Origin of the sequence: Pseudomonas sp. JUb52, assembly GCF_004341115.1 — a bacterium.
GTDB classification, from domain to species: Bacteria; Pseudomonadota; Gammaproteobacteria; order Pseudomonadales; family Pseudomonadaceae; genus Chryseomonas; species Chryseomonas oryzihabitans.
On sequence record NZ_SLYS01000014.1, the window covers coordinates 57672 to 115342 of the forward strand.

Annotated in this window: 44 protein-coding genes and 1 pseudogene (2 of these 45 cut by a window edge); 24 read left to right on the forward strand and 21 right to left on the reverse strand. The window is 68.0% G+C overall.

The window, feature by feature from the left end; all coding sequences use genetic code 11:
• The 3 genes in view from EC839_RS20185 to EC839_RS20195 are tightly spaced (at most 37 nt apart) and all read left to right on the forward strand, a layout consistent with a single transcriptional unit that may run on beyond the window.
• Positions 1-316 carry the final stretch of an ABC transporter permease gene (locus tag EC839_RS20185; RefSeq protein WP_007158912.1) on the forward strand. The gene continues 395 nt to the left of window position 1, outside the view, so only the last 316 of its 711 coding nucleotides appear in the window; its start codon lies off the left edge, out of view; its stop codon occupies positions 314-316.
• A 37-nt stretch (positions 317-353) separates the two neighbouring features.
• Complete coding sequence (locus EC839_RS20190; RefSeq protein WP_132833095.1) at positions 354-1466, forward strand: succinylglutamate desuccinylase/aspartoacylase family protein; 1113 nt, start codon at positions 354-356, stop codon at positions 1464-1466.
• Between the two features lie 34 nt (positions 1467-1500).
• Positions 1501-2265, forward strand: coding sequence for an ABC transporter ATP-binding protein (locus EC839_RS20195; protein ID WP_132833096.1), 765 nt, complete (start codon positions 1501-1503; stop codon positions 2263-2265).
• A gap of 82 nt (positions 2266-2347) precedes the next feature.
• Here the strand turns inward: EC839_RS20195 and EC839_RS24655 are convergent, their stop codons facing one another.
• Complete coding sequence (locus EC839_RS24655) at positions 2348-2479, reverse strand: hypothetical protein (RefSeq protein WP_007158915.1); 132 nt, start codon at positions 2477-2479, stop codon at positions 2348-2350.
• Positions 2480-2949: 470 nt separating this feature from the next.
• On the opposite strand from EC839_RS24655, the gene EC839_RS20200 reads away from it, so the two are divergent.
• A complete protein-coding gene (locus EC839_RS20200) occupies positions 2950-3675 on the forward strand; it encodes a TorF family putative porin (protein WP_132833097.1) in 726 nt (241 codons plus the stop codon).
• 3 nt (positions 3676-3678) lie between these two features.
• On the opposite strand, the gene EC839_RS20205 is transcribed toward EC839_RS20200, so the two are convergent.
• Positions 3679-8025 (reverse strand): DEAD/DEAH box helicase, encoded by a 4347-nt coding sequence (locus EC839_RS20205; RefSeq protein WP_132833098.1) that lies wholly within the window; start codon positions 8023-8025, stop codon positions 3679-3681.
• Between the two features lie 53 nt (positions 8026-8078).
• Complete coding sequence (locus tag EC839_RS20210) at positions 8079-9023, reverse strand: NAD(P)-dependent oxidoreductase (protein WP_132833099.1); 945 nt, start codon at positions 9021-9023, stop codon at positions 8079-8081.
• 206 nt (positions 9024-9229) lie between these two features.
• Here EC839_RS20210 and EC839_RS20215 point away from each other — a divergent pair, with 206 nt between their 5' ends.
• The 4 genes from EC839_RS20215 to EC839_RS20230 all read left to right on the forward strand — a co-directional run bounded on the left by EC839_RS20215 (position 9230) and on the right by EC839_RS20230 (position 14757).
• Positions 9230-10459, forward strand: a complete 1230-nt coding sequence (locus EC839_RS20215; RefSeq protein WP_132833100.1) for a carbohydrate porin — start codon at positions 9230-9232, stop codon at positions 10457-10459.
• A gap of 98 nt (positions 10460-10557) precedes the next feature.
• Positions 10558-11841: an ergothioneine biosynthesis protein EgtB gene (gene egtB / locus EC839_RS20220; RefSeq protein ID WP_132833101.1), complete on the forward strand. Its 1284-nt coding sequence runs from the start codon at positions 10558-10560 to the stop codon at positions 11839-11841.
• A 3-nt stretch (positions 11842-11844) separates the two neighbouring features.
• Positions 11845-12807, forward strand: coding sequence for an L-histidine N(alpha)-methyltransferase (gene egtD, locus EC839_RS20225; protein ID WP_132833102.1), 963 nt, complete (start codon positions 11845-11847; stop codon positions 12805-12807).
• Positions 12808-12921: 114 nt separating this feature from the next.
• Entirely contained in the window at positions 12922-14757 is a 1836-nt protein-coding gene (locus tag EC839_RS20230; RefSeq protein WP_132833103.1) for a bifunctional diguanylate cyclase/phosphodiesterase, read from the forward strand.
• A 54-nt stretch (positions 14758-14811) separates the two neighbouring features.
• On the opposite strand, the gene EC839_RS20235 is transcribed toward EC839_RS20230, so the two are convergent.
• Together EC839_RS20235 and prmB are read right to left on the reverse strand one after the other, a co-directional pair.
• Positions 14812-16131 (reverse strand): DEAD/DEAH box helicase, encoded by a 1320-nt coding sequence (locus EC839_RS20235; protein ID WP_132833104.1) that lies wholly within the window; start codon positions 16129-16131, stop codon positions 14812-14814.
• A 49-nt stretch (positions 16132-16180) separates the two neighbouring features.
• Positions 16181-17095 (reverse strand): 50S ribosomal protein L3 N(5)-glutamine methyltransferase, encoded by a 915-nt coding sequence (prmB, locus tag EC839_RS20240; RefSeq protein ID WP_132833105.1) that lies wholly within the window; start codon positions 17093-17095, stop codon positions 16181-16183.
• Positions 17096-17206: 111 nt separating this feature from the next.
• Between prmB and EC839_RS20245 the strand changes: the two genes are divergently transcribed.
• Positions 17207-18973, forward strand: coding sequence for a thiamine pyrophosphate-requiring protein (locus EC839_RS20245; protein ID WP_132833106.1), 1767 nt, complete (start codon positions 17207-17209; stop codon positions 18971-18973).
• Between the two features lie 75 nt (positions 18974-19048).
• Positions 19049-19366, forward strand: coding sequence for a hypothetical protein (locus EC839_RS20250; protein WP_256681092.1), 318 nt, complete (start codon positions 19049-19051; stop codon positions 19364-19366).
• On the opposite strand, the gene EC839_RS20255 is transcribed toward EC839_RS20250, so the two are convergent.
• The 3 genes from EC839_RS20255 to EC839_RS20265 are packed head-to-tail and all read right to left on the reverse strand — an operon-like array spanning position 19367 to position 22076.
• On the reverse strand, positions 19367-20236 hold the full coding sequence (locus tag EC839_RS20255; protein ID WP_132833107.1) for a rhomboid family intramembrane serine protease: 870 nt from the start codon (positions 20234-20236) through the stop codon (positions 19367-19369). It abuts the gene before it with no gap.
• Entirely contained in the window at positions 20233-21192 is a 960-nt protein-coding gene (locus EC839_RS20260) for a metallophosphoesterase (RefSeq protein ID WP_132833108.1), read from the reverse strand. The genes EC839_RS20255 and EC839_RS20260 overlap by 4 nt, the downstream gene beginning before the upstream one ends.
• Positions 21192-22076 (reverse strand): NAD(+) kinase, encoded by an 885-nt coding sequence (locus tag EC839_RS20265; RefSeq protein WP_007158929.1) that lies wholly within the window; start codon positions 22074-22076, stop codon positions 21192-21194. Before EC839_RS20265 ends, EC839_RS20260 begins: the two co-directional genes overlap by 1 nt.
• Positions 22077-22116: 40 nt before the next feature.
• Between EC839_RS20265 and EC839_RS20270 the strand changes: the two genes are divergently transcribed.
• Positions 22117-23097, forward strand: coding sequence for a DUF1853 family protein (locus EC839_RS20270; RefSeq protein ID WP_132833109.1), 981 nt, complete (start codon positions 22117-22119; stop codon positions 23095-23097).
• Here EC839_RS20270 and EC839_RS20275 read toward each other — a convergent pair.
• The 3 genes from EC839_RS20275 to EC839_RS20285 all read right to left on the reverse strand — a co-directional run bounded on the left by EC839_RS20275 (position 23070) and on the right by EC839_RS20285 (position 27659).
• Positions 23070-23993 carry a 1-aminocyclopropane-1-carboxylate deaminase/D-cysteine desulfhydrase gene (locus EC839_RS20275; protein WP_132833110.1) on the reverse strand — a complete coding sequence of 308 codons (924 nt, stop codon included), beginning with the start codon at positions 23991-23993 and terminating at the stop codon, positions 23070-23072. The two genes, EC839_RS20270 and EC839_RS20275, sit on opposite strands and share 28 nt — an antisense overlap.
• 11 nt (positions 23994-24004) lie before the next feature.
• Positions 24005-25318, reverse strand: coding sequence for a chromosome partitioning protein ParA (locus EC839_RS20280; RefSeq protein WP_177416774.1), 1314 nt, complete (start codon positions 25316-25318; stop codon positions 24005-24007).
• Between the two features lie 286 nt (positions 25319-25604).
• The gene (locus EC839_RS20285) at positions 25605-27659 is read right to left on the reverse strand and encodes an NADPH-dependent 2,4-dienoyl-CoA reductase (RefSeq protein ID WP_132833111.1); all 2055 of its coding nucleotides are present in this window, start codon (positions 27657-27659) and stop codon (positions 25605-25607) included.
• A 196-nt stretch (positions 27660-27855) separates the two neighbouring features.
• On the opposite strand from EC839_RS20285, the gene EC839_RS20290 reads away from it, so the two are divergent.
• The 4 genes from EC839_RS20290 (at position 27856) to EC839_RS20305 (ending at position 33240) form a co-directional block, all read left to right on the forward strand.
• Positions 27856-28878 (forward strand): hypothetical protein, encoded by a 1023-nt coding sequence (locus EC839_RS20290; protein ID WP_132833112.1) that lies wholly within the window; start codon positions 27856-27858, stop codon positions 28876-28878.
• The gene (locus EC839_RS20295) at positions 28875-29918 is read left to right on the forward strand and encodes an AraC family transcriptional regulator (RefSeq protein WP_132833113.1); all 1044 of its coding nucleotides are present in this window, start codon (positions 28875-28877) and stop codon (positions 29916-29918) included. Before EC839_RS20290 ends, EC839_RS20295 begins: the two co-directional genes overlap by 4 nt.
• 65 nt (positions 29919-29983) lie before the next feature.
• Positions 29984-32494 carry a mechanosensitive ion channel domain-containing protein gene (locus EC839_RS20300; RefSeq protein WP_132833114.1) on the forward strand — a complete coding sequence of 837 codons (2511 nt, stop codon included), beginning with the start codon at positions 29984-29986 and terminating at the stop codon, positions 32492-32494.
• A 5-nt stretch (positions 32495-32499) separates the two neighbouring features.
• The gene (locus EC839_RS20305; protein WP_132833115.1) at positions 32500-33240 is read left to right on the forward strand and encodes an NUDIX domain-containing protein; all 741 of its coding nucleotides are present in this window, start codon (positions 32500-32502) and stop codon (positions 33238-33240) included.
• On the opposite strand, the gene cysE is transcribed toward EC839_RS20305, so the two are convergent.
• Genes cysE through EC839_RS20320 form a run of 3 tightly spaced genes read right to left on the reverse strand, consistent with a single transcriptional unit; the run spans position 33222 to position 35145 of the window.
• Positions 33222-34010 carry a serine O-acetyltransferase gene (gene cysE / locus EC839_RS20310; protein ID WP_132833116.1) on the reverse strand — a complete coding sequence of 263 codons (789 nt, stop codon included), beginning with the start codon at positions 34008-34010 and terminating at the stop codon, positions 33222-33224. The genes EC839_RS20305 and cysE overlap by 19 nt on opposite strands.
• Positions 34011-34044: 34 nt before the next feature.
• Positions 34045-34593 carry a GNAT family N-acetyltransferase gene (locus EC839_RS20315; protein ID WP_132833117.1) on the reverse strand — a complete coding sequence of 183 codons (549 nt, stop codon included), beginning with the start codon at positions 34591-34593 and terminating at the stop codon, positions 34045-34047.
• A 9-nt stretch (positions 34594-34602) separates the two neighbouring features.
• Positions 34603-35145 (reverse strand): helix-turn-helix domain-containing protein, encoded by a 543-nt coding sequence (locus EC839_RS20320; RefSeq protein WP_132833118.1) that lies wholly within the window; start codon positions 35143-35145, stop codon positions 34603-34605.
• A gap of 671 nt (positions 35146-35816) precedes the next feature.
• Between EC839_RS20320 and EC839_RS20325 the strand changes: the two are divergent.
• The 8 genes and pseudogenes from EC839_RS20325 to EC839_RS20360 all read left to right on the forward strand — a co-directional run.
• Positions 35817-35993 (forward strand): annotated as a pseudogene (locus tag EC839_RS20325) (general stress protein); the annotation flags it as partial.
• A gap of 206 nt (positions 35994-36199) precedes the next feature.
• Positions 36200-38005: a methyl-accepting chemotaxis protein gene (locus EC839_RS20330; RefSeq protein ID WP_132833120.1), complete on the forward strand. Its 1806-nt coding sequence runs from the start codon at positions 36200-36202 to the stop codon at positions 38003-38005.
• Positions 38006-38007: 2 nt separating this feature from the next.
• Positions 38008-38463: a chemotaxis protein CheW gene (locus EC839_RS20335; RefSeq protein ID WP_132833121.1), complete on the forward strand. Its 456-nt coding sequence runs from the start codon at positions 38008-38010 to the stop codon at positions 38461-38463.
• Positions 38460-39713 carry a protein-glutamate O-methyltransferase CheR gene (locus EC839_RS20340; protein ID WP_132833122.1) on the forward strand — a complete coding sequence of 418 codons (1254 nt, stop codon included), beginning with the start codon at positions 38460-38462 and terminating at the stop codon, positions 39711-39713. The genes EC839_RS20335 and EC839_RS20340 overlap by 4 nt, the downstream gene beginning before the upstream one ends.
• A complete protein-coding gene (locus EC839_RS20345) occupies positions 39710-40237 on the forward strand; it encodes a chemotaxis protein CheW (RefSeq protein WP_132833123.1) in 528 nt (175 codons plus the stop codon). Before EC839_RS20340 ends, EC839_RS20345 begins: the two co-directional genes overlap by 4 nt.
• Entirely contained in the window at positions 40234-42420 is a 2187-nt protein-coding gene (locus tag EC839_RS20350) for a hybrid sensor histidine kinase/response regulator (RefSeq protein ID WP_132833124.1), read from the forward strand. The genes EC839_RS20345 and EC839_RS20350 overlap by 4 nt, the downstream gene beginning before the upstream one ends.
• A complete protein-coding gene (gene cheB / locus EC839_RS20355; protein WP_132833125.1) occupies positions 42417-43454 on the forward strand; it encodes a chemotaxis-specific protein-glutamate methyltransferase CheB in 1038 nt (345 codons plus the stop codon). The genes EC839_RS20350 and cheB overlap by 4 nt, the downstream gene beginning before the upstream one ends.
• A gap of 96 nt (positions 43455-43550) precedes the next feature.
• A complete protein-coding gene (locus tag EC839_RS20360; RefSeq protein ID WP_132833126.1) occupies positions 43551-44579 on the forward strand; it encodes a diguanylate cyclase in 1029 nt (342 codons plus the stop codon).
• A gap of 18 nt (positions 44580-44597) precedes the next feature.
• Here EC839_RS20360 and EC839_RS20365 read toward each other — a convergent pair whose 3' ends face one another.
• The gene (locus EC839_RS20365; RefSeq protein ID WP_132833127.1) at positions 44598-45512 is read right to left on the reverse strand and encodes a diguanylate cyclase domain-containing protein; all 915 of its coding nucleotides are present in this window, start codon (positions 45510-45512) and stop codon (positions 44598-44600) included.
• Positions 45513-45518: 6 nt separating this feature from the next.
• Positions 45519-52088 carry a response regulator gene (locus EC839_RS20370; protein ID WP_256681093.1) on the reverse strand — a complete coding sequence of 2190 codons (6570 nt, stop codon included), beginning with the start codon at positions 52086-52088 and terminating at the stop codon, positions 45519-45521.
• A 206-nt stretch (positions 52089-52294) separates the two neighbouring features.
• Between EC839_RS20370 and EC839_RS20375 the strand changes: the two genes are divergently transcribed.
• Positions 52295-54397, forward strand: a complete 2103-nt coding sequence (locus tag EC839_RS20375) for an NAD(P)-binding protein (protein ID WP_132833129.1) — start codon at positions 52295-52297, stop codon at positions 54395-54397.
• Here the strand turns inward: EC839_RS20375 and EC839_RS20380 are convergent.
• The 5 genes in view from EC839_RS20380 to EC839_RS20400 are tightly spaced (at most 35 nt apart) and all read right to left on the reverse strand, a layout consistent with a single transcriptional unit that may run on beyond the window.
• A complete protein-coding gene (locus tag EC839_RS20380) occupies positions 54323-55219 on the reverse strand; it encodes a hypothetical protein (protein WP_132833130.1) in 897 nt (298 codons plus the stop codon). The genes EC839_RS20375 and EC839_RS20380 overlap by 75 nt on opposite strands.
• 35 nt (positions 55220-55254) lie before the next feature.
• The gene (gene ccmI / locus EC839_RS20385; RefSeq protein ID WP_165904695.1) at positions 55255-56442 is read right to left on the reverse strand and encodes a c-type cytochrome biogenesis protein CcmI; all 1188 of its coding nucleotides are present in this window, start codon (positions 56440-56442) and stop codon (positions 55255-55257) included.
• Positions 56439-56888: a cytochrome c-type biogenesis protein gene (locus tag EC839_RS20390; protein ID WP_132833131.1), complete on the reverse strand. Its 450-nt coding sequence runs from the start codon at positions 56886-56888 to the stop codon at positions 56439-56441. The genes ccmI and EC839_RS20390 overlap by 4 nt, the downstream gene beginning before the upstream one ends.
• Positions 56885-57418, reverse strand: coding sequence for a DsbE family thiol:disulfide interchange protein (locus EC839_RS20395; RefSeq protein WP_132833132.1), 534 nt, complete (start codon positions 57416-57418; stop codon positions 56885-56887). Before EC839_RS20395 ends, EC839_RS20390 begins: the two co-directional genes overlap by 4 nt.
• Positions 57418-57671 carry the 3' portion of a heme lyase CcmF/NrfE family subunit gene (locus EC839_RS20400; protein ID WP_132833133.1) on the reverse strand. The gene runs 1708 nt beyond the window's last position, so 254 of the gene's 1962 nt are visible here — the last part of the coding sequence; its start codon lies off the right edge, out of view — the gene reads right to left on this strand; its stop codon occupies positions 57418-57420. The genes EC839_RS20395 and EC839_RS20400 overlap by 1 nt, the downstream gene beginning before the upstream one ends.

The following is a 57671-nucleotide window of genomic DNA, read 5'->3' on the forward strand; positions in this document are numbered from 1 at the left end:
GGTCGAGGCGGCCAAGGCCTATGGCCTGGACGGCTGGCGCCTCTATGTGCACGTGATCCTGCCCTCGGCGCTGCGCCGCTCGCTGCCCTTCTACAGCAATGAGGTCATCATGATGCTGCACTCCACCACCCTGGCCTTCACCGCCACGGTGCCGGACCTGCTCAAGATCGCCCGCGATGCCAACACCGCCACCTTCCTGACCTTCCAGGCCTTCGGCCTGGCCGCGTTGCTGTACCTGGCGGTGTCCTTCATCCTGATCGGCCTGTTCCGCCTGGCGGAGCGCCGCTGGCTGGCCTTCCTCGGCCCGACCCACTGACCCAAGCGGCCGCGTCCGGCGCGGCCCCGGAGTTGTCATGCGCCATCTCACCCATCCGCTGGTCGCCCCGGTCCCGGGCACCGAGCGCTGCATCCACAGCTTCCACTTCGGCCCCACCGACAGCGGTCGCAAGGTCTACATCCAAGCCTCGCTGCATGCCGATGAATTGCCCGGCATGCTCACCGCCTGGCACCTCAAGCAGCGCCTCAAGGCGCTGGAAGCCGCCGGTGAACTCCTGGCGGAAGTGGTGCTGGTGCCGGTAGCCAATCCCATCGGCCAGGACCAGCAGGTCGCCGATGTCCACCTCGGCCGCTACGAGCTGGAGACGGGGCAGAACTTCAATCGGCGCTTCCGCGACATGACCGCCCAGGTGGAGGCCGTCGTCGCCGCGCGCCTCGGCGACGACGTGGCGGCCAACCAGGCTTTGGTACGCGCGGCGTTTCGCGAGGCCCTGGCCGCGGAATCCGCCACCACCCAGCTCGACAGTCAGCGGCTGACCCTGCAGCGCCTGGCCTGCGACGCCGAGGTGGTGCTCGACCTGCACTGCGACTTCGACGCCGTGGCGCATCTCTACACCACGCCGGAAGCCTGGCCCCAGGTCGAGCCGCTGGCGCGCTACTTCGGTTCCGAAGCCAGTCTGCTCGCCACCGATTCGGGCGGTCAGTCCTTCGACGAATGCTTCACCCTGCTCTGGTGGAATCTCAACCAGCGCTTTGGCGAACGCCTGCCCCTGGGCAGCCTGTCGGTGACCCTGGAGCTGCGCGGCCAGCTGGACGTGCGTGACGAACTCGCCGCGGCGGACGCCGAGGCCATCGTCAACTACCTGCGCCATCAGGACTTCCTGAGCGGCGCCGCCGCCCCGCTGCCGCCCCTGCTGCAACCTGCCACGCCCCTGGCGGCCGTGGAGCCCGTGGCGACCACCCAAGGGGGTGTGCTGGTGCTCAAGGCCCAGGTGGGCGAGCGCATCGCGGTCGGCCAGGTGCTGGCGCAGGTCGTGGATCCCATCAGCGATCGCGTCGAAGAGGTGCGCAGCGCGGTCGCCGGCATCCTCTATGCGCGTTCCAATCGCCGTATGGCCACGGCCGGCATGGTGATCGCCCATGTGGCAGGCACCGAGGCCTATCGCAGCGGCTACCTGCTCTCGCCGTGATCCCTACCCCTTTTCTGCTGTGGAATCCCTATCCATGTACAAACTGACCGTCGAAGGCCTGCACAAGCGTTACGGCGACCATGAAGTGCTCAAGGGCGTCTCGCTCAAGGCCAAGACCGGCGATGTGGTCAGCCTGATCGGCGCCAGTGGCTCGGGCAAGAGCACCTTCCTGCGCTGTATCAACTTCCTCGAGCAGCCCAACGCCGTAACCATGACCCTGGACGGCGAGACCGTTCGCATGGCCGAGGATCGCGGTGCCGTCCGGGTGGCCGATGCGGCCCAGCTGCAGAATCTGCGTACCCGCCTGGCCATGGTCTTCCAGCACTTCAATCTCTGGAGTCACCTGAGCGTGCTGGACAACATCACCCTGGCGCCACGCAAGGCCCTGGGTATCGGCAAGGCGGAAGCCGAAGACCGCGCGCGCAAGTACCTGGACAAGGTCGGTTTGCCCGCCCGGGTCGCCGACCAGTATCCCGCCTTCCTTTCCGGCGGTCAGCAACAACGGGTCGCCATCGCTCGTGCGCTGGCGATGGAACCGGAGATCATGCTGTTCGACGAGCCTACCTCGGCCCTGGACCCGGAGCTGGTCGGCGAGGTGCTCAAGGTGATCCGCGCCCTGGCGGAAGAGGGACGTACCATGCTCATGGTGACCCACGAGATGGCCTTCGCCCGCGAGGTGTCTTCCCAGGTGCTGTTCCTGCACCAGGGGGTGGTGGAGGAGGAAGGTCCGCCGAGCGAAGTGCTGGTGAATCCGCGTAGCGAACGCCTGCGCCAGTTCCTCAGCGGCAATCTCAAGTGAGCCTGGGTCCCCGCCCAGGGGACCTCGCGCGAACCGGTCGGCTCCAGCCGGCCGGGTTCGCGTCCGTCAAGGCCAGTGGCGCTTAACGGCGCTGCTGCTGGCGACGACGCTGGGCAGCGAGCTGCTCGCGTTCACGGCTGGGAATCGGGATGGCCTTGACCAGACCGAGTCGCGCGAGCAGGTCCAGCATCAGAGCTTGTATACGGTCGTTCATGGAAACTCCTCGAGCCAGCGCTCTATCAGGGACAGCCTTGGCGGGCAGACCTCGCTGCCCTACTCCACAATATTGAGTCTTCCCGGGTCGATTCAATCCACTACCCTGCGGTTGTTCGTCGCAACAGGGCTGCGCTTTGTCAAAAAGTGTGTCTTTTGCCAGGAGCTCTAGGGCTCCGCTGCCCCGCTCCGGTACAGGTCACTCCTGCCGATTGTTGTCGGAACTCATATCAAATGGGTCTGTCTCGATATCGTTAGCGAGTTCAATGCTTGACCCAAAACCTGACGAATGGTGAAAAAACGTCGTCATCGTTGGTTATCATCGCGTGACGATAACGGGTTAGCCGCGGTTTCTCATCCAATAACAACGATGTCATCAGGGTGCTCGCACCTCGATGTTTTCCCTGCTTGTTGTTATCCCCATCACATCCTTTTTCAAGTTCGCGTGACCGGCACGGCAGGAGTGCTCCCATGACCAGATCCTTACCTCTCTTCATCGTTCTCGGGCTCCTGGCCAGTCCGGCGATGGCGGCTAGCTGGGGCATGCAGCGCGAGGTGGGGGATTTCGATCTGAAGATGGGCACGGCGCCATCACGCAGCATGGCTCAGGGCCTGGTCGCGCCGAACTCCGCCGGCATGGGCGGTGGCTTCGATCTTACCCACGACAGCGGTCTGTACTTCGGCCAGTGGACGACCAACAACGCCTCGTCCGCGGATGCGCCGCTGCTGGAGATGGATACCTACGCCGGCTACAAGCACCGCTTCGCGCCGGGCTATGGCTACGAATTGGGCGTGATCAATTACAGCAACCTGATCCAGAACGTCGATCCCAGTCGCGAGCTGTACTCCGGGATGACCGTCTACGGCAAGCGCCTGGGCGCGGCCTTCGCCAATGACCCGGGTCGCCACAACGCGTCGGTCTATGCCGACCTGGGGACGCTGCCGCTGATCAAGACCGGCGTCTCGCTCAAGTACACCAACTATGTGCTGGACGTACCCTCGACCCTCGACAGCGGCGGCATGGTGCGCAGCTTCAACGACTGGTCGGTGAATCTGAGTCGCAAGTGGGTGAATACCCTGTTCAACCTGACCTATAGCGGCACCAGCCTGAGAGGCGCCGACTGCTCGGTGTATTCGGGTCACAACACCTACTGCGACAGCGCCCTGATGCTCAAGGCCTCGCACCCCTTCTTCTAGTCTTTACTGCCGCAGCAGGCTGCGCCCAACTGCGACCTGGGGTCGTTCCCTTCCGAGTTGCTGCAGGGCCTGCCGCGCCCGCACCTGTTCCCCGGCTTCCAGCTCCACCAACCAGTTGACCTTGGTTCCCACTCGCGCGGCGATGGGTACCCCGTCGCGATAGAGCAGGCGATTGCCGGCCACGGCGGGCACCTTGGCGCCGGGCAGCAAGGTACCGACCAGATTGAGGGGATCCAGCGCCGAGACGCACACCCAGAAATCTTCCGCCGGACGCTGGCGCCACTCGCGCAGGGGCGCGATGGCCGCCGGATCGGCGAATTGCTCGCCGGACAAACCAGCGATGAAGCGCCCGCCGCGGATTTCGCCACGGGCTTCCAGGCGATGACAGGCGCGCAAGAGATCGCGCCAGGGCGGCAAGACGGCGCTTTCGCGCTGCAGCAGCTGCCAGCAGAGCACGCCATAGCGGCGCAGCAGCATTCCGACCAGCCGCTCCAGCAGCGCATCCGGTAGTCGCGCCTCCTCCGGCGCCTCGGCTGGCCGCAAGGCGACCCAGCGACCGGCATCGTCCATCCCGCCATAGAGTGCCATGCGCCCGCGGCGCGAACCGCTGCGCCCGCTGCCGCGCTTGGCTGCCGGCTGCAGCAGGGCGCGCAGGCCGGCGAAGCTGTCGGCGTTGACCGCGCCGGCCCCCACCAGCTCGCCCAGGGCGGTCTCCAGCTCACTGCGCAGCAGGCGCGACTCGCCGAGCAGTTCGTCGAAAAAGGACGCACCTCGGCGTATCAGCGCGTCCAGCACCCGTTGCGCCTTGGGTGGCAGGGCCTCGACCGCGGCAGGTGTGGTGAGGCTGTTCCAGTCGGCCAGGTGGCGGCGCGGCAGCAGGACGATGGGCGAGCCCTTCACCGGTCCGCCGCCACCGCGTCCCGTCTGCGGCAGACGCAGCCAGACCACGCGACCGGCGCGGCAGAGGTCGTCGACATAGGTGAATTGATAATCCGGCAGGCGACTGGGCAGGATCTCGCCTTCCCAGCCGGCGGCGGCGACCTCGAAGCCTTCCAGCAGGCCGATCACCTGCTCCAGGCCCTCGCCACCCCTCAGGGTCGCCGGACCGGCCAGATGCTGATGCTCCAGCAGAAATCTCAGGTAGTCGGCCAGGGCAACCGGTTCAATGGCCTTGCGCAGCCGCCCTAAGGTGTAGCGATGGATCCGCGCCAGCAGGTGGCGCTCGCACCATTCCACTGCGTCGATTGCCTCGGTGAAGCGCCCCTGCAGGACATAGCCTTCTCCCTGCAAAGCCAGCAGCGCCGGCCTGAGCTGCGCCGGCGGCAGCCCGAGACTGGCGGCCAGTCCATCCTGGTCTATAGGACCGAGGGCGGTGAGACGCGCGCGCAGGACTTCTACCAGCGCTGCCTCGGCATCCGCGGGCGCTGCGAAACCCGGCGGCGGGCTGAGCGCCGGCTCCGTGGCAACGCCTGGAAACAGTGCCTGGAACAACGGCAGTCGTTCGGCCGCGATCCAGAGGGTCGCGGCCGGCAGCCGCAGCCGCCCTGCCCGCCCGGCCTTGACCAGCTGGCGCGCCTGGGTCTGGTGAGGTGCCAGTTCCGCCTCGGTGAGAAAGCCGACGCCGAGCAGGGCTTCGTGCAGGTCATCGGCGCTCTCCAGCCGCGGCCAGGCTTCCTCTCGAACCAGGGCGATGGCCGCCGGATCCAGGGCACCCAGCTCGTCCGGATCGGCGCCGCCGAACCGGCGATTCTGCACCGCCAGGGTCCGCCGCTCCTCGACGGGCGCGTCGTCCAGGTAGGCATAGGGCTTGGCCGTGAGCACCTCGGCAGCCAGTGGCGAGGGTCCCGGCAGGTCGCGGGTCAGCAGGGTCAGCTGGCCTGCCGCGATGCGTGCCAGCAGGGCCAGCCAACCGCGGCTGTCGAGGGATTCGTGCAGGCAGTCGTCGAGGGTCTGGCGAACCAGCGGATGCTCCGGCACCTGGCGCTCGCCGGCGAGATTTTCCAGGCAGGCCACCTGATCGGGAAAGACCGTGGCCAGGAGGTCTTCGCTGCGCATGCGCTGCACCTGGGTGGCCACCTTGCGCCCGGCGCTGAAGCGCGGCAGGGCCAGGGCCGTGGTAGCGTTCCAGCGCCAGCGCACGGCGAACAGCGGGGCGTCGAGCAGCGCCTGGATCAGCACGGTCTCGGCGGTGGCCGGATGCAGATAGCGCCAGACCTCGTCGAGCACGAAGCTGTGGCTGGTGGCCAATGAGAGGATCAGGGCGTTCTCGGTCGCCGCCGCCTGCAGCTCGACATTGAAATTGCGGCAGAATCTCTTGCGCAGGGCCAGGCCCCAGGCGCGGTTGATACGGCTGCCGAAGGGCGCATGGATGATCAGCTGCATGCCGCCGGCCTGGTCGAAGAAACGCTCCATCACCAGGGTCTGCTGGGTCGGCAAGGCGCCCAGCGCCTGGCGCGCTCGTCCCAGGTAATCCACCAGCTGGCGCGCCGCACCCTCCTCCAGCGCATAGGCCGCGCCGATACGGGCAATGGCCGGTTCCGGGGGCTCGTCCTGGGCGGGCAGCAAGGGCTCGAGATCCGCGCGCAGCCGCGCCAGGCCGGCCGACAGCTCATCGCTGCGCCCCGGCGCCTCGCCGTGCCAGAAGGGAATGTTGGGCGGCTGCCCCTTGGCGTCCTCCACCCGCACCTTGCTGCCTTCGATCTTGACGATGCGGTAGGCGGTGTTGCCCAGCTGGAAGACGTCGCCCACCAGGCTTTCGAAGGCGAAATCCTCGTTGACGCTGCCAACGGTATGACCCTGGGGTTCGAGCAGCACGCTGAAATCGCCGCTTTCCGGAATGGTGCCACCGCTCATCACGGCGGTCGCCTTGCCGCCCCGGCGGCCGCGCAGGAGTCCGTTGACCGCGTCCCGATGCACATAGGCGGCGCGCGGACCGCGGCGATCCGTATAACCCTGGCTGAGCATCTCCACCACGGCCCGGTAGTCGGCCTCGCTCAGCCCGGCATAGGGTTCGGCCTGGCGCAGCACGGCCAGCAGGCCGGCTTCCGACCACTCCTGGCAGGCGACCTCGGCCACCAGCTGCTGCGCCAGGACGTCCAGCGGCGCCTGGGGGATGTGCAGGGTATCCAGCTCACCGCGGCGCACGCAATCGAGCAGCGCCACGCATTCCACCAGGTCGTCCCGCGAGGTGGGAAACAGCCGTCCCTTGGGCAGGCCACCGACCTGGTGATTGGCGCGCCCGACCCGCTGCAGAAAGGCGGCGATGGAGCCTGGCGAGCCGATCTGGCAGACCAGGTCGACCTCGCCGATGTCGATGCCCAACTCCAGGGAGGCGGTCGCCAGCAACAGGCGCAACTGACCGCGCTTGAGGCGCTGCTCGGCGTCCAGTCGCTGTTCCCTGGCCAGGCTGCCGTGGTGGGCGGCGACCTGGGCGTTGCCGAGGCGATCCGAGAGCTGGCGCGCCATGCGTTCGGCCAGGCGACGGGTGTTGACGAACACCAGGGTGGTCCGGTGCGCCTCGGCCAGCTCGGCCAGGCGGTCGTAGACCAGCTCCCAGGCCTGGGTGGAAAGCATGGCCTCCAGGGGAATGGGCGGCACCTCCAGCGCCAGGTCGCGGGCGCGCTGATGGCCGATGTCGATGACGGTACAGGGTCGCGGCTGCCCCTCGGCATTGCGGCCGACCAGGAAGGCGGCCACGGCGGCCAGCGGCTTCTGGGTGGCGGACAGACCGATGCGCTGCAGCGGATGCCCGGTCAGGGCTTCCAGCCGCGCCAGACTCAGGGTCAGGTGGCTGCCGCGCTTGCCATCGGCGATGGCGTGGATCTCGTCGACGATGACGCCCCTCACGCTCGCCAGCATCCGTCGCCCGGAATCCGAACCCAGCAGCACATAGAGGGATTCGGGGGTGGTGACCAGCAGATGTGGCGGACGCCGACGCATGGCGGCCCGTTCCTTTTGCGGGGTATCGCCAGTGCGCACCGCCGTGCGCAACGCCAGCGGCGGCAACCCACGCGACTCCAGCGCCGCGCCGATACCGGCCAGAGGCTCTTCGAGATTGAGGCGGATGTCGTTGGACAAGGCCTTGAGCGGCGACACATAGAGCCAGAGGCAGGCCTCGGGCAGGCCGCCCTCCTGCAACGCCTCCTGCACCAGCCCATCCAGCACGGCGAAGAAGGCGGTCAGCGTCTTGCCCGACCCGGTGGGGGCCGCCACCAGCACCGAGGCGCCGGCGCGAATGGCCGGCCAGGCCTGCAGCTGCGCCTCGGTCGGGGCGGGGAAGCGCGTCGTGAACCAGCTGCGCGGCGCTTGGTGAAAGTCCGCCAGGACGGCGGCAGGCGAGTTCGAGGTCATGCGCCCAATATGGGAGTGGCCATCAGGGGCCACAACCCAAGCCGACCGGCGGCTCAGGCGATGCGATTGCGCAATTCGCCTCCCTGCAGCATGGCGTCGAGGTTGGCCAGCATAACCTGTTGCTGGGCCTGCTGGGCCGAGGCCGCATTGGCCGCGACATGGGGGCTGAGCACCAGGTTGGGTTGCTGGCGCAGGCGCTCGGGCACCTCGGGTTCGCGGGCGAAGACATCCAGCGCCGCGCCAGCGATCACCTCCTGCTCCAGGGCCTCGGCCAGGGCGTCTTCGTCGACCACGCTGCCGCGGGAAATATTGACCAGGTGGCCCTCTGCGCCGAGTGCGGCCAGGACCTCGGCATCCACTGCCCCGACGGTCTCGGCGCTGGCCCTGACCGCCACCACCAGCACATCGCTCCAGCGCGCCAGCTCCAGCAGACTGCCGTGATAGGCATAGCCCAGGCCCTCCCGCGGCGAGCGATTGAAATAGCCGATCTCCATGTCGAAGGCCTCGCCGCGCCGGGCGATGCGCCGACCGATCTCGCCCAGGCCATAGATGCCCAGGCGCCGCCCGGCCAGGCCCGGGACCTGGGGCATGCGCTCGACGGCGTTGCCCTGCCAGCGGCCGCTGCGGACGAAGGCATCGCCCTGCAGCAGGCGGCGCGCGCTGGCCAGGATCAGGCCGAAGGTGAATTCCGCCACGGCGGTGGCATTGGCATCACCGGCGGTGGTTACGGCGATGCCGCGCGCGTGACAGGCCCCCAGGTCCACCCCTTCGTAGCCGGTGCCGTAGCAGGCCACCAGGCGTAGCGCCGGCAGCGCGTCCAGCAGCGCGGCACGGGTCGGTAGGCCGCCAATGGTCAGCAGCGCCACCGCCTCCTGGGCACCGACGGGCAGTGCCGTGGGATCGTTCGGCGAAAAGGGCCCCAGTACCCGGTAATGAGCTTCTAGCTGGGTTACCAGTCCCTGGGGCAGTTGCGGGGCCATCAGCAGCGTCGGTTTCATCTTGTAATACTTTCCCTGGCCAAAAACCTCAGCGTCGCCAGCGATGGGCATGGTCGTCAACCATTCTCTTCAGGCCGCCGCCTGCGCCCCCCTTCACCGTGGCGGTGGAACCGACCCAAGCCCTTGAATGGCCAGGGTTTTCACGCAACTTATGGGACTGACGCCAGGTCCGATCGGCGTTCGCCAACCACACAGGGATTTTCGGGATGAGTAGAGTTCTCCGCCAAGCCGGTACCGCGTCCTGCCTTGCCTTGCTGGCCGGTAGCCTGCCGCTGACCGCCACGGCGCTGGAATTCAGCGGCTACGGCCGGGTAGGTGTCGGCGGCTCCGCGGAAGGCGGCAAGCAGAGCTGCTTCCAGCTGCCCGGGGCACCAGCCAAGTACCGCCTGGGTAACGAATGCGAGACCTACTGGGAGCTCGAACTGCACCAGACCCTGTACAGGGGCGTCGATGGCACCGAACTCAAGGTGCATGGCATGGCCAGCCTCTACAATGTCTATGACCAGACCCCTACCTTCAGCGGCGACAACGGCAACGTGCGCCTGCCACAGATCTGGACCAGTCTCAGCCTGCCGGCGCTCAATGGCGGCGGCCTCTGGGCCGGCCGCCGCTACTACAAGCGTCATGACATTCATATCAACGACTGCTACTACTGGAATCCGAGCGGCACCGGTTTCGGCGTAGAGGACTATGGCCTGGGCGACAGTGGCCTGCGGCTTAGCTACGCCTTCAGTCGCGAAGACAACATCGATCAGCCGGACAAGGCCAACCGCCACGACCTGAACCTCGGCGGCATCAAGACCAATCCCGGTGGCGAGATCGAACTGGGGCTGTCCTATATCCAGCGCGCCGGCCAGGTGCAGAACGCCCATAGCGGCTGGTCGGCCACCGCCGAGCACAAGCAGTCGCAGTTCTTTGGCGGGGTGAATGTCTTCACCGTGCAATACGGCCGTGGGCCGGGTACCGGCCTGGGCGCCACCGGCAGCCTGACCGCCGACAGGGAGTACGAGAGCCTGCGCGTGCTCGAATCGCCGCGCTGGCAACTCACCCCGCGCTTCGGCGGCCAGTTGTTGGCGCTCTATCAGCGCGACCGCGCGCCCGGGGATGGCGGCCAGACCTGGTACTCCTTCGGCGTGCGGCCCAGCTATGCCTTCACCCGCCTGTTCAAGCTGCAGGTGGAGTTCGGCCACGACCAGATCCATCCTGACAGCGGCGCCACTCGCAAGCTGAACAAGGTCACCGTGGCGCCGACCCTGGCGCTGGGCGGCATGGGCTTGATGGACCGACCGGAAATCCGCCTCTACTGGACCTACGCCAGCTGGAACCGGGGTGCCCAGGATGCTGCGGTGGCCGGTACGGCGCTGTCCGACAGCGGTGCCTTCGGCGATGCCCGCCACGGCAACAATTTCGGCGTGCAGCTGGAAACCTGGTGGTAGACGGCAGCGAGCGAGACCGCCCGTCATAACCGGGCGAACTAAACTCATGCCGCCCGGTCGGTTTCCTGACAACCAAAAGGCCGACCAGGGAGAACGCCATGAATCCTCTCGCCCGCGAGCTGCCCGCAGCGAGTGACACCGCTACCACCCTGCTCGAGCGCTTCCAGCGTGTGCGCAGGGCCAGCGAGGCACTCTGTGCCCCGCTCACCGTCGAGGATTACGTCATCCAGAGCATGGCCGACGTCAGTCCGCCGAAATGGCACCTGGCCCACGTCACCTGGTTCTTCGAGGCCTTCATCCTCAAGCCCTTCCTCAAGGGCTACCAGACGCCCAATCCGGCCTACGACTACCTGTTCAATTCCTATTACGAGACCCATGGCAAGCCCTTTCCCCGGGCGGCCCGCGGGCACCTGTCGCGGCCCGGCGTGGACGACGTCTATCGCTTTCGCGCGGCGGTGGACACGGCCATGGCCGAACTGCTCGGCGCTCCGCCCGCCAAACATGCCGCCGAGATCGCCCGGCGCCTGGAGCTGGGTCTGCACCACGAGCAGCAGCACCAGGAATTGTTGCTCATGGACATCAAGCACATCCTGGCGCAGAACCCCTTGCACCCGGTCTATCGCGCGGACCTGGCCAAGGGGACCGCGACCGCAGTCGCGCCCCTGGGTTGGGAAGCGCATCCGGGCGGCGTCCGGCATGTCGGCCATGGCGGCGACGGCTTCGCCTTCGATTGCGAGACGCCGGTGCATCGGCAGTTCGTCGACGACTTCCAGCTGGCCGATCGCCTGATCACCAATGGCGAATACCTGGCCTTCATCGAGGACAACGGCTACGGCCGCAGCGATCTCTGGCTGTCCGACGGCGCCGCGGCCATTCGCACCCTCGGCTGGCAGGCACCGCTGTACTGGCAGAAGCTCGATGGTGTCTGGCACCACTTCACCCTGGGCGGTCTGACTCCGGTGGATCCCGCCGCTCCGGTCTGCCACCTGAGTTTCTACGAAGCCGATGCCTACGCCAGTTGGGCCGGCGCCCGCCTGCCCACCGAGGCGGAATGGGAGACCGTGGCGGCGCGCCAGCCGATCCAGGGCAACTTCGTCGACCGGGATCACCTGCAACCGGTCGCCAGCGCAGGCCAGGGCATGCGCCAGCTGTTCGGCGACGTCTGGGAGTGGACCGGCAGCGCCTTCCGTCCCTATCCCGGCTTCAAACCGCTGCCGGGGAGTCTGGGCGAGTACAACGGCAAGTTCATGTCCGGGCAGATGGTCCTGCGCGGGGGCTGCTGCGCCACGCCCCAGGACCATGTGCGCGCCACCTATCGCAACTTCTTCTATCCCACCATGCGTTGGCAGTTCTCCGGCCTGCGCCTGGCCAGAGAGGTCTGACCCATGGCCCTAGCCGTGCGCTTCTTTGATCAGCAACCGGTGACCGTCGCCGACAGCTCGCTGCGGGACGATGTGCTCCAGGGCCTTGCCCAGACACCCAAGGCGCTATCGCCCAAGTACTTCTACGATCAGCGCGGCTCGGAGCTGTTCGAGGCCATCACCCGGCAGCCCGAGTACTATCCCACCCGTACCGAAGAGGCCATTCTCGCCACGGCGGCTGGCGAGATCGCTCGCCTGGCCGGCCGCGACGCCGCCCTGGTCGAACTTGGCAGCGGTGCCAGTCGCAAGGTGCGCCTGCTGTTGGAAGCCATGCATCCGGCAGGTTACCTGGGCATCGACATCTCCCGGGAATTCCTGCTCAGCAGCACCCAGCGCCTGGCGGCCGACTATCCCTGGCTAGACGTCAGTGCCGCCTGCGCCGACTTCAGCCGTCCCATGACCCTGCCCGACAGTCTCGATGGCCTGCGCCCCATCGCTTTCTTTCCCGGTTCGAGCATCGGCAACTTCACCCCGGAAGAAGCCGGCGTTTTCCTGCGCAATCTGCACCGCATGCTGCCGGCGACCGGGGGCCTGTTGATCGGGGTGGACCTGATCAAGGACCGGGCGCGACTGGATGCGGCCTACAACGACGCCGCCGGGGTGACCGCCGACTTCAATCTCAACCTGCTCGAACGCATCCGCCGCGAGCTGGACACCGATCTAGATCCGCAGCGCTTCCGTCACCTGGCGTTCTTCAACGAAGAACAGGCGCGTATCGAGATGCACCTGGTCAGTACCCGCGACCAGACGGTACGTCTCGAAGGCCGCCGCTTCACCTTCCGGGAAGGCGAGCGCCTGCATACCGAGAACTCCTATAAGTACAGCCTGGAGAGCTTTCGTGCGCTGGCCGAAGACGCTGGCTTCAGACAGGTGCGGGTGTGGACCGACCCCGAGGGGCTGTTCGCCGTTTTCTACTTCGCGGCCTGAGCCTTTCGACAGATAAATGACCACCGGTAGAGTGTGAGGCGGGTGGTGAGGGAACTCTCGACCCCATCACGCTCTAAGTAGCAATCTGCTACTACAGCGCACCGAGACGTTGCTATGGAGCCTGCTCCACTCACTGCGGCCAACGAACGCCAGCGTCTTGCACTGCTGCGCGATCTTGCCTTGATCGACCGTCCTGCCGACCGTGCCTTCCAGGATCTCACCGATCTCTGCGCGCGGTTGTTCGATGTTCCCTATGCAATGATCTGCTTTCTAGACGGCCAGCAGGTCCATTGTCGCGCTACCGTGGGTTGCGCGCCCCTGACCGTGCCGCGCGCCCAGTCGTTCTGCCAGCACCTGCAGGAATCCACCCTGCCGCTGCAGGTCGAGGATGCGCGCGAGGACGCCCGCTTCGCCGACCTCCAGGTGGTGAGGGGGGCGCCGAACATCCGCTATTACCTGGGCGCGCCGCTGCGCACCGCCGAAGGGCTGATGCTCGGCAGTCTGTGCCTGTTCGATGCGGCCCCCCGCGCTGCCCTGCCCCAGGACCGGCTGGTGGCGCTGCAGCAACTGGCCGCCCTCGCCAGCCAGCACATCGAACTGCTGCGCACCGAGGCCTTCTGGGATCCTGTCACTCAGCTGCCCAATGGTCAGCGCTTCAGCGAGGACGCCGAAGCCCTGGCCCGAGCGGGCACCCCGGTGGTGGCGGTGGCAGCCGATCTGTTCGCCCAGAGCTATCTCAACGACTTCACCAAGGCCATGGGCCAGGCGCATTTCGATGGCCTGCAACGGGCCATCAAGCAGCACCTGCGCCGCTTGCTACCGGCCGAGCAGCCGCTGTATCGCCTCGGACCGGCCCGCTTCGGTTTTCTGCTGCACGATGCCGACGAGGCCGCGCAGCGGGCGCTGCTCGAACGCCTGCAGGAGGAATTGACCGGAGTGCTCGACTACAACGGCATTCCCATCCAGACCCGGCTGGGCCTGGGGGTGATGTCCCTGACCGACGACCATCCCACCGACTGGCTGCGCGCGCTGATCGCCACCGCCGACGATGCCCGCGCCGAAATGCGCGGCTGCCGGTATTTCGACCCTCAGCACGACGCCGCCTACCGCCGCGCCTTCGCCCTGCTCAGCGCCCTGCCCCAGGCACTGCGCGCCGAGGATCAGCTGAGCCTGGTCTACCAGCCGCGCATCGACCTGGCCACCGGGCGCTGCCATAGCGTCGAGGCGCTGTTGCGCTGGCAGCATCCACACCTGGGTCCGGTCAGCCCGGCGGAATTCATTCCGCTGGCGGAAAAGACCGCGCTCATCACCGCCTTGAGTCGCTGGGTGATGCAGAAGGCCATCAGCCAGGCCTATGCCTGGCAACGCGAAGGCCGGGGCCTGGGGGTGGCGATCAACATCTCCGCCCATGACCTGAATGATCCGGACTTCACCGAGCACACCACCGACCTGCTGCAGCGCTATCCGGTCGATCCCCGGCGTCTGGAGCTGGAGGTCACCGAGAATGCCCTGCTGGGTGACGTGGGCCTGATCCATCGCCAGCTGGCCGCCCTGCGCGAGCTGGGCATCGGCATCGCCATCGATGACTTCGGTACCGGCTACAACAACCTCTCGCACCTGCGCGAGTTGCCCGCCGACACCATCAAGATCGACCGCAGCTTCGTTCGCGAGCTGACCCATCGCACCAAGGACCGGCTGATCGTCAGCTCGCTGATCGAGTTGTCCCATCAGCTGGGCTTTCGCATCACCGCCGAGGGCATCGAGACCGCCGAGGCCCTGGCCAGCCTGCTGGCCATGGGTTGCGACGAGGGCCAGGGCTTCTGGATCGGCAAGCCCATGGCGGAACCTGAACTGCAGGCCTGGTTGCTGATCCAGCAGCCGGACCTGCAACGACGCCCCACGCGGCGTGCGCCGGTCTTCCAGCTGTTCGACAACGCCGCCAAGCACTGAGGCGCCCTGCCCCGCGGGATTGCCGCGGGTTGGCGCCTCAGGCCCGCCGCGGGATCACTCCTGGGTGCGCTTGCGCGGCGGCGCGAAGCCGTCGGCCGAGGTCGGCACCAGGGCGCCGGGGCGGCGCTCGGACTTGGGTTTGGCCTTGCTCTTGGCCTTGCCGTCCTTCTTGCCCTCGGTCTTTTTCTTCTTCACGCCCGCCGCCTTGCCCGAGGCCTTGAGCTTTTTCGGACCGCTGTAGCTGGCCTTGAGACCCGGCAGGTGACGGCGTTCGAATCTCAGCTTGAGATAGCGCTCGATGCTGGACATCAGATTCCAGTCGCCATGGGTGACGAAGGAGATCGCCAGGCCGGCCTCGCCAGCACGCCCGGTGCGGCCGATGCGGTGGACGTATTCGTCGCCACTGCGCGGCAGGTCGTAGTTGATCACCAGGTCCAGGCCGTCCACGTCCAGACCGCGGGCGGCCACGTCGGTGGCGATCAGCACCTTGACCGCGCCGCTCTGCAGCCGCTCCACGGCCAGCTTGCGATCCTTGGTGTCCTTGTCGCCGTGCAGCACGAAGACCTTGAGGCCCTCGGCCACCAGGCGACCGGTCAGGCGATCGGCCTGCACCTTGGTGTTGGTGAAGACGATGGCCTTGCGATAGGTCTCGTTGGCCAGCAGCCACTGCAACAGGCGCTCCTTGTGCGGCGGCTCGTCGGCCAGGATCACCTGCTGCACCACGGCTTCGTTGAGCTCGCCGGTACGGTCCAGCATGAGATTCTGCGGCTCGCGCAGGACCTGTTCGACCACCTGACGCAGGCTGTTGCCACCGCTGGTCGCGGAGAACAGCAGAGTCTGGCGGCCTTCACGCTCGCAACTGGCGGCGATCTGCAGCACGTCCTCGGAGAAGCCCATGTCGAGCATGCGGTCGGCTTCGTCCAGCACCAGCATCTCGATGTCCTTGAGATCCACGTTGCCGGCGTTGCGCTGCTCCAGCAGGCGACCGGGAGTGGCCACCAGGATTTCCGGATTCTTGCGCAGACCGGCGGCCTGGACGCGGAAGTCCTCGCCACCGATCACCAGGCCGGCCTTGAGAAAGGTGAACTGGCCGAAGCGTTCGATTTCCTTGGCGGTCTGCTGGGCCAACTCGCGGGTCGGCAGCAGGATCAAAGCACGGGCGCCGGAGCGCGGCTTGGGATCCTTGAGCAGGCGATCCAGCAGCGGCAGCAGGAAGGCCGCGGTCTTGCCGCTGCCGGTGCGCGCGGTGACGCGCAGGTCATGGCCTTCCAGGGCCGGGCCCACGGCAGCGGCCTGGACCGGGGTGGGCGTCTTGAAGCCCAGGGTGTCGAGCGCCTTGAGCAGGCGCTCGTGCAGAGCGAGTTCGGTAAACACGGGTAGACCTCGGTAAAGAAAGGCGGTCGCCACGGGCGGCCGCAGGTGATCAGGGGACCAGGCGGCTGCGGAACAGCGCCTGGTGCTCGCGGCACTGGGCGGCGGCGAGCAGGAAGACGCCATGGCCGCCGCGCTCGAATTCGAGCCAGGTGAAATCGACTTCCGGATAGAGCGCCTCGACGTGGACCTGGCTGTTGCCCACCTCCACGATCAGGATGCCCTGTTCGGTGAGGTGATCGGCGGCCTCGGCCAGCATCTGCCGCACCAGATCCAGGCCGTCTTCGCCACAGGCCAGGCCCAAGGCCGGTTCGTGCTGGTATTCGGCCGGCATGTCGGCGAAGTCCTCGGCATCCACATAGGGCGGATTGCTGACGATCAGATCGAAGCGCTGCCCCGGCAGACCGGCGAAGCCGTCGCCCTGGACGGTATAGACGCGCTCTTCCAGGTCGTGGCGCTCGATGTTCTGCCAGGCCACTTCGAGGGCGTCGTAGGACAGATCGCCCAGGGCCACCTCGGCCTCCGGGAAGGCATAGGCGCAGGCGATGCCGATGCAGCCCGAGCCGGTGCAGAGATCGAGGATGCGCGCTGGCGCTGCCGGCAACCAGGGGGCGAATTGCGCTTCGATCAGCTCGCCGATGGGCGAACGCGGCACCAGCACCCGCTCGTCGACGGTGAACGGCAGGCCGCAGAACCAGGCTTCGCCGAGTAGATAGGCGGTCGGCACGCGCTCCTGGATGCGCTTGTGCAGGAGCACCCCGAGTTCGTAGCGCTCGTCGTCTTCCAGGGCGCAGTCCAGGTAGCGATCGGCGGTGTCCCAGGGCAGGTGTACGGCGCCCAGCACCAGGGCGCGGGCCTCGTCCCAGGCGTTGTCGTGGCCATGGCCGAAGAACAGCTCTTCGGCATGGAAGCGGCTGACGGCCCAGCGGATGTGGTCGCGCAAGGTGCGCAGGCGGGATTCGCTCATGAAAGGCTCCGGATGATCAGCCGCGCATTCTAACCCGCGCCCGGTCTGGCTGCAGGAACTTAACGTCCGGGCCCTTCTTCCTAAGCCTAGACCTTCAACGAGGAGAACGTCATGAGCAAGACCGTAGCCGACCATCTCTGGGAGCGCCTCGGCCAGTGGAACGTCGAGCGTATCTTTGGTTATCCCGGCGATGGCATCAACGGCATCATGGGCGCCCTGGGGCGGGTGGCCGACCGGTTCGACTATGTGCGGGTGCGGCATGAGGAGATGGCCGCCTTCATGGCCTGCGCCCATGCCAAGTTCACCGGCGAGGTGGGCGTCTGCCTGGCCACGTCCGGGCCCGGGGCCATCCACCTGCTCAACGGCCTGTATGACGCCAAGATGGACCATATGCCGGTGGTCGCCCTGGTCGGCCAGCAGGCCGCCTCTTCACTGGGCAGCGACTACCAGCAGGAGGTCGACCTGCACACCCTGTTCAAGGACGTTTCCGCCTACGTGGAGACGGTGGTGCATCCGGCACAACTACGTCATGTCATCGACCGCGCCTTCCGCGTGGCCATCGCCGAGCGCCAGGTGGCCACGGTGATCATCCCCAACGATATCCAGCAGCTGCCGGCGATGGAAAGTCCGCCGCACCAGCACGCCAATGTGCTTTCCGGGGCCGGTGCCATCCCCCCGCGGCCCTATGCCCAGGAAGACGACCTGCAGGCCGCCGCCGACATCCTCAATGCCGGCAAGAAGGTGGCCCTGCTGGTGGGCGCCGGCGCCCTGCAGGCGCGCAGCGAGGTGATGGCGGTGGCCGAGAAGCTCAGCGCCGGGGTGGCCAAGGCGCTGCTGGGCAAGGGCGTGCTCTCCGACGAACTGCCCTATGTCACCGGCTCCATCGGCCTGCTCGGCACCGAGGCCAGCGATCTGCTGATGCGGGAATGCGACACCCTGCTGATCGTCGGCTCGACCTTTCCCTATACCGAGTTCCTGCCCAAGGAAGGCCAGGCGCGGGCGGTGCAGATCGACCTGCATGCGCGCAACATCAGCATGAGGTATCCCATCGAGCAGCCGCTGCTGGGCGATGCCGCCGAGACCCTGAGGCGCCTGCTGCCGCTGCTGCAGAGCAAGCCCCACGACAAGTGGCGCGCCCGCATCGAGAAGAGCGTGGCCGACTCCTGGCACTCCATCAGGCAGCGCGCCCTGGCGCCTGCCGATCCGATCAATCCGCAACGGGTGTTCTTCGAACTCTCCAGCCAGCTGCCGCCGGACGCCATCCTATGCGGCGACAGCGGCTCCCACACCAACTGGTATGCCCGCGACATCCGCATGAGCGGGCAGATGCTGGGGTCGCTGTCGGGCAAGCTGGCGACCATGGGCTGTGGCATTCCCTATGCCATCGCCGCCAAGTTCGCCCATCCGGATCGCCCGGTGATCGCCCTGGTGGGCGACGGCGCCATGCAGATGAACGGCAATGCCGAACTGGTGACCCTGCAGCAGTACTGGAAGAGATTCAGCAATCCGACCTTTATCGTCATGGTGCTCAACAACGGCGATCTCAACCAGGTGACCTGGGAGCAACGCGCCCTGGCCGGGGATCCCAAGTTCGCCCCGGCCCAGGACGTGCTGGACTTCCCCTACGCTCGCTATGGCGAATTGCTGGGCTTCAAGGGTCTGCGCATCCATCGTCCGGACGAGGTGGCCGATGCCTGGCAGCAGGCCTTCGAAGCGGATCGCCCGGTGGTGCTGGAATTCGTCACCGATCCCAGCGTGCCGCCGCTGCCGCCGCACATCAGCTTCGAGCAGGCGCGGGCCTTCTTAGGCTCCATCGCCAGTGGCGATCCAAATCGCTGGGACATGCTCAAGCAGGGCGCCCGGCAGCTGCTGCGCTAGCCCGCGCCTCTCAGGCTCGCCAAGGACCGCCGAGGCGTATAACCTCGGCGGCCTTACAAAGCCTGGGGTATGAGCATGCAGTTGCCCGAGCAAGACCGTTTCGATCCGCCGCCGCTGCGCCTGCGGCGGCCCTTTCTGACCTCCCTCGCCGCCGGCCTCGGCACCCTCTCGGTGCTGACTGGCCTTGCGGCGCTGCTGGCGGGCGGCGCCGCGCTGCTCCAGTTGCCGCAGCTGGCGCCCTATCTGTCCCTGGCCCGCGAGACCGCCCAGGGCTTCCTGGGCGGCGGTGCGCTGCTGTTGCTGGTTGGGCTCTGGTTGCGCCGTCGCAGCCAGCGGCGCTGGCGCTATCGCAATGCCCTGAGCCTCTCGCCCGAACTCAAGCGGCGGCGCTAGCTAGCGCTGCCGCAGGCGTGCCAGGCCACCGCCCAGCAGGCCGGTGAGGCAACCCAGCACCAGGCCGCCGACATGGGCGCCATTGGCGATGGAACCAAAGCCGAGCAGGTCGAAGACGCCGGTCAAACAGATCACCAGCCAGATCAGCATCATGGCCACCACGCCACGCGGCATGCGATAGGCCGGATTGGGCGCCAGCCACTGGAACAGCCAGCAGTGGCCGAGCAACCCATAGAGCACCCCGGACAGGCCGCCGAACAGGGCCGGACCGGTCCAGGCGTACTGCACCAGGTTGGAGCCGGCGGCGAACACCAGGGTCAGGAGCAGCAGCATCAGGCCGCCCTGGCGGAATTCGATGCGCCGACCCAGTTCCCAGTACCAGAGGGCGTTCATCGCCAGGTGCAGCAGACCGAAATGCAGGAAGATCGGGGTGACCAGCCGCCACCATTCGCCACGGGCCAGGCTGGCGTCGAGATCGAGGAAGGCGATGTGCTCGGCGTCGATCAGGCGGAACTCCTGCAGCGTCAGGTAGTGGATCAGCGCCAGGTTGTCGCCCAGTTCGGTGACCAGGCCCAGCAGCAGGGTGATGGCGAGAAAGACGGCGCTGACCGGACTGGCCTTGAGTTGCGCCAGCAGGCCGAGGCCGCGGGGTCCGCGCTGGGCCTGGACCTCGCCGCGCGGATCGCCGTCGGGATAGCGCTCATAGAGGCTGCGGGTCTCCTCGACCCGCGCCGGGTCCAGCACCCAGAGCACCTGGCTGTCGCCCTCTTCCACCACCCGGTGGCGGATCTGCAGGCGCCGCAGCAGGCGGGTGAAGCCCAGCAGGTCGCGACCCAGGGGCACGCGCAACACGGGTTGCGGCTGGTTCATCGCCCCTCCTCGCGCTGGACGTCGATCCAGACGAACTTGCCCGGATCGATCTCGCGCTCGTCGTCGAGGCGGTAGGCCACCAGCTTGCCGTACTTGACCGCGCTGTAGTCCAGGCAGGCGAGGTTCGGCCGCAGGGGTTCGGGATGGCCGTCGCGCCAGTAGTGACCGACGAACAGCATCGGCTCGTCCTCGCCATAGCAGAGCAGCCCGGCCTTTTCCTCGTCGCTCAGGGGTTCGCAGGCGATTTCCGCCGGCAGGGCATCGGGTTGGAAGACCACGTCGCCATAGGTCTGGGGATCGCTCTCCCAGAACTTGGTGCGAAAGCGCGCCCGTACATAGCCATCGCTGCCGGTCAGACGCAGGCCGTGAGGCAAGGGCAGCGAGACGCCATTGAGCAGCCGCGAGGCGACCCGGCTGGCCAGGCTGCCACCGACGATGGACTGGCGGACGAAGTCCTCGTCGATGCAGGCATCCGGATAGTGGTGGAGGAATTCGTCGATCAGCTCCTGATCCCAGCAAGCATGGACGATGCGGAAATGGCCGAAGTCCTTGCACAGCGGCAGGGTGTAGAGCCAGCCCAGGTGGTCCTGCCATTCGCCGGGATGATCGGCGAAGGCGGTCAGGGTCTCCTGGATCAGCTGGCGATGACGCGGGGTATGTTCGCGCACCCAGGTCTGGCCGGTACCCGGAAACGCCGGGGTGTGCCAGGCCAGGGCATTGAGTTCGTGATTGCCGAGGATGCAGTGGGCATGACCGCCGTCGACCATGGCCCGCACCCGGCGCAGGGACCCGCGGATACGCGGGCCGCGATCGACCAGGTCACCGAGAAAGATCGCCTGGCGCTCGGGGTGCTGCCAGACGCCATCCACCTGACGGTAGTCGAGGCGCTCCAGCAGGAGGTCCAGGGTATGGGCGCAGCCGTGGATATCGCCGATCAGATCGTAGCCACGGGGCATCAGTCGTCTCCCAGGCGACTGCCCCAGCCGAGCTTGGTCCGGCAGATCTCGTAGTAATTGTGATCCAGCGGATGGATCAGCCTGAGCTTGTGGGGCTTCTTCTGAATGGTCACGGTATCGCCGGGTGCGCAGGTGAAATGATTCTGGCCATCACATGAGACCTGCGGATAGATCGTCATGTTCGGCGACACCAGGATCGACAGGGTACTGTCGCCCGACACCACGATGGGGCGGCTGGACAGGGTATGGGGATACATGGGCACCACCACGATGGCATCCAGCTTGGGATGCATGATGGGACCGCCCGCCGACAGCGAGTAGGCGGTGGAGCCGGTGGGGGTGGCGACGATCAGACCGTCGGCGCGCTGGCTGCAGACGAACTGGCCGTCGATATACAGCTCGAATTCGATCATCCGCGTGGACTTGCCCGGGTGCAGCACCACGTCGTTGAGGGCATCGCCCTGGCCGATCATCTCGCCGCCGCGCTCGACGAAGGCATCCAGCAGGAAGCGCGTCTCCATCAGGTACTGACCGTCGAGCACCTCGGCGACCTTGGTCTCCAGCTCGTCGGGGCGAATGTCGGTAAGGAAGCCCAGCTTGCCGCGGTTGATGCCCAGCACCGGCACCCGCGGGCGCACCAGAGCGCGGGCGGCGCCGAGCAGGCTGCCGTCGCCACCGACCACGATCACCAGATCGCAGATCTCGCCCATGAGCTTGCGCGACACCGTCTGCAGGCCATGCCCGGGCAGGACCTCGGCAATGGTGTTTTCCAGGATGACGTTGCGCCCACGTTGCAGCAGAAAGGTCTTGAGCCGGCGGATGGTGTCCAGCACCTGGGTGCTGCCGAGTCGACCGATGATGCCGATGTTACGAAAGGAGTCCATGACGCGCCGGCGGCCCCGTTGGCTGGAAAGTGCGGAAAGTATGGGCGAAAGCCCGTCGCAGCGGCAAACCGCCCTCATCCGACCACGGGTCGCCGCCGGTGATCCGCAGCGACCCGGCTTGGCCTATGCTGGCACCATGACGCCCTTCGCCGAGCTGCACGCCCTGCCCCGCCGCCTGAGCCAGCCCCAGGTGCGCGATCTCGCCTGGACCCTGGTCGCGCCGCCCTTGCTGGAAGCCCCCGACACCCGTCATCCGCTGGCCGCCAGCGACTGGGCGAGCCACCCCGAACGACTGGCCGACTGGCTGCGGCAACAGGACGCGGCCCCCGCGGCCCTGGCGGCCTGGCTCGCCCAGGGCAGCGACCGCCGCCTGGGTCGCCAGTACGAAAGACTCTGGCAATTCGCCCTGGAGCGCGCCCCGGGGTTGCGGCTGCGGGCGGCCAACCTGCCCCTGCGCGACGGCGAGCGGACCCTCGGCGAACTGGACCTGCTGGTGGAAGACGCCGAGGGCGTCCACCACCTGGAACTGGCGGTGAAGTTCTACCTGGGCGAAGGCCCAACGGATGCGCCCCGCTGGCTGGGTCCCGGCGGCGAAGACCAGCTGGCGCGCAAACTCGCTCATCTGCGCCAGCGCCAGTTGCCGCTGTCGGCCACGCCCCTGGCCCGGGCCAGCCTGGCGGCGCTGGACATCGCCCCGCCGCGGGCCGCGCTATGGCTGGGTGGCTATCTGTTCCAGCCGCTCGACCGCCCCCTGCCCTGGCCGGCGGGCGCCCTGCCACCCCGGCAACCTCAGCTGTGGTGCGCGCGCGGGCAACTGCCGGAGGGTCCCTGGGAGGTGCTGCCCAAGGGCCACTGGCTGGCACCCGCGGTGGCCGACACGCCCTGCCTGCCCCTGCCGGACGGCGAGCCGATCTGGCCGCAATTGCTGGTGCGGCGCGATGCACGCGGCGACGAGGACGCCCGGTTGTTCCTGGTGCCTGAGGGTTGGCCGGTTCAGCCGGCGGCCAACGTCGCCAGTTGAGTCTCCAGCGCGCGGCGGCCCTGGAGGCCACCGCTGTGGATCAGCACCAGGCGACTACCCGATGCCATTGCCCCACCCGCGATTTCCTGGCGCAGGGTCAGCCAGAGCTTGCCGGTATAGAGCGGATCCAGGGCGATCCCGGTCTGCGCCTGGAAGTCCGTCATAGCCCGGGCCAGCTCGGCATCGAGGCGGCCGAAGCCGCCGCGGCTGGCGTCCAGCAGGCGCCAGTTCGCGCCGGTGCGCTGCGCGAGCAACCGCTCGAGAGTGGCTTCGACGCCATGCCCGGGTGGCACCGCCAGACCACCCACCACCTGCCAGGCAGGATCGGCGGCGCGGATCACCCCGGCCAGGGTGGTACCGGTGCCGGCGGCTAGCCAGAGTTGCTGGCAATCGGGCCAGCCCAGCGCCACGAGTCCCTGGCGCAGCTCCGTGACGATGGCCGTGCAGGCCGCGGCGGCCTGCTCGTCGCAGCCGCCTTCGGGAATGGGTAGCAACCCGGGATAGCGAGCCTGCCAGGGCTGCCAGAAGTCGGCCGCATGACGGCGGCGATAGCCACCATAGCCGAGCCAGTGCAGGGTCATGCCATTGGCCTGCAGATCCTGGACGGTGGGCGTCAGGCAGGGCTCGCCACGCAGGAGGCCGACGGTGGCGAAGCCTTCCTCGCGGCCCAGGGCGGCCAGCGCATGCAGATGATTGGAGTGGGCACCGCCGAGGCTGATGAGCCCGCGGCCTTCACCCCGGGCCAGGCGTTCGCGCCAGGGCCGCAGCTTGTAGCCCTTGTTGCCGTTATGCGCGGCCGGGCGCTGATCCAGACGCAGCACCGCCAGGCGCAGGTCCCGAGCGGCCAGGAAGGGCAGCTGTACCTCCTGCAGCACGGCGGGCGGGGGAAATGTCATCAGCCAGCGAATCAGAGATTGGCGACGTCGCCATCGCTGTCATCGCCGCGGTGCTCGGCGCACAGCGTCGAGCGCAGGGGATCGAACTGGGCGGGGTGCTCCACCCGCACCACCGGTCGACCGCAGCGCTCGCCATCCACCTCGGCCTGGCACACCGGCTGCTGGTGATGCTCAAGCCAGCGCTGGTATTGCTCGCGGCTGACCTTGCAGTGCTCGGCGACATACCCCAGGGGATCGGCGCTGAAGCGCGGGACGTCCTGGCGGCTGAGGATCAGATGACCCGCCCCCGGCTGGAAGGTGACGAACAGGATGCCCTGTCGCGCCAGGCGTTCCAGCTGGCCTTCGTTGCTGTCGCCGATCAGCTGGGCGCAGCGTTCGCGCAGCTGGCGGATGTCTTCCTGCAACTGGCCGTCCAGCTCGTCGCGGTACTTGAGTTCCACCTCGCGGATGGTCAGCTGATTCTTCAGCTCGCCCACCGCGGCGGCCACCCGGGCCTCGCTTTCGGCTTCGGACTGGATGCGCAGCGCCTCGATCTTGTAGAGGGCGTTGCGCTCCAGGGTGCGCATCTGTTCGTTGAGCTCTTCGCGCTCCTGGCGGGCCAGGTCGTGCTGTTGCTCCAGGTGCTGGGCCAGGGCGGCGTAGCGCACCTCCAGCTCGGCCTTGGCGGCGCGCACTTCGTCGGCGTCGCGCTGCAGGCGGGCCAGGTCTTCCTGGTGCTGGCGGGTCAGGGTCAGCAGCCGGGTGCGCTGGCCGGCGATGAGCTTGTCCAGCGCCTCTTGGTGTTCTTGGGCGAGGATACGGCGAACCCGTTCGAGACGGGCCTCGACATCGATGCCATCGGCGGCGCTGGGATGGTATTCCCCGGCCAGCTCCACCTCGCCATCGCGCGGGGCGACCAGGCCCAGGCAATCGCGGATCGCCTGCCAGTCGTCGTGCTCGGCCTCGCTGCGCGGATCCCAGAGATCGCCCTGGTGCCAGGAGATCGGACAGTGGCTGCGGCTGGCCAGGCGGATCGGCCCGGCGCCCAGGTCGGGACCGACATCGCCGCGTTCGGCCAGCTCCACCAGCGGCAGATCCCATTCCGGCAGCGGTTTGCCCTGGGCATCGAAGGCCAGCAGGAAAAACACCGCGGCCTTGACCCGGCGGTGGTCGTCCAGCAGCAGATAGACGAAGCGATGGCGCCGTCCGGCGCAGTCGAGCAGCGTCTGGTCGCCCTGCCAGAGCGCCTGGAAATCGGGAAACAGCAAGGCGCGATTCACACCCTGGTCGCCGAACCCCAGCACCACCGGGGTCAGTACCGCCTCTTCGTTCAACGTCTCTGCCATCTCTCGCCGCGTGCTCTGTCGATCCCACATGAATACCGAGGCCGGCGTCTCGCCAATTGGCGACCGGACCTGCGTCCGCCCGCGACCTCTGGCGGCGACGCGCTTGACCCGCGTCTCCGCCCGACTCCTTCGAAGCGTCGGGCCCCCACCCGACGCATCAGGACGGCAGCTTAGCCAATCCTGGTCGGCGGGATGGAAGAGAGGCCAGACATTGGGACGAGGGTCGGTCCGGAACCGATGTTATGCGGAGTGAATCACAGAAATCATCCCTGATTGCAACGAAGAGTTACAGCTCGGCGGCGAGCCGGGTGGCCTGATCGATGGCGCGCTTGGCGTCGAGTTCAGCGGCGACATCCGCGCCTCCCACCCGATGCACCGCCATCCCGGCGCCCACCAACTCGTCTTCCAGCTCACGCAAGGACTCCTGGCCCGCGCAGAGCACGACGTTGTCGACGTCCAGCACCTGCTCGGCGCCATCGGGCAGGCGCAGGTGCAGACCGGCATCGTCGATGCCCAGGTATTCCACCCCGCCGAGCGCCTTGACGCCACGCTGCTGGAGGCGCGCGCGGTGGATCCAGCCGGTGGTCTTGCCCAGGCCCTTGCCGGGCTTGCCCGGCTTGCGCTGCAGCAACCAGACCTCGCGGGGCACCGCCGGCGGCGCGGCCGGGGCCAGGCCGCCACGGCTACTGAAGCTGGGGTCTATGCCCCACTCGCGGTAGAAGGCGGTGATGGGCTCCGCCTCCTGATGGCCATGGGTCAGGAAATCCGCCACGTCGAAGCCGATGCCGCCGGCGCCGATCAGGGCGACCCGCCGGCCTACCGGCTTGCGCTCCAGCAGGACATCCAGATAGCCCAGCACCTTGGGATGGTCGACCCCCGGAATAGGCGGCACCCGCGGCGTCACCCCGGTTGCCAGGATCACCGCGGCGAAGCCCTCGGCCTGCAATTCGGCGGCGCTGACGCGCTGGTTGAGACGGACATCCACCGCCAGGCGCTCCAGGCGACGCTGGAAATACCTCAGGGTCTCGCCGAATTCTTCCTTGCCGGGAATGCGCCGGGCAACATTGAACTGGCCACCGATGCGCTCGCCGGCTTCGAACAGCACCACCTTGTGGCCGCGCTCGGCCAGGGTGCAGGCAGCCGCCAGGCCGGCCGGCCCGGCGCCGACCACGGCGAAGGTGCGGGCCTCGGCGGCGGGCAGGATCTGCAACTCGGTCTCGTGGCAGGCGCGCGGATTGACCAGGCAGCTGGTCAGCTTGCCCGCGAAGGTATGGTCCAGGCAGGCCTGGTTGCAGGCGATGCAGGTATTGATCTCGTCGGCGCGGCCGGCGGCGGCCTTGGCGACGAAGTCCGGATCGGCCAGCAGCGGGCGGGCCATGGACACCAGGTCGGCCTGGCCGGCGGCGAGGATGGCCTCGGCCACCTCGGGGGTGTTGATGCGGTTGGTGGCGATCAGCGGCACCCGCACCCGGCCCTTGAGCTGGGCGGTGACGGCGGCAAAGGCGCCGCGTGGCACCAGGGTGGCGATGGTGGGGATGCGCGCCTCGTGCCAGCCGATGCCGGTGTTGATCAGGCTGACCCCGGCGTCTTCCAGCCAGAGCGCCAGTTGCAGGCATTCGTCGGGGGTACTGCCCTGCTCCACCAGGTCCAGCAGCGAGAGCCGGAAGATGATCAGGAAATCCGGACCGGTCGCGGCGCGGATGCCCTTGACGATGGCCAGCGGCAAGCGGCAGCGCTGGGCGAAATCGCCGCCCCAGCGGTCCGTGCGGTGATTGGTCCGCGCGGCGATGAACTGGTTGATGAAGTAGCCTTCGGAACCCATCACCTCGACGCCGTCGTAACCGGCCTGTTGCGCCAGCGTGGCGCAGCGGACGAAGGCGGCGATCTGCCCCTCCACCTCGGCCTCGTCCAGTTCGCGTGGGGTGAAGGGATTGATCGGTGCCTGCAGCGCCGAGGGCGCCACCAGCTGGGGGTTATAGGCATAGCGGCCGGCGTGCAGGATCTGCAGGCAGATACGGCCACCGGCGGCGTGCACCGCGTCCGTTACCGGCCGATGGTGCTCGGCTTCCTCGGCCGTGGTCAGCTTGGCCGCGCCCTTGGCCACCGCCCCCTCTTCGTTCGGTGCGATGCCACCGGTGACGATCAGCCCCACCCCGCCCCGCGCCCGCTCGGCGAAAAAGGCCGCCATCCGCGCGAAACCGCCCGGCCGCTCTTCCAGCCCGGTGTGCATGGATCCCATCACCACGCGATTGCGCAAGGTGATCGACCCCACAGGCAGGGGTTCGAGCAGATGCGGATAACTACTAAAAGGGGTGGTATTGCGGGGGGCAAGCTCGATCATGGCGGTCTCCGGTGGTTGGCCTTTCTGGGAAAGCCTGGCGCCACGATAGGAGTAGCGCGGCGCGGTCTCAATCACCGCAAATGACAACCTCTTTACCCAAATGCACAGCCACCCCTTGGCAGTCGCGGTCTGGTCTCCTACCCTGAGCACCTTTACCTCGCCCGGCCCAGGAGGCCGGGACCGCTCTGGAGTGCCGATGCGCAAGCTCGTGTTCCTGGTGCTGATCGCCCTGTTCGCCGTGCTGGCGGGCTGGGTGGCCCAGCGGCCAGCCTTCCATTACCTGTCGGATCTGCGCAGCAGCCTGGCGGTGGACCTGACCACCACGCCGGCCGCGGCCACCACCGGCAACCTGCTGGGGATCGAGCCCGAACTGATCGCCCTGGACTACGGCAATCCCGAGCGACTGCGCCTCAAGCTCGATGCCTATCTGGCCAACGCACGGCGCCTGGGCTTGATCGGCGCCCAGACCATCGTGGTGCTGCCCGAGCACCTGGGCACCCCGCTGGCGCTGATGGGCGAGAAACCCGAGGTCTATGCCGCCACCCGTAGCGACGAAGCCATCCAGTGGCTGCTGCTGGGCAATCCGCTGCGTGTGGCCCGTGCCTGGTTCCAGGCCGAGGGTGACCGGCGGCTGGCCGACAGCCTGCTGCGGATGAAGGCCTGGGACATGGCCAGCGCCTACCAGCAGCTCTTCGGCGGACTCGCCCGCCAGTACGGCGTCACCCTGGTGGCCGGCTCCATCGTCCTGCCCGGCCCGACCCTGGTCGACGGCGAATTGCAGGTGGGCAGCGGCCCGCTGCGCAATGTCACCCTGGTCTTCGGTCCCGACGGCAAGGTGCTCGGCCAGCCGCTGGTGCGACCGCTGACGGCCAAGGAACACGGCGACGATCTCAGCCCGCCGCTGCTGCGGCTGGAGACGCCCCTGGGCCGCCTGGGCGTCATTCAAGGCAGTGACACCGGTCGCGCCAGGGTGCTCGACGATCCCCAGGTGGAACTGTTGGTCATTCCCGCCCTTGCCTCGGGCGCCACGCCGGCACCGGCGCCTTTCGACGTCCAGCGCCTGCGCGCCGCTGGCATCCGCGCCGCGCTGGAAGTGCAGTTGCGCGGTCGTCTCTGGGAATGGCAGGCGGGCGGTGGCAGCCATGGCTTCACACCGGATGCCGAGTCGGCGACCGATCCCGCCCAGGCCGGCAGCAAGCTGATCAATCTGCGGCTATGAGCGCGCCGGCGCTGCGCCTGGGCGATCTCTCCACCGGCTTCGTGCTGGCGCTGGCCGCCGCCGTCGACCGGCGGGGCGCCGATGCCGCCGGTCTGCTGGCGCGCTTTGGCCTGACCACAGCACGCCTGGCCGAGCCCGGGGGAAGGCTTTCGATTCCCCATTACATGCGCCTGGGCCACGCCGCCCTGGAACTGACCGGCGATCCGGCGCTAGGCCTGGCCATGGGCCAGGCGATGCGGCCGGCCTTTCTCGGTCTCGCCGGCGTCACCGTGGGCCAGGCGCCGGACGTGCGCCACGCCGCCGAGACGCTGCTCAGGCTGGAGCCGCTCTATGGCCGCAACTACCGGGGCCAATCGCGCTATGCGGCCCAGGGCCGCGACGCCTGGCTGCACTTCTATAGCATCAGTCCCTACAACGGCTACAACAGCTTTGTGGTGGACGCGGTGCTCAGCGCCTGGCTGGCACTGCTGGGCACGGTGGCCGGACGAGCGCTACAACCGCGCCGCGTGCTCATCGAATATCCCGCACCAGCGGATCTCGCGCCCTACGAGACCGCCTTCGGTTGCCCGGTGGAGTTCGGTGCCGCCGAGAATGCGCTGCTGCTCGATGCCGCGACCCTGGCCCTGACCGGGCTCGAGCACTGCCCGGCCACCTGGCGCCAGCTGCTGGCGTTGAGCGAAGCCGAACACGGCCGGCTGACCCGCACCCGCGGCCTCACCGAGCGGGTGGTCGAGGTCATGGGGCCGCTGTTACGGCATGGCGAGCCGACCTTGGAACAGATCGCCAGCCGGCTGCGCCTGCCCTCCTGGACGCTCAGGCGCAAGCTGGCCGAGGAAGGCACCCAGTACCGCGCTCTGCTCAACCTGACCCGCCGTGACCTGGCCCTGGCCTATATCCGCGACACCGAGGCCAGTTTCGGCGAGATCGCCTACCTGCTCGGTTTCGCCTCCCCCGCCGCCTTCCAGCGCGCGTTCAAGCGCTGGACCGAACAGACCCCCGGCGACTGGCGGCGTCTGCAGCGTCAAGGCGTGGCCGGCTGAAGGGAGCATAGGCGGCGATCGTGGGTCCTAACTGCCTGATCCTTCACCGGGACTGTCGTCGCCCCATGCCCAACTTCCTGCTTGCCCTGTTGCTGCTGTGCCTGGCGCTGCCCCTGCGCGCCGCCGAAACCCCTGCCCAGACTTCGGTCGGTCTCGATCCCCAGCAGGCGCGCCAGGTCGCGGCCCTGCTGCAGGATCCGCAGCGCCGCCAGGAACTGATCCTGACCCTGCAGGCCATCGCCAGCCAGCCGGCCAGCACGGTCGGGACGAATACGGCGCCGGCAAGCGCGGCGACCGCCGCTGCGCCAGCCACGGCCGCCACCCCGGCGGCGGGCGAGGAAAAGGCGCTGGTGCCCCTGGAAGCCAACGGCCTGATCGCCCAGACGCTGAGTCGCGTCGGACGCTGGGCCGACAACCTGGGCAGCGAACTGAATCAGGTGCGGCGGGCGGTGCGCGCCTTGCCGGATTGGTCGCGTGCCAGCTTCACCTCCGAGGCGGGTCGTCATGCCCTGCTGCAGGCCCTGTGGACCCTGGCCACCCTCTTCGCCGCCGGCCTGCTCCTCGAATGGCTGATCCGCCGGGCGCTCCGCAGCCCCCGGCAACGGCTGCAGCGCCAGGCCGATCACGCCGACAGCCGGGCTCGCCGCCAGGCCCAGCAGTCGCCGCCGCAAGCCTCGACAACCGCTGCCGAAGAGGCCGCCATCCGCCCGGCCGAACCGGCGGTGGCCCTGGTCAAGACCCAGCGCGATGGCGTGGATCAGCTCGAAGAGGTACCCATCGCCCCGTCCGACAGCGCCGCGCCCGCGCCCAGTGAGCCGGCGCCCACCGCCACCCCCGCCGATGCCGCTCCCGCCCGGCCCGCCCGACCCAGCGGCGAAGAGCACTGGACCACGCTGAGGCATCTGCCCTTCGCCCTGGGGCTGCTGTTGCTGGAAGTGCTGCCGCTGCTGGCCTTCTGGGCCACGGCGGCACTGTTGATCCACTACCTGGCGGGGTCGGACGCCAACCAGCGCGAACTGGTCGGTGATTTCCTCGGTGCCTATCTGACCACCCGTCTGGCCCTGATCGTCATCCGCCTGCTGATCGATCCCGCCGCCCACGGCATCCGCCTGCTCAGGGTCAAGGCGTCCCTCGCCTGCACCCTGCTGCGCTGGCTGCACGCCTTCGTCGCCCTGGTCACCTTCGGCCTGGCGCTGGCCCAGGCCGCGGACATCCTCGGCGCCAACGAGGAAGGTCGCGAAGCCATCGTCAAGCTGGTCTCGCTGCTGGCCCACCTGCTGGTGGTGGGGCTGATCTTCCATGTCCGCCGGCCGGTGGCCGCACGCATCGCCGGGCGTCAGGATGGCAGTGGTGCCCTGGCCGTGCTGCGCGCCTGGCTGGGTCAGGTCTGGGCGGTGTTCGCCGCGGTGTTCGTCATGGGCGGCTGGACCATGTGGGCCCTGGACATCGAGAACGGCCTGCCGCGGCTGATGAACTTCGTCGCGCTTTCCGCCGGCATCGTCATCCTCGGGCGCCTGGCGGCGGTGTTTCTGCTCGGCCTGCTGGGTCGGCTGTTCCAGCCGGCGGCGAGCGAAGGCACCCGCGGCACCGATCTGCACCTGCAGCGCTACTATCCGCTGGCGCGCTGGCTGGTGGGGGTGATCGTCACCCTGATCACCGCCCTGGCGCTGTTCCAGTCCTGGGGCTGGAGTGTGCTGGACTGGTTCGGCGAGGGCAGCATCGGTCGTAGCCTGCTGTCCGCCTTCCTCACCATCCTCATCGCCGCCATCATCGCCGTGGTGGTCTGGGAAGGCGCCAACGCCGCCGTGAACCGGCGCCTGAGCCGCTGGAGCGAAAGCGGCGATACGGTGCGCGCCGCCCGCTTGCGCACCCTGCTGCCCATGCTGCGCACCGGCCTGTTCATCCTGGTCGCCCTGATCGTCGGCCTGACCGCCCTGAGCGAGCTGGGCATCAACACCACGCCGCTGCTGGCCAGTGCCAGCATCATCGGCGTAGCCCTCGGCTTCGGCTCGCAGAAACTGGTGCAGGACTTCATCACCGGCATCTTCCTGCTGCTGGAAAACGCCATGCAGGTGGGCGACTGGGTCACCGTGGCCGGTGTGTCGGGTACCGTGGAATACCTGTCGATCCGTACCGTGCGCCTGCGCGCCGGCGATGGCTCCCTGCACATCGTGCCCTTCAGCTCGGTGTCGGCGGTGAACAACATCAACCGCGGCCTGGGTAACGCCGCCCTGCGCATCAGCGTGGGCTACGAGGAAGACATCGAGCGCGTCATCGCCGAACTCAAAGACATCGGCGCCGGCATGCGCGCCGACGACGCCTTCAAGGACCTGATCCTCGCCGATCTGGAGATCTGGGGCGTGGACGCCGTCGACGGCTCCATGGTGACCATCGCCGGCCAGATGCGCTGCCTCGACAAGGGCCGCTGGGGCGTGCAGCGCGAACTCAATCGCCGCATCCTCGAACGCTTCCGCGAGCGCGGCATCGAGATCGCCAACCCGCGCGCCAGTCTGCTGCTACCCAGCGAAGCCGGTATCGTACCCTCCACACCCATCCCGTCACGCCCTGCGGAGTGAACCCCGTGCAGTACCGCCAAGACGCCTTCAACGGCCTGATCATCGATGCCGCCTCGCTGCCCACCGACCGCTCGGCCTTTGCCCCGGCGCTGGCGGAGTTGCTCGACAGCGCCCGGCGCGAGGGACGCAACCTGATCTGGCTGACCCTGCCCCTGGCCCTCGGCGATCTGGTGGGGGTCGCCACCGCCGCCGGCTTCGTCTTCCACAACTGCCTGGAGCAGGAGCTGACCCTGGTCTGGCGCGGCACGGCCACGGCGTTCGCGCCCTTCGTGCCGACCCATAGCCTGGGCGTAGGCGGTCTGGTGCTCAACGACCGCGGCGAATTGCTGGCGATCCGCGAACGCGGCAGCCAGGGCTACAAGCTGCCGGGCGGCCATGTCGAACTGGGCGAAGATCTGGCGCCGGCGGTGGTGCGCGAAGTCTGGGAAGAAACCGGTATCCGCAGTGCCTTTCGCAGCGTGGTCGGCCTGGTGACCACCCACCCCTACCGCTTCGGCAAGTCCAATCTCTATGTGATCTGCCGCCTCGATCCGCTAAGTGCCGACATCGCCATCCAGGATCCGGACGAGATCGAGGACGCCCGCTGGCTGGCGCTGCCCGAGTATCTGGCGGATCCGGGCAACAGCGCTTTCAACCGCGAACTCGTGCGCAGCCTGGCGCAGGCCGAAGGCCTGCAGGCGAGTGCGCTGAACAGCGAGCGCTATCCCAAGGCCGAGGTCTTTCTGGCTCAGCCGTCGAAGGACTGATCCATGCTCTCGGCTGGATGAGCGTCGCGCGGACGCCCCACCGGGCGGGCGGGAATGCCCACCACCGTGGTATGGGGCGCCACTGGGTGCAGGACCACGCTGTTGGCGCCGATCTTGGCGCCTTCACCGATTTCCAGATTGCCGAGGATCTTGACCCCGGCGCCGATCATCACCCCGCGACGCACCTTGGGATGCCGATCGCCCTGCTCCTTGCCGGTGCCCCCCAGGGTCACCTGCTGCAGGATGGAGACGTCGTCCTCCACCACCGCGGTTTCGCCGATGACGATACCGGTGCCGTGATCGAGCATGATGCCGCGGCCCAGCCGGGCGGCCGGATGGATGTCGATGGCCAGCAGCCGATTGCAGCGCGCCTGCAGGTGCAGGGCCAGCAGCCGCTCGCTGTTGCGCCAGAGGGCGTGGCTCAGGCGCTGGGTCTGCAGCGCCAGGAAGCCCTTGGAGAACAGAAAGATCTCCAGCAGGCTGGCATAGGCCGGATCCCGCGCCAGCACCGCTTCCAGGTCCGCGCAGGCCGCCGCAGTCAATTCCGGCCATTCGGCATGCAGGGCGGCGAAGCGTTCGGCGAGGGCCTCGGCCTGCCCTGGATCCTCCGCCAGGGCCGCGGCGCAGCGCCGGACCAGGGCAGCAGCCAGATCCACCGGCTGCAGCAGCGCTCGCGTCAGACCTTCGGCCAGAGCCGGGGCGTCGCGGCGCCCGGCCTCGGCCTGGGCGCGCAGGAGTTGCCAGAGTTCGGGAGCGGAGCGAGGTGGCATGGCGGATAGGCGTCCTTAACTGAAGGCGCCCAGCTTAAACGGGCGCGCCGGTCAGCGTCTTGTACATCAGGGTGGTGCTGTCACGACGTTCCGGTTGACGGGCATCCAGGGCATAGCCGGGAATCCTGCCGACCACCTGATAGTCGAGGGACAGATAGAGCGGCTCGGCATGGTCGTCGCTGCGGGTGTCCAGGGTCAGCAATTCCCGTCCCTCGGCCCGCGCGGCCGCTTCCACGGCCTGCATCAGCCGGCGGGCCAGTCCCTGGCGACGGCAGTCCGGATGCACCAGCAACTTGACCACCTCGGCGCGGTGCGGCTGGTTGGCCGGGGTATCCAGGATCAGCTGCACGCTGCCGACCACCCGGCCGTCCTGGAGCGCGGCGAACAGCAGCCGAGTGCCCCGGGTCAGGCCAGGCGCCACGGCTTCGGTCCAGAAACGCCGGTTCACGGTGTCGCTTAACGGCAGGATGAAGCCGATGCTGGCGCCCTGCTCGACACAGGCGGCCAGCAGGCGCTGGAAGTCATCCAGGTGACGGGTGAAGGCTGCAGCCTCGAGTTGCTCGATACGCAGGGAAGCGCTCATGGACACACCTCAAATCATGAACAGGAGATAACGGGCGCCCGTCGGGCCGCTGAGGAACCGGCTGCTGCCCCAGAGGCGATAGCGCAGGCAGTCGCCGACACCCAGGCGGTAGGACTGCTCTTCGATCCAGAGCTGCAACTCGCCTTCGAGCAATAGCAGATGGTGTTCGAGGCCTGGGCGGGGCGATGCCTGATAGCGGATGTCCGCGCCCGGCCCGAGCTCGCTTTCGATGACTTCACCCGCCAGGGCCTGGGCGGGCGGCGACACCGAACGGCGGGTGAAGGCCTGCACGGGGTCGCTCCAGATCTGCTGCGCCTGGCGCTGGACCTGGGCCGGATAGCGACTTTCCACGCTGTGCAGCAGGCGCGTCAGGGTCAGGCCGTAGGCCGAGCAGAGCTGCCCGAGAACCGCCGTGGTCGGGCTGACCTCGGCGTTTTCCAGCCGAGACAGCGTCGCGCGACTGACCCCGCTCAGGGTGGCCAACTGTTCCAGGGACAAGTCTCGCTCCAGACGCAGCGCCCTGAGCCTGGCCGCCAGATGTCGATCAAGCATGGTCACCTCCCGATTTAGGGATTTTTTCTCACATAAGAGAGAATAACGCAAGGGTATGGCTGCGCTGACCCGTCTCTTCACAGGCCGCTGACAAGCTTGATATCGCGTTAAAGTTTATCGGAGAAACTCTTGGTACCCGCGTCATGAAATCCAGATATCTTCGCAGACCTTCTTGAAGCGACAGGCTCTAGCCAAGCCATCCGCACTCTTCGTCGGGTATTGAAAGAGCGTTATCTTGTAACATCGAAAGGCGATGAATTCCACGGCGAAGGAGATAATTTTCTGGTAACTGAAGAACGAGCGTTCGATATGGGCATCTGACTCCCTGAGCGCACAGGATTCCAGCGAGCAAGCGCCCTGCAGCAAGATATTTCAAAAGATTTCATGCCCAGACAAGGTCTCTTTCCAGATAATTGTTCCTGCCCTACAAGATTCCTTTACAACTCCTATACAACTTCCTCAGCAACAGCTCTAGCACGACCAAGTTAAAGTTAAAGCCTGTATTGAAGTTTCCTCTCGTATAACAATATACCCCTCCATCAGCTCGCTCGAACTCGCCTTATTAACTCCTACTCTCATTATCCGAATCGCTTAGCCTTTGGCGCACGCATTCAACTGATCAACAACTGAAGGTGGGAGAAGTCCTTATGGCCAACAAGAGCAGCAATCCAGGCAACTTCGCCAATAATCGCGAGCGCGCCGCCGAGGCGGGTCGAAAGGGCGGACGGGCGAGCGGCGGCAACTTCGCCAACAACCCGGCGCGCGCGTCCGAAGCCGGGCGCAAGGGTGGCCAGAACAGCCATGGCACCCGCCGTTCCGAAGCGGCTAACGACGCCGAGGCAACTTGACCTCCGCTGGCAGCCTTCCTGTCGCGATGACAACTGGCAGGCTGCCCTCCTCCTCCAGACTGTTCCCCCGCACCTGAGCCTGCTGGCCACTGGCCCTGAAGTGCGTTGCAACTCACACAAATGCATGACCGTGCTACTTTTATCGGACAACCCGAGTGGTCCTCCGGGCTCACTTCCTCCGCCCCTGTCCGTCTGCGCCGGTGCCCATGCTCAACAACATTCGCATCCAGAACAAACTCTTCGCCGGCTTCGCCGCCATCATAGCCCTGGTGGTGCTGCTGCTCTGGCTGACCTATACCGCCTTGCAGAGCCTGGTGGACGCCAATCGCTGGGACAGGCACACCGCGGAGGTGCTGCTGTCAGTCACCACACTGGACAACAATCTGCTCGAGACCCGAGCCAAGCTGCGCAACTACTGGTATTCCGGCTCCGCCGCGGACGCCGACCTCGCTCGCCAGGCGCTGGCACCCCTGACCGCAGCCGTGCGCGTGCCGCAGCAACTGACCCAGGACAATCCTGACCAGCAGCAGCGCTTCGCCCGCCTTACCGCGGATATCGACACCTGGCGGCAGCAGACCTTCGAACCGCTGCTGCGCCTGCGCGATACCGGTAATCTGTCAGCGGTGCAGCTGGCCAACGAGCCCCTGATCACCATGTTGACCAATCAGGTCGGGGCCCTGCGTCAGCAGATCCAGAACATCGCCGATGAGGAGCGGCGCCTGTACGCGCAACGGGCGGGCCATACCGAAGAAGTGCGCGACCAGCTGACCTGGACCCTGGTCGCCGGCGGCGCCCTTTGCGTGCTGCTGGCCGCTCTCATCGCCTGGCTGCTGTCCCATCATCTGTTGCGCTCGGTTCGCCGGCTGACCGATACGGTGGGACGGATCTCTGCGGGCGACAGCAGCGCCCGCGTGGATGTCCAGGGGCGCGACGAACTCGCCCAGGTGGGCCTGGCCTTCAATCAGATGGCGCAGCAGATCCAGGATGACCACGCCCGCGAACAGACGCTGATGCAGCGCCTGCGCGCCGACGTCGACGACCTGCTCGGGATGGTCAACAAGGCGGCCGCCGGTGACCTCACCGGGCGGACCGCGGTTAGCGGCGACGACGCCATCGGCCAGCTGGCTCGCGGCCTCGGCAAGATGATCGAGGACCTGCGCGGCATGATCGCCAAGGTGCAGCGCGCCGGTATCCAGGTCACCTCTTCCACCACCGAGATCGCCGCCTCTTCCCGCCAGCAGGAGGCCACCAGCATCGAGCAGGCGCAGACCAGCGTGGAAGTGCTGAGCACCACGCGAGAGATCGCCGCCAACGCCAACGCCCTGGTGCGCACCATGGAAGAAGCCGTGCAGGTGGCGGACGAGACCACCCAGGGCGCGGAGCAGGCGCGCAGCAGCCTGGCGAGCATGGATGGCACCATGCAGCGCATGGTGGCCGCTACCGATTCCATCAACGCCAAGCTCGCCGCCCTGTCGGAGAAGTCCAGCCACATCAACAAGGTGCTGACCACCATCACCAAGGTGGCCGACCAGACCAACCTGCTGTCGCTCAACGCCGCGATCGAAGCGGAAAAGGCCGGCGAGGCAGGACGGGGTTTCTCGGTGGTGGCCACCGAGATCCGCCGGCTGTCCGACCAGACCACCGCGGCCACCGACGACATCGAGCAGATGCTCAAGGACATGAATTCCGCGGTCTCCGCCAGCGTCATGGGCATGGACAAGTTTTCCGAGGAGATCCGCCGCAGCGTACAGGAGGTGGCCAGCGTCAGCGATCAGCTGGCCGAGGTGATCGAGGACGTGCAGAAGCTGCCGGCCCGCTTCGATATCGTCCTGGAGGGCATGCAGTCCCAGGCGGTGGGCGCCGGCCAGATCGCCGAGACGATCACCCAGCTCAACGACAGCACCCAGCAGACCACCGAGGCGCTCAAGGCCACCAGCGAGGCGGTCCAGTATCTGCAGCAGGCGGCCCAGGACCTGCAGAGCAGCGTCGCCACCTTCTCGGTCACCCGTTGACCATGCAGATCCTGATCTTCCAACTGGCCGATGCCGCGGCAGCCCTGCCGACGACGGCGATCCGCCAGGTGCTGCCCTTTCTGCAGTTGACCCGCTTTCCGGCCGCGCCACCCGGGGTGGCCGGGCTGATGAATCTGCACGGCGCGGCCATTCCGGTGGTGGATATCACCGCCATGAGTGGCGGCCCGGGTGCCCAGGCGCGCCAGGATACCCGTATCCTGCTGGTGGACTTCCCCCTGCCCGGGGGCGATAGCCGTCCACTCGGCCTGGTGGTCGAAGGCGTCGCCGGCGTGCGCCGGGTCACCGCCAGCGTGCCGCGGCCGGCAGGCGTCCACCTGCCCGACTATCCCTGGCTCGGTGAGGTGCTGGAGACGCCCGAGGGCGTCTGGCTGTGGCTGGAACCAAACCGGCTGCTTTCGCCGACCCTTGCCACTCTGCTGTTCCAGGAGGCCGCGTGAAGCTCGATCCCCGGCTGGCGCCCCTGGTGCGGGCGCGCACCGGCCTGGCCATCGCCGACGACATGCTCGGTCGCGCTATCCGCCAGCGCCTGCGCGAGCGCCAGGAGGGCGATGCGGAGGGCTACATGGCGCGCATCCTCGACGACGAAGCCGAATTCGCCGATCTGCTGGATCTGCTGGTCATTCCCGAGACCTGGTTCTTTCGCGATCCCCAGGCCATCGCCCACGCCGCCCGCTTCGCCCAGGAACGCCATGCCCGCAGTGGCGTGCCGGTGCGGCTGCTCAGCCTGCCCTGCTCCACCGGGGAAGAGCCCTATACCCTGGCCATGGCGCTGTTCGACACCGGCCTGCCGGCCCAGGCCTTCGAGGTGACCGCGGTGGACATCAACGAGCCGTCCCTGGAGCGTGCCCGCCGCGGCCTCTACGGACGCAATTCCTTTCGCGCCCGCGACCTGAGCTTTCGCGACCGCTATTTCGAACCCGAGGGCGATCGCCATCGCCTGGCCGAACGGGTGCGCAACCAGGTGCGCTTTCGCCAGGGCAACATCCTGCAACTGGGTAGCCTGCGCGACGGCACCGCCTTCGACGTGGTGCTCTGCCGCAACCTGCTGATCTATTTCGACGACCAGACCCAGGGCCGCGCCCTAAGTCACCTGGCTGCGCTCATGCACGACGACGGCCTGCTCTGCGTCGGCAGTTCGGAGATGGTCAGCGCCATGCGTCATGGTTTCGCCAGCCTGGGCGTGGCCCACGCCTCCGCCCTGGTAAAACGCCAGGCCGTCGCGCCCGAACAGCCGCGTCCGCCCACGCCGGCTGCGGCGCCACGGCGCAAGGTCGTATCGCGCCCACCTGCCGCGGCGACACTGCCGGCGCGCTTGCGCGCTAGAAGCCTGCCCGCCCCCGCCCCGGCCCCGGCCACCCCCGTCTCCGCCGGTCTTACGCCGCTCGAAGAAGCCCAGCGCCTGGCCGATGCCGGGCGCGGCGCCGAAGCCGAGGCGCTGTTGCGTCAGTTGCTCGATGCGGATCGCAGCCAGGCCGGTGCCCACTTCCTGCTGGCGCTGATCCTGCCCGACGCCCGCGCCGCCGAAGCCGAGCGGGCGCTGCGTCAGGCGCTCTATCTGGAGCCCGGACACTATCCCGCCCTGTGTCGCCTGGCACTGATCTGCGAAAGAGCCGGCAGACTCGACGAAGCCGGACGCCTGCGCGAACGGGCCGCGCGCATCCAGACCCGCGCCGGTGACGAGGCATGAGCCTGAATCGTGAACTCAGCGCCCTGGAGCGCGCCGCCTGGGCCGAGCACTTTGCCGAGCCTCTGGATGACCGCCAGGCGCGCTCGGCCAGTGCCCTAGTCTTTCGCCTCGGCGCCGAATGGCTGGGGCTGCCGGGCAGTTGCCTGGTGACCGCCACCGAACCCACCGCCGTGCACCGCGTCCCCCACCGGCGTTCGCCGCTGCTCCGCGGCATCGTCCCGGTACGCGGCCAGCTGCAGCCCTGCATTGCGCTGGAGCTGCTGCTGGCGGTGGCGCCGGGTGCGCAGACCCGTGGCTTTCCGCGCCTGCTGCTGCTGCATGTCGGGCGCCGCGACTGGGCCGTGCAGGTGGACGAGGTGCTGGGGCTGCAGCGTTATGCCCCCGGCGAGGTGCAGCCGCCCCCCGCGACCCTGGGCGGCGACTTGCTCAGCTATCTGGGCGGTGTCTATCGCGAAGGTGAATACCAGGTTGGCTTGCTCGATCTGCCACGGCTGGAGCGGGCCCTGGAAGAGGCGCTGCGATGAGCCAGCCACCGCGCGACGTGCGCGAGATGTCCCTCTACGATCTCTTCGCCAGCGAAGTGCAGAGTCATCTGCAGGCGCTGGATGCCGGTCTGTTGCGCCTGGAGCGCGATCCCTCCGACACGGGGGTGATCGAGCCGATGATGCGCGCGGCCCATTCCATCAAGGGCGCGGCGCGCATCGTCGATCTCGACGGTCTGGTGGAGCTGGCCCATGCCATGGAGGACTGTCTGGTCGCGGTCCAGGCCGGACGCCGCCAGCTCGGTCCGGCGGATATCGACCAGCTGTTTCGCTGCGTCGACGTCCTCGGCGAGGTCAGTCGCCTGGACGAGGCCGCCAGCCAGCGCTGGCAGCGCGAACAGCGTGATAGCCAGCGGGCGCTGGCGCAGGCGCTGAGCGCCGGCGCGGGCGATCCGCTGCCAGCGACCGCCGGCGCCCCACGGGAACCGGCGCCGGCGCCCGTGGCACTAGAAGAACCGGCACCCGACGCGGAGCGCAGCCGCGACCCGCTGCGGGTGGACAGCGGTCGCTTCAACCAGATTCTCGCCCTCACCAGCGAGGCCCGGGTCATGGGCCTGGGCCTGCATGGTCTGGTCCAGGGTTTTCAGGGCTATCGCGCCGAATTGCAGGGGCTGTTCGGCCAGGCCCAGGCGGCCAGCGGCGAATTGCGTCAGCGTCAGGAAGGCCTGCTCGATCGCTATCAGCAGCAACTGCAGGCCCTGGAGGCTTACGAGCGGCGCCTGCTCGGCGTCTGCCAGGGGCTGCTGGACGAGGTATTGGGGGTGCGCATGCGTCCGTTGCGCGATGCCGTCCAGGGCTTTCCGCGGCTGGTGCGCGACCTGGCCCGGGGCCTGGACAAGGACGCCATGCTGCAGGTGGACGGCGCCGACACCCTGATCGATCGCGAGGTGCTGGCGCGCCTGGAAAGCCCGCTCAATCACCTCCTGCGCAACGCCGTCGACCACGGGCTGGAAACCCCGGCCGAACGCTGCGCCCTGGGCAAGCCCGAATGCGGCCAGATCCGCCTCGAGGCCCGCCATGTCGCCGGGCGCCTGCAGGTCAGCCTGCACGACGACGGCCGCGGCCTGGATCTGGAGCGCATTCGCGCCGCAGTGATCGCTCGGCGCCTGAGTCCGCCGCCGGTGGCCGCCGAGCTGAGCCCGGCGGAATTGCTGGAATTCCTGCTGCTGCCCGGTTTCAGTCTCAAGGAGACGGTCACCGAGCTTTCCGGCCGCGGCGTGGGCCTGGACGTGGTGGCCGATGCCATTCGCGCCCTGGATGGCGAGGTCCGCCTGGAAACCCGGCCCGGACTGGGCTTCAGCACCCACCTGCTGGTACCGGTGAGTCGCTCCATCGTCCGGGCGCTGATCGTCGACATCGCCGGCGAGGCCTATGCCCTGCCGGTCAACCGGATCGAACGGGTCCTGCGCCTGGATCCGGCCGAGGTGCACTCGCTGGAGGGCAAGGCCTTCTTCCTGCTCGGCGAGGATCGCCTGGGGCTGGTCGCGGCCCATCAACTGCTGGAGCTGGACGGCGCGCCGCCCAGTGGCGATCTCGCCGTGCTGGTGATCGGCAGCGGCGAGCGGCGCTACGGCCTGGTGGTGGATCGCCTGCGCGGCGAGCAGGGCCTGGCGCTCAAGCCGCTGGACGAGATCTTTGGCAAGTTGCGCTCGGTCACCGCCGGGGCGCTGCTCGACGACGGCAGCCCGGTGCTCCTGCTGGACGTCGCCGATCTGCTGACCGGCATCGAGCGACTGCTCGGCGAGGGCCGCCTGCGGCAGGTGCAGAGCGGCGCCACCATGGACAGCCGCAGAGTCAAGCGGATCCTGGTGGTGGACGACTCTCTCACCGTGCGAGAGATGGAGCGCAAGCTCCTGGAAGGCCAGGGTTATCAGGTGGAGGTGGCGGTGGACGGCATGGACGGCTGGAACGCCGTGCGCGCCGGCGAATTCGACATGCTGCTGTCGGACATCGACATGCCGCGCATGAACGGTATCGAACTGGTGGAACTGGTACGCCGCGATCCGCGTCTGCATGCCCTGCCGGTAATGATCGTGTCCTACAAGGATCGCCCGGAAGACCGGCTCAAGGGCATGCAGGCCGGTGCCGACTACTATCTGACCAAGGGCAGCTTCCACGACGATGCCCTGATCACCGCCGTGCAGGACCTCATCGGAGCGCCATGAGAATCGCCATCGTCAACGATCTGCTGCTGGCCACCGAGGCCCTGCGCCGCCTGCTGATCGGGGACGGGCGCCATACGGTCGCCTGGATCGCCCATGACGGCGAGGAAGCCGTGGCGCGTTGCGCCGAGGACCGCCCGGACCTCATCCTCATGGACCTGCAGATGCCGCGGCTGGACGGCATCGAGGCGACCCGCCGGATCATGGCCCAGTCGCCCTGCGCCATCCTCATGGTCACCGCCACCCCCGACGACTGCGAGGGCGTGTTTCGCGCCATGGGCGCCGGCGCCCTCGACGTGACCGCCACCCCGGCCCTGAGCGGCGCTGCCGATGGCGGCGCCCTGCTGCGCAAGATCGCCCGCATCGAACCCCTGGTGCGGCTGCCGGAACGGGCCACGCGCCCGCCCCAGGCCACCGCTGCCGCGCCAAGCACCGCAGCCGGGGCCACCACCGACAGCCTGGTGGCCATCGGCGCCTCCACGGGTGGACCGGCGGCCCTGGTCAGCCTGTTCGAGGCCTGGGCGCCGACCAAAGAGGCCAGCGTGGTGCTGGTGCAACACATCGACCGACGCTTCGCCCCCAGCTTCATCGGCTGGCTCGGCACCCAGATCGCCTGGCCGGTCACCGCCGCCCTGCCCGGCGCCCTGCCAGAGCCCGGCCAGGTGGCGGTGGCCCTGGGTGACGACCACCTGCTGCTGGACGAGCGTGGTCGCTTCGCCTATACCGCCGAGCCGGTGGATTATCCCTATCGTCCCTCGGTGGATGTGTTCTTTACCCAACTCGCCAGCCATCCGCTGCGGGCCGGCAAGGCGCTGGGCATCCTGCTGACCGGAATGGGCCGCGACGGCGCCAGCGGCCTCTATGCCCTGCGCCAGAGCGGCTGCCCGACCCTGGCCCAGGACGAGGCCAGTTGCGCCGTATACGGCATGCCCGCGGCTGCGGTTAGAATGGGCGCCGCGGAGCGCATTCTCAGCCCCGCGCAGATCGGCGCCTGGCTGCAAAGACGCTTTGGCAACGGTTCAAGGAACAGCATATGACAGGTCGCCAACAGGAGCGTTGGACGGCGCAGTGGCAGGGACTGGCCAAGAAGAGACGCGGGACGCCCGACCCCGCCCGCACAAGGACTCGCAGTAATGGCCACGCACGAGGGTAATACCCTGGACAGCCTGACCGCACCCAAGGTGCGCCTGCTGCTGGTGGACGATCAGCTGATCATCATCGAAGCCTTGCGGCGGATGATCGCCGATCAGCCCGACATCGAGCTGCATTACTGCCTGGACGCTCACCAGGCGGTCAACATGGCCCTGCAACTCAAGCCCACGGTGGTCTTGCAGGATCTGATCATGCCCGAGATCGACGGTCTGGAAACGGTCAAGCGCTTCCGCGCCGAACCGGCGCTACGCGACGTGCCCATCGTGGTGCTCTCCTCCAAGGAGGATCCCCAGGTCAAGGCGCAGAGCTTCGCGACCGGTGCCAATGACTATCTGGTCAAGCTGCCCGACAAGCTGGAACTGCTGGCGCGGGTGCGCTACCACTCCGAGGCCCATGTCCTGCGCGCCCAGCGCGACGAGGCCTTTCGCTTCCTGCGCGAAAGCCAGCGCCAGCTCGCCGAAGCCAATATCCAGTTGCAGAAGCTGGTGGCCATCGACAGCCTCACCGGCATCAACAACCGCCGCCACTTCGACCAGACCTACGAAGGCGAATGGCTGCGCGCCCGGCGCAATCGCCAGCCGTTGGCCCTGCTGCTGTGCGACGTCGACCACTTCAAGCGCTACAACGACACCTATGGCCATCTCAGCGGCGATCTCTGCCTGAAGAAGGTCGCAGCGGTGCTCACCGAGCAACTCAAGCGCCCGGCCGACCTGGTGGCTCGCTACGGTGGCGAGGAATTCGCCATGGTGCTGCCGGAGACCGACGCCGAGGGCGCGCTCAAGGTCGCCGAAGCCTGCCGTGCCGGCGTCGAGCGGCTGCAGGTGGCGCACTCCGGCAGCGACCTCGGCTTCGTCACCATCTCGATCGGCGTCGGCAGCATCCAGCCGCAGAGCGGCGACGATCACGAAGCCTTCATCGAGCGCACTGACCAGGCGCTCTACCAGGCCAAGGCCGAAGGCCGCAACCGGGTGCATCTGGTGAAGGGCAACGGCAAGGACGTCCTGTCCTAGGAACGCGGTTGAACCGGCCTAGAAGCTGCGACTGACCAGGCGATTACGCCCTTCGGCCTTGGCCTGGTAGAGCAGGTTGTCAGCGGCCTTGAGCAGGCCGTCCGGAGTCTGCTCGGGGGTCGGATTGCAGCAGGCCAGGCCCATGCTCATGGTCAGCCAGAGACGGTCCTCCGTCAGCGGATGAGCGATGCGCAATTCGGCGATGCCCTGCCGACAGCGTTCCAGCACCGCTTCGGCGGCCGTGCGCGAGGCACCGGGTAGCAAGAGCACGAATTCCTCCCCGCCATAGCGCGCCAGGCAGTCCCGCTCGCGGATGCGCTGTTCCAATACCTGGGCGACCCGCGACAGCGCCTGATCCCCGGCGCCATGGCCATGGGTATCGTTGTACTGCTTGAAGTAGTCGATATCGAGCATGGCGATGGCCAGCGAGCCCCGCCGGCTGACCGCCAGTTGCCACTCGATCGTCAGCTGCTCGTCGAAGCGGCGGCGATTGCCTACCGCGGTCAGCGGATCCATGTGCGCCAGCTCCTCGAGCAACCGCCGCTGGCGGGCCAGTTGCAGGTGCAGCCGCACCCGCGCCAGCACGGCCAGCGGATTGAAGGGCTTCTGGATGAAGTCGCTGGCGCCCAGCTCGAAGCACTCCACTTCGCGATGCAGGTCGTTGGCCGCGGTGATGAAGATCACTGGGATGGCGCTGGTCTCGGCGCGGCGCTTGAACAGCTGGATCAGTTGCAGACCATCGATGCCGGGCATCACCACGTCCAAAAGGATCAGGTCGGGGTGTTCGCGGGCGGCCTTGGTCAGGGCCTGGACCCCGCTCTTGGCCAGCATGATGCGCGCCTCGTCGCGCAACAGGTCGCCGAGGACGCGCAGATTGCTCTTCTGATCGTCGACGATGAGGATCAACGGCAGGTCGGGACGACGCCCCTCCATCGGCACCTATCCCGACCGTTTTCCGGCGTGCCGCACCCGCCGCAGCAGGTCCGCGGTGGCATCGGCGGCGTGTTCGAACTCGACCTCGTTCACCCATTCGCGAATGCGCACCACGTCGGCGCTGTGGGGGGTGCTCACGCAGGCGCGCAGCAGGGTATCGAGCACCTCCTCGGCAGCGAAATCGGAGGTCTGCAGGAGTCCGACCAGGCGTTCGAGCAAGGCCTCCAGCTCCTCGACGGTGGCCTCCTCGCCGCTGGCGACCTCGACCAGGATCTCGTCCAGGGACGCCAGGCAGCGCTCGGCTTCGGCGTGCAGGCGACGCACGTCCTCACCGATGGGCTGGGCCAGGCGAATCCTGTTGGTCAGGCGTTGCGCCGCTTCCTGCAGGTCGAGGGCACCGACATAGGCGGCGGTGGCCTGCAGACCGTGAGCGCACTCGAACAGCGCGGTGACATCGTCCGCTGCGCGCCAGGCGGAGATCCGCCCGGGCAGTTCGGCCTGTTGCACGCGGAAATCCCGGATCAGCTGTTCATAGAGCTGGGCGCTGCCGCGCAGCAGGCGCAGCGCCGAATCGGGTTCGAGCACCGCACTGGCACGCGCCCGCGCCAGCACGCCCACTTCCTTGACCTCCACGACCTCTTCCACCGCCTTGCGCTCGGCGCGCTGCAGCTGCTCGAGGTTGGCCCAGGCGGCGATGATGCGGAACAGTTCGGCGGGATCGAGCGGCTTGACCAGGTGATCGTTCATGCCCGCATCCAGGCAACGCTCGCGATCGCCCGGCAGGCCGTTGGCGGTCATGGCGATGACCGGCAGCCCGGCCAGCGCCGGTCGGGTACGCAATTCGCGGGTGGCCGACAGACCGTCCAGGCGTGGCATATGGACGTCCATCAGCACCAGGTCGTAGCGCTGCCGTTCCAGCTGGTCCAGCGCGGCCTGGCCGTCTTCGGCCGCGTCGATCAGGATGCCGCTGCCCTGCAGGAAGCCGATGACCACCTGGCGGTTGATGGCGTTGTCGTCCACCAGCAGCAGGCGAATGCCTTGCAGGTCCACCACGCTCTGGCCCACCGTCGGCGCGGCGACCGGCGCCAGGCCCAGCCCCGACAGCAGTCGCTGCACAGCGGGACCGGTAACCGGTTTGTCGAGGAGTTCCAGACCCGGCAGATCCTCGCCCAGGCTGCGCACCTCTTCCGCCTCGTAGGGCGAGGCCAGCAGGGTCAGCGCCAGCTCCGGCTGCCGGGCGCGCAATTGGCGCGCCAGTACCAGGCCGTCTTCGGCGCCCAGGCGCCAGTCGACGATGGCCAGCTCGAAGCACGAAGTGGCCATGGCCGCCAGGGCCTGCTCGGTGGATTCCGCTTCCACCACCTGCATGCCCAGTTCGCGCAGCCGTTGCCCCAGGGTGCGCCGGGCCAGGCCGTGGTCGTCCACCAGCAGGACCTGGCGCGGCGTCTGGCTGGGCAGCCGCTCGGGCTCGCCCACCACTGGCAGGGTCAGCCGCAGGGTAAAGCAGGAACCGCGCCCGGCTTCGCTATGGACCTCGAGGGTGCCGCCCATGAGTTCGGTGAGCTGGCGGGAGATCGCCAGGCCCAGGCCGGTCCCGCCATAGCGGCGGCTGATGGAGCCGTCCGCCTGGGTGAAGGGCTGGAAGAGTTGCGCCTGCTGGGCCTCGGTAAGGCCGATGCCGGTGTCTTCCACCGCCAGGCTGAAATGGGCACGACCGTCTTCGCAGACGGCGCCGACGCGGATCAGCACATGGCCCCGCTCGGTGAACTTGACCGCATTGCTCAGCAGATTGACCAGCACCTGCTGCAGGCGCAGCGGATCGCCTTCCAGCGCCAGGGGAATGTCCGGACCGCAATCCAGCACCAGTTCGATACCCTTCTCGTGGGCCTTGAGGGCGCAGAGGTTGAGGGTGCGCTCGAGCACCTTGGCCAGGTTGAAGCCCAGTTGTTCGAGCTGGGTACCGCCGGCTTCGTTGCGCGAATAGTCGAGCACGTCGTTGATCACGCTCAGCAGGGTCTCGCCGGAATCGAGGATCTTGCCGACATGGCCGCGCTGCTCGCCGGACAGGCGGGTGCCCAGGGTCAGGCGACTGAGGCCGATCACCGCATTGAGCGGAGTACGGATCTCGTGGCTCATGGTCGCTAGGAACAGCGACTTGGCCGCTGCCGCCTCTTCGGCGCGAATGCGCGCCTGATCCAGTTCGAGGGTGCGCTCGCCGACGCGCTGCTCCAGGGTCTCGTAGATCTGTGCATGTTCCAGGGAGATCGCCGCCTGGGTGGCCAGGATGCCCAGCACCTGCAACCGCCCCGGGGTGAAGGCCTGGGCCAGCAGGTTGTTTTCCAGATAGAGGATGCCGATCAGGCGCCCCTGGCGCAGCACCGGCAGGCAGCAGACCGACCGCGGACGGCGCGCGCGCATGTAGGCGTCGCGGACGAACCGACCGGCACGGGCGGCGTCGTCGAGAATCACCGGTTCGCGATGGCGGATCACATGGGACACCAGGGTCAGGGGCACCAGGCCATCGCTGGAATCCTGCTCGTTCAGCGCCAGCGGCAGTCCCTGCAGTACCTTGGGCTCGGATGCGCCACTGCAGATCGAGGCCTGCACCAGCCAGCGCCCGCCCTCGGGCAACAGCAGCAGACCGTGCTGAGCGCCGCCCTCCTCCAGAATGATGCGCATCATCCGCGCCAGCAGCTGATCCAGCGCCAGCTCGTTGGAGATGGTCTGCAGCGACTTGAGCACCGACAGCCAGTCCAGGCGCATGATTTCGCTGGTGGACTGGGCCTGGGTGCGCTGCACCGTCAGAGCAGTGGCCTCGGCCACGCGCAACCAGTGGGGGAATTCGTTTTCCAGCGCTTGGGCCTTGGCTGCGGCGCCCCAGTGCAGATAGCTGCGCTGGGCGTCCTGCAGGTAGGTCCGCGCGATCCGTGGACGCTGCTGTTCCAGCCAGAAGCGCCCATAGAGTTCCTCGGCCAGCGCCGCACCCTGGCGGAAGCCGTGCAGCCGCGCGGACTCCAGGGCCTGTTCGTAGAGGTCCATGGCGGCGTCGACACGGCCCTCGCGGCGCGCCCGCTCGGCGGCCACCAGGTCGCGCTTGTGGGCGAAGTTTTCCGGGCAGTGCGCCGCCCAACCGCTCAACCGCTCCTGGGCGGTCTCGATCTTGGCCAGGTTCTCGCCGGCCAGCTCGCCCTCGGCGAGCAGGATCAGCGCCTGGTAGAAGGCATGCTCAGCGATGCTGAACCAGCCAAAGGTCGCCGCCAGCGAGGCCTCCATCGCTTCGGCATGCTGCCGCGCCTGGGGCAGCCGGCGAAACAGCAGCGCCGCCTGCATCTTGTTGAAGTCGTAGTAGTTCAGGCAGAGGACATGGCCGCTGTCCTGCATCTGTCGCACCAGCGCCGCTTCGTCCTGGCCCTCCTCGTCCCAGCGCTCCTGACCCGGGGTGAGCCCCTGCAGCAGACGCAGCGACTGGCGCAGGATGGTAAAGATCTCCAGGGTGTTGGGATCGCCGATGCCCAGCAGGATCCGCTCGATTTCCGCCGTTTCGCCGAGAATGTCGTCCAGCGACGCCCCGGCGTGCTGCAGATGCTTGAGGATGTGGAAGGCACTGTAGGCAGTGAAGATGATCTCGCCGGTGCGCTGACCGGCCGCGAGGGCCTCGCGCAGCAGGGCGACGTTGTCCGCGATGGGACTCGACCAGGGGCTGTTGGTCACCGCGAACATGGTGTAGACCTTGCACTTGAGCGGCAGATTGCCGGTGCGGTCGACCAGGTCGACGGCCAGGCGTCCGACCTGGTAACCCAGCTCGTAGCGGCCATGGAAAGCAGACAGCAGCGAGCCGTAGTTGGCATAGCCAAAGGGCGAGAGATCGCCGTTGCCGTACTGGATCGACAGCTTGACGATGCGCATGACCGCCAGCAGGCTCATCGGCAGATCGACGTTGATCGCCGGCCCCCAGAGCAGGCCCAGCAGGCGGATCAGCAACTGGGCACGCGGATCTTCCATGCGTGGCAGGTCGAGCAGGGCCGCCGGATGGCGCTCGGCGAGCCAGGCCTCGACCTCGGCGCTGTCGGCGCCGATGGCCTGGTTGATGTCTTCCGGTGCCTCCGGCCAGGGTTCGTCCAGCACCTGGATGCCGGCCTTGGCCACGGTCAGGGCTTCGGTGAAGCGCCCGAGGCCGCTGTAGAGGTCGATTTGCAGGGCCCGCACCCCGGCTTCCTCGAAGGTGGTACGCGCCCGCGGCAGCAGCAGTTCGCAGATGCGCAGGGCTTCATTGGCATCGCCACAGAGGTGCGCGACCTCGGCCCATTCCCGATGCAGCTGGAACAGCAGCACATGGCGGCTCTCCCAGGCCGCGTGGTCGATCAGCGCGACCGCCGTGCGCAGGAAATCCTGGGCGGCCGGATAGGCGTTGGCCTGGCGCGCCTTGCGCGCAGCGTCCAGATTGAGCTCCAGCAGCTGCAGCCGCTCGGCGGACGTCTCGATCAGCGCCAGCGCCAGATTCAGGTGGCTGACCGCGTCCAGCCGCGTGGCGCTGCCTTCGGCGAGATACAGCTGACCGGCGCGCAGGTGGACTCGCTCGCGCTCGGCGGGCGCCAGTAGCGAGTGAGCGGCATGGCGCACCTGATCGTGCAGGAAACTGTAGTGCGTGGGCGTCTGTTCCCCCGCCTGGCCGCCTTCGGGCTCGGTGAGCAGGCCTTCCTGCACCAGCGACTGGCAGAGCCGGCGGATGTCCGCGGGCGACTCCGCCATCAGCGCGGCGAGGCGATCGCTGGAGAAATGGGTGCCCAGGCAGGCCGCCCATTGCAGCAGCTGCGAGGTAGCGGCCGGCAGGTCCTTGAGCTTGCCGACCATGAAGTCGACGACATTGTCGTAGACGTCCAGGGCCTGGAGCCGCGCCAGCTCCCAGTGCCAACGGCCGGTCTCGCCGTCGAACTCCAGCAGGCCTTCCTGCTGCAGGCTGCGCAGCAGCTGCTCGATGAAGAAGGGATTGCCAAGGGTCTTGTCCAGGCAGAGACCGGCCAGGGCCGCCTGGTCTTCCGCCGGCGCCGGCAGCAGTTCGGCGATCAGCCGTTCGATCTCCACCCGCGACAGCGGGCCCAGCGACAGGGTACGAATCAGCGCCGCGCCCAGCAGTCGTTCCAGGCCGCTGCCGGCCAGCTGCTCTTCACGATGGGTCGCCACCAGCAGCAGCGGCCCCTGATCGCCGCGGGCCAGCAGGCGCTCGATCAGCCGCAGCGACGCGCTGTCGGCCCACTGCAGATCGTCCAGCCACAGCAGCAGCGGACGGGTGTCAGCGGCGAAGGCCAGCAGCAGCGCGATCACGGCTTCGTCGAAGCGTTGTTCGGCCTGCTGCGGCGGCAGTTCGGCAACCGGTGGCTGGGGCCCGAGCCAGGTGGCCAGCTCTGGCGAGACCTCGGTCAGCACCCCGGCGTTGCCACCCAGGGCCTCGACCAGGCGGTCGGCAAAGGCCGCGTCCAAAGTCTGTCCGATCTCCACCAGCTCGCGCACGGCCTGGCGCAGGGCGCCATAGGGCACGCCGCTGCCAAGGGTCTCGAACTTGCCGTGGGCGAGCAGCACCCGTTCGCCCTGGCGGCGGACGAAGGCCTGCACCAGCGCCGATTTGCCCACCCCGGAATGGCCACTGACAAAGACGGCTTCGATCCGGCCCAGCGTCGCCCGCGCCAGCGCCTCTTCGAGCAAGCGCAGAGGGGCGCCGCGGCCCTGGAGCGTGCGCACCGGCACCAGCCGCGCCGGCGGATCCTGCTCGCCGAGGGCGAAGGGCGTCCGCTCACCGACCTGATGGGCCGCCTGGCAGCGCTGCAGGTCGCGCAGGATGCCGAAGCAACCCTGGTAGCGCTCTTCGGCGGCCTTGGCCATGAGCTTGTCCACCAGCGCCGCCAGCATCGGCGGTACCGTCGGCACCCGCTCGACCAGCGAGGGCGCGCGCATCGCCAGGTGCGCATGCACCAGCTCCAGCGGATCCTGGGCGCGAAACGGCGGCTCGCCCGCGAGCATCTCGTAGAAGGTCACGCCCAGCGCATAGAAGTCGCTGCGATAGTCCTGGTGCCGCCCGGTCCGCCCGCTCTGTTCCGGGGCGAGATAGGTCAGCGAGCCCTCCAGGCGGCTGTCGCTGCCATGGACGGCGCCAAAGGTCGTGGCGATGCCCAGATCGGTCAGCCGCAAGCTGCCCGTGGTGCAGTTGCAGACGATGTTGCGCGGATTGAGGTCGTTGTGGGCGATGCGCAACCGGTGCAACCGCGCCAGGGCGCGGACGATGGCCAGCGCCCAGTCGAAGAAGTCGTCCAGCGCCAGCGGCCCGGCGGCGAGCAACTCGGCCAGATCGGTGCCGCCGATGTCTTCGAGTACCAGCACCTGACGACCCTGGTATTCCAGCAGTTCCAGAGCGGCGCTCACCGCACCGCTGGCACTGGCGCGGCGGGTCAGTTCGAATTCGTGGCGCAGTCCGGCCTGGGCCTGGGGCGTGGGATAGTCGGCGGCCAACTGCTTGAGGATCACCGGCTGGCCATCGACCAGGCGCGTGCCGCGGTAGATCAGGGCATGGCGGCTTTCGCTCACCTGCGTCTTGCAGCTGTAGCCTGGAATCCTCAACACCGCGTTCGCCTCGATCCTCGGCCGACCGGTCAACGCCGGGCCAGCGCCTCAACTATTTCCGTTGCCTTGCTAAAGTCTCAAGGGAACTTTTCGATAAAGTGATATTACCCTAGCCATCATCTGGCATTCGTCCACTGGTGCAACAATTTGCACACTTCGGAGCAATAGGCATGGACGCTGTACCTTCTGTCCGCAAGATCGCCATCTTGGGCGGCGGCGTATCCGCCGTCACCACCGCCTTTCGTATTACTAATGAGCCCAACTGGCAAGAGCGTTATCAGATCACCCTGTATCAGCAGGGGTGGCGTCTCGGTGGCAAGGGGGCCAGCGGACGCAATTCGACTGACCATCAGCGCATCGAAGAACACGGCATCCATGTCTGGTTCGGCTTCTACTACAACGCCTTCCACAGCCTGAGGCAGTGCTACGAGGAACTGGAGCGGCCCGCCGGCGCGCCGCTGGCGACCCTTGACGAAGCCTTCTTCCCGCATTCCCATACCGCCTTCGCCGACGACTTCCAGGAGCAGTGGAGCACCTGGCCCATCGACACCCTGGCGCTGCCCGGCAAGCCCGGCGAGGGCTGGAATCCCAAGCCCTTCATGGCCGCCCTCGGCGATCTGCTGGAGTGGCTGCTGCGGCTGGGCGAGGTGGACGACACCCCGGCCGCCGCCCCGAGCGGCCTGTTCGCCCGGCTGCGCGCGCACTGTCGCGAGGAACTGCATGAGCGACTTCTGAACGAGGCCGAGCACCAGCTGCAGCAGGCCCGCACGGCGCTGCCCGACGGCGTCGACCATCCCGTGCTGCTGGCGTTGCTGCGCAGGCTCCGCGGCCTGCTCGGCGACATCCTGAACGACCGCAGCCAGACCCACGTCAAGGCCCATCGACTATGGCTGCTGATGGACTTCGGCCTGACCGTGCTAATCGGCATGCTCGCCGACGAGGTCTATGCCAAGGGCTTCGCGGCGCTCAACGGGGAAACCTTCCAGGCCTGGCTGAGCCGCCACGGTGCCAGCGCCGCGACCCTGGACGGCGCGGTGCTCAAGTCCCTGCACGGTGGCATCTTCGCCTATCGCGACGGCGATCTCGCCCAGCCCGACGTCGAGGCCGGCACCGTGCTGCGCGCCGCCCTGCTGGCCCTGACCACGGCCAAGGGCTCCTTCATCTGGCGCATGCAGGCCGGCATGGGCGACGTGGTCTTCGCGCCCTACTACGAGGTGCTCGCCCGCCGCGGGGTGGACTTCCGCTTCTTCCACCAGGTCACCGCCATCGAAGCCGCCGACGACGGCCAGGGACCGCGGGTGACGCGCCTCGAGATCCAGCGCCAGGTCAGGCTCAAGGGAGCCGCCTACCAGCCGCTGGTGGACGTCAAGGGCCTGCCCTGCTGGCCCTCGGCGCCGCTGTACGAGCAACTCGACGACCAGATCGCCCGGGACCTGCAGGAGGGCCAGATCAACCTGGAATCCAACTGGAGCGGTTGGCAGGGCGTCGAGCGGCTGGAGCTGCAGGTCGACCGCGACTTCGACGAGGTGGTGCTGGGGATCTCCGTGGCCGGCCTGGCCGACCTCGCCCCCAGCCTGTGCACCCTGGACCCGGCGTTCGCGCGCATGACCCGGCAGGTGGCCACCGTCGCCACCCAGGCGGTGCAACTCTGGCAGAATCGCGACGCCTGGCAACTGGGCTGGAGCGGCTCGCCCGAGGGCGGCCAGGCCCCCGAACTGCTGGGCTTCGCCGCCCAGGCGATGGACTCCTGGGCCGATGTCAGCTACCTGGTGGACCGGGAGGACTGGTCGAGCGGCACCCCGCCAGCGGACATCAGCTATTTCTGCGGGGTGCTCGCCGCCGCGGCCGCTCCCCCTATCGGCAAAAAGGATGACTATCCGCAGCAGGAGGCCGCCAAGGTGAAGCAGGCTTTCCTCGACCTCATGAACGGCAACCTGGGTGCCTACTGGCCGCACGCCGTGACCCCGGCGGGCTATCGCTGGGACTTCCTGCTGGCACCCGCCGAGGTGCAGGGCCAGGCGCGCTTCGACCATCAGTACTGGCGGGCCAACGTCGATCCCAGCGAGCGCTATGTGCAGAGCGTGGCCGGCAGCAGCCGCCATCGCCTGACCACCGACGGTAGCGTCTGCCGCAACCTCTATCTGACCGGCGACTGGATCGACAACGGCTTCAACATGGGCTGCGTGGAATCGGCGACGCTATCCGGCCTGCAGACCGCTCGCGCCCTGCTCGGCCACGGCGAGGTCCTGCCCGGCGAGGACGCCTTCCAGTAGCGCCACCATCTGGGCCGCTGCACGCTCGGCGCAGCGGTCCACGGCAGGGGGATAGCACGGCTCGCCGCCATCCAGGTAAGCCAGCAGTTCGGGCGCCTGGTTCCAGACCGCAGCCTCACTGTAGAGACGGTGCAATTCCAGCCGAATCCAGCCATCCATGAGGCGCACGCCCAGCTCCTCGATACCCAGTCCGTGCCCCTCGATCACCTCGCGATCCGCCTCGGTGAGGGGATAGTGCGGTGGATAGAAATCGGCCAGGCTGACCAGCAGCTTGACCGAGAAGCCGCGCGGATCGGCCAGCAAGGCCCCCAGCTCGGCGAACAGCGTCGCCTCCTCCACCAGCGCCTGGGCGAACATCAGCCGGTAGAGGGTGATGTTGAGGAACAGCTGGCCTACCGCATTCTCCGCACGCGCGTCCGCCTGATGCAGGGCGAAACCGGCCAGGATGGAGGCGTTGTGCGCCCGGTACCAGTGACGCGGGGTGGGATCGGCGATGAAGGTCAGCCAGCAGCGCGTCGGATAGGGCGCCTGGTCACCAGGCAGCCCATGTTGCGCAAGGCAGCCGGCCAGCTCGGACAGATAGATGAAGTGCAGATTGACGTTGCGCCACCAGGCGCTACCGGTCACGGGATCCAGGACACCGGCCTGGATTTCCCAATCGAGAAAGGCCAGCTCCGAATCGCCATAGCTCAGGCCATCGTTGTCGGCGTCGCCAAAGCTCCTATAGAAGTCCTCGCGGACCGCCCGCCGCCGCGCCGGGACGTTCTCGATCTGACGACAGAGCTCGCGGGTCGCCGCGACGGCGTCTTCATAGGTGTACATGCCTTCCCTGCCCTGCGTGTTGGAATCCTGGCCGATCATGGCGCAACGGCATCATCGGCTTCCACGCGCAATAGGCTGAACGCACTAGAAGGGAGCTCCAGTGGCTGTCCCTCGTGCCGCCAGTCGCCCCTGAGCGGATCGCCACCCCGGGCGATCACTACCACGGGCCTTACCCGCCGGTGGTCGGACAGCTTGCGCTGGGGCAGCATGGCGTCGCGATCGTCCAGGCGCACCCGGAGGGGCAGATCGGCGACCCGCAATCGCCGTACCGCCAGCGGCGGGCCGGGTTGATCCACCGCCAGGGCCAGCACGAAGACGCTGTCCTCGGGCCGCACCCGCTGCGCCACCGCGGGCGCCAGACTGACCTCCACGTCCAGTCCCGGCGTGGTCAGCGCCTGACCGGCGGCCCGCGCCGCCGCCTCCGCCCGGGCGATGCCCTGGGCAAGGGTGCCGCGCAGGGGATCCGTCGGCGGCAGCACGGCGACCAGCCGCTGCCAGTAGCCTGCCGCATCGGCATAGGCTCCGCGTTCGTAAGCGGCCATGCCCAGCAGCCCCAGGGTGGTGGCCTCCCCGGGGTTGGCGGCCAGGGCTTCGTCGGCCAGCGCCCGGGTCTGGGCATCCAGCTTGCGCCCGGCGGCGAAGAAACGGGCCTGGGCCAGTTGCCCGAGGACCTCCGCGCGCCGGCCATCACGGCGGATGACCTGCTCGAAGGCGGCCACGGCATCCCTGTAGCGACCCAGGCCGGCATAGGCGCGTGCCAGCAGATACCAGTTGTCGGCCGCCTGGGGTTGCAGCCGCGTCGCCGCCTCCAGATCGGCCAGCAGCGCCTGGGGCGAGGCCGGCGGCGCGGCGAGGCGCTGGCTCAGTTGCCAAGCCGGCCAGCCGCCGAGCAGCAGGTAGAGACCCAGGGCCAGGGCCGGGCCGCCCAGGGCCACCGCGACCCCCAGGCGACGGCCGTGGCGCAGCGGCGAAGACCCCCCGGCGGGACTGTCGGCGAGCAGGCTGCGGCCGGCCTCGGCTTCGGCCAGCGCCAGGGCCTGGTCGTCCAGCTCGCCCCGTGCCGCCCGCGCCCGGGCTTCGGCCAGGCGCTCCTGATAGAGGGTACGATTGAGCACCGCGCGCTGATCCGCCGTGGCGGGTCCACCGCGCAGGAGCGGCACCAGCAGGATCAGCAGCGCCAGGATCAGCAACAGCCCCGCCAATCCCCAGAAAGTCGGCATCATGGCTCCTCCTCCGCCTGCAGCGCGGCCAGGCGCTGGCGTTCGGCCTCGCTCAAGGCTTGCTCCGGGCGGCGCCGCCGCGTCAGGACCAGCAGCAGGCCGGCACCGCCCAGCAGGCCCAGGCCCGGCAGCAGCCACAGCAGCAGGGTGCGCCCCTCGAAAGGCGGCCGATAGCGGATGAATTCACCGTAGCGCTGCTCCAGGTGAGCGATGATCTCGGCATCGCTCTGCCCGGCCGCCATCAGGCGCTGGATCTCGCGGCGCAGATCGCCGGCGATGGGCGCATTGGAATCGGCCAGGTCCTGGTTCTGGCATTTGGGGCAGCGCAGTTCGCGGGTCAGCGCCTGGAAGCGCGCGCGTTCGGCCTCGTCGCGAAAGCCATAGGGATCGATGGCCGCCTGGCCCAGGGTCGACCAGACCAGCAACAGCAGCAGCCAGCCAGCCTTCATGGCGTCGTTACCAGGGCGCGATAGCGCGGCCCGAGGTCTGTATCCCAGACGCGCTGATCGATCACCCCGACATGGCGATAGCGCACCACGCCCCGGGCATCGATGAGAAAGGTCTCCGGCGCGCCATAGACGCCCAGGTCCAGCCCCAGCCGGCCTTCGTCGTCGCGGATATCGAGCTGGTAGGGATCGTGGAATTCCGCCAGCCAGCGGCGGGCGCTGGCATTGTCATCCTTGTAGTTGATGCCGTGGATCACCACGCCCTCGGCCTTGAGTCGAGTGAGCACCGGGTGCTCTTCCCGGCAGGCCACGCACCAGGTGCCCCAGACATTGACCAGCGCCGGGCGGCCGAGCAGGTCCTGCCGGGTGAACAGTCGCTCATCCTGCACGCCCGGCAGCGAAAACGCCGGAAACGGCTGGCCGACCAGCGCCGACGGCAGGGCCTGGGGATCGCGATAGAGGCCACGATAGAGAAAGCCGGCCAGCACCAGAAAGGCCAGCAATGGCAGGCAGAGCAACAGGCGACGGCGCATCAGCGGGACTCCGCGGCAGAGGCAGGGGAAGACGACCGGCGGCGGCGATAGCGCGGATCGGCCAGGGCCAGCAGGCCGCCCAGGGCGGTGAGCAGGCCGCCGAGCCAGATCAGCCGGACGAAGGGCTTGATCTGCAGGCGCACGGCCCAGGCGCCCTCCCCCAGCGGCTCGCCGAGGGCCACATAGAGATCGCGGGTCAGGCCGGCATCGATGGCGGCTTCGGTCATCACCGCGCCACTGGCCTGATAGCGGC

What these genes read in the sequence shown, in the direction of transcription:
- EC839_RS20190 (WP_132833095.1), top strand. Translation starts at nt 354, where the DNA reads ATGCGCCATCTCACCCATCCGCTGGTCGCCCCGGTCCCGGGCACCGAG.
- EC839_RS20195 (WP_132833096.1), top strand. Translation starts at nt 1,501, where the DNA reads ATGTACAAACTGACCGTCGAAGGCCTGCACAAGCGTTACGGCGACCAT.
- EC839_RS24655 (WP_007158915.1), bottom strand. Translation starts at nt 2,479, where the DNA reads ATGAACGACCGTATACAAGCTCTGATGCTGGACCTGCTCGCGCGACTC.
- EC839_RS20200 (WP_132833097.1), top strand. Translation starts at nt 2,950, where the DNA reads ATGACCAGATCCTTACCTCTCTTCATCGTTCTCGGGCTCCTGGCCAGT.
- EC839_RS20205 (WP_132833098.1), bottom strand. Translation starts at nt 8,025, where the DNA reads ATGACCTCGAACTCGCCTGCCGCCGTCCTGGCGGACTTTCACCAAGCG.
- EC839_RS20210 (WP_132833099.1), bottom strand. Translation starts at nt 9,023, where the DNA reads ATGAAACCGACGCTGCTGATGGCCCCGCAACTGCCCCAGGGACTGGTA.
- EC839_RS20215 (WP_132833100.1), top strand. Translation starts at nt 9,230, where the DNA reads ATGAGTAGAGTTCTCCGCCAAGCCGGTACCGCGTCCTGCCTTGCCTTG.
- egtB (WP_132833101.1), top strand. Translation starts at nt 10,558, where the DNA reads ATGAATCCTCTCGCCCGCGAGCTGCCCGCAGCGAGTGACACCGCTACC.
- egtD (WP_132833102.1), top strand. Translation starts at nt 11,845, where the DNA reads ATGGCCCTAGCCGTGCGCTTCTTTGATCAGCAACCGGTGACCGTCGCC.
- EC839_RS20230 (WP_132833103.1), top strand. Translation starts at nt 12,922, where the DNA reads ATGGAGCCTGCTCCACTCACTGCGGCCAACGAACGCCAGCGTCTTGCA.
- prmB (WP_132833105.1), bottom strand. Translation starts at nt 17,095, where the DNA reads ATGAGCGAATCCCGCCTGCGCACCTTGCGCGACCACATCCGCTGGGCC.
- EC839_RS20245 (WP_132833106.1), top strand. Translation starts at nt 17,207, where the DNA reads ATGAGCAAGACCGTAGCCGACCATCTCTGGGAGCGCCTCGGCCAGTGG.
- EC839_RS20250 (WP_256681092.1), top strand. Translation starts at nt 19,049, where the DNA reads ATGCAGTTGCCCGAGCAAGACCGTTTCGATCCGCCGCCGCTGCGCCTG.
- EC839_RS20255 (WP_132833107.1), bottom strand. Translation starts at nt 20,236, where the DNA reads ATGAACCAGCCGCAACCCGTGTTGCGCGTGCCCCTGGGTCGCGACCTG.
- EC839_RS20260 (WP_132833108.1), bottom strand. Translation starts at nt 21,192, where the DNA reads ATGCCCCGTGGCTACGATCTGATCGGCGATATCCACGGCTGCGCCCAT.
- EC839_RS20265 (WP_007158929.1), bottom strand. Translation starts at nt 22,076, where the DNA reads ATGGACTCCTTTCGTAACATCGGCATCATCGGTCGACTCGGCAGCACC.
- EC839_RS20270 (WP_132833109.1), top strand. Translation starts at nt 22,117, where the DNA reads ATGGGCGAAAGCCCGTCGCAGCGGCAAACCGCCCTCATCCGACCACGG.
- EC839_RS20275 (WP_132833110.1), bottom strand. Translation starts at nt 23,993, where the DNA reads ATGACATTTCCCCCGCCCGCCGTGCTGCAGGAGGTACAGCTGCCCTTC.
- EC839_RS20280 (WP_177416774.1), bottom strand. Translation starts at nt 25,318, where the DNA reads ATGGCAGAGACGTTGAACGAAGAGGCGGTACTGACCCCGGTGGTGCTG.
- EC839_RS20285 (WP_132833111.1), bottom strand. Translation starts at nt 27,659, where the DNA reads ATGATCGAGCTTGCCCCCCGCAATACCACCCCTTTTAGTAGTTATCCG.
- EC839_RS20290 (WP_132833112.1), top strand. Translation starts at nt 27,856, where the DNA reads ATGCGCAAGCTCGTGTTCCTGGTGCTGATCGCCCTGTTCGCCGTGCTG.
- EC839_RS20295 (WP_132833113.1), top strand. Translation starts at nt 28,875, where the DNA reads ATGAGCGCGCCGGCGCTGCGCCTGGGCGATCTCTCCACCGGCTTCGTG.
- EC839_RS20300 (WP_132833114.1), top strand. Translation starts at nt 29,984, where the DNA reads ATGCCCAACTTCCTGCTTGCCCTGTTGCTGCTGTGCCTGGCGCTGCCC.
- cysE (WP_132833116.1), bottom strand. Translation starts at nt 34,010, where the DNA reads ATGCCACCTCGCTCCGCTCCCGAACTCTGGCAACTCCTGCGCGCCCAG.
- EC839_RS20315 (WP_132833117.1), bottom strand. Translation starts at nt 34,593, where the DNA reads ATGAGCGCTTCCCTGCGTATCGAGCAACTCGAGGCTGCAGCCTTCACC.
- EC839_RS20320 (WP_132833118.1), bottom strand. Translation starts at nt 35,145, where the DNA reads ATGCTTGATCGACATCTGGCGGCCAGGCTCAGGGCGCTGCGTCTGGAG.
- EC839_RS20330 (WP_132833120.1), top strand. Translation starts at nt 36,200, where the DNA reads ATGCTCAACAACATTCGCATCCAGAACAAACTCTTCGCCGGCTTCGCC.
- EC839_RS20335 (WP_132833121.1), top strand. Translation starts at nt 38,008, where the DNA reads ATGCAGATCCTGATCTTCCAACTGGCCGATGCCGCGGCAGCCCTGCCG.
- EC839_RS20345 (WP_132833123.1), top strand. Translation starts at nt 39,710, where the DNA reads ATGAGCCTGAATCGTGAACTCAGCGCCCTGGAGCGCGCCGCCTGGGCC.
- EC839_RS20350 (WP_132833124.1), top strand. Translation starts at nt 40,234, where the DNA reads ATGAGCCAGCCACCGCGCGACGTGCGCGAGATGTCCCTCTACGATCTC.
- cheB (WP_132833125.1), top strand. Translation starts at nt 42,417, where the DNA reads ATGAGAATCGCCATCGTCAACGATCTGCTGCTGGCCACCGAGGCCCTG.
- EC839_RS20360 (WP_132833126.1), top strand. Translation starts at nt 43,551, where the DNA reads ATGGCCACGCACGAGGGTAATACCCTGGACAGCCTGACCGCACCCAAG.
- EC839_RS20365 (WP_132833127.1), bottom strand. Translation starts at nt 45,512, where the DNA reads ATGGAGGGGCGTCGTCCCGACCTGCCGTTGATCCTCATCGTCGACGAT.
- EC839_RS20375 (WP_132833129.1), top strand. Translation starts at nt 52,295, where the DNA reads ATGGACGCTGTACCTTCTGTCCGCAAGATCGCCATCTTGGGCGGCGGC.
- EC839_RS20380 (WP_132833130.1), bottom strand. Translation starts at nt 55,219, where the DNA reads ATGTACACCTATGAAGACGCCGTCGCGGCGACCCGCGAGCTCTGTCGT.
- ccmI (WP_165904695.1), bottom strand. Translation starts at nt 56,442, where the DNA reads ATGATGCCGACTTTCTGGGGATTGGCGGGGCTGTTGCTGATCCTGGCG.
- EC839_RS20390 (WP_132833131.1), bottom strand. Translation starts at nt 56,888, where the DNA reads ATGAAGGCTGGCTGGCTGCTGCTGTTGCTGGTCTGGTCGACCCTGGGC.
- EC839_RS20395 (WP_132833132.1), bottom strand. Translation starts at nt 57,418, where the DNA reads ATGCGCCGTCGCCTGTTGCTCTGCCTGCCATTGCTGGCCTTTCTGGTG.